Origin of the sequence: Pseudomonas sp. PA-7-1E (assembly GCF_021605325.1) — a bacterium.
Taxonomy (GTDB): Bacteria; Pseudomonadota; Gammaproteobacteria; order Pseudomonadales; family Pseudomonadaceae; genus Aquipseudomonas; species Aquipseudomonas fluorescens_BV.
This window is the reverse complement of sequence record NZ_WKFA01000010.1, coordinates 112,891-159,709: the sequence shown is the minus strand read 5'-3', so window position 1 is coordinate 159,709 and position 46,819 is coordinate 112,891. Positions and strand designations below refer to the sequence as shown.

Below are 46,819 nucleotides of genomic sequence, written 5' to 3'. Positions count from 1 at the left end.
TTCTTCAACAACTTCAACCACTTGCGCTTGCGATCTCTCGTAAGCGGGAGGCGAATTCTACAGCGTTACACGCTGCTGTCAACACCTCTTTTTCAACTTCCTTTTGGCTTCGATGAACTGAAGCAACCCGCTGTCGAAAACCACATAACTCATTGTTTGCCAAGGAGTTTTCCGTTTCGACTGCGCCGGAAGTGGGGCGAATTATAGACAGATATAATTCGCCGTCAACTCTTAATTCCGCTTTTCTATCAATAAGTTAGCTTCGGTTAAAAAACAACCAGCCCTCCACTGGGCTTCTATCTATATAGAAGGAAAAGCTTAAATAACACCTGCTTCCTTCAATGCAGCCACATGAGCAGCTCCCAGCCCCAGAACGCCTTGCAGCACCTGAAGCGTGTGCTCGCCCAGTAGAGGAGGCGCACTCCGGTACTCTACAGGCGTCTTGGATAAGCGTATCGGGCTCGCAACCTGAGGCACCATCCCCGCCAATGCATGAGGCAACTCTACCGCCAAGCCACGCGCCTTGACCTGAGGATCGGAAAACACCTGCGCCAGATCATTAATCGGCCCACACGGCACGCCCACTCGCTCCAGCTGCGACACCCACTCAGCGGTAGTCTTGAAGACCGTCGCTTGGCGAATCAAGGGAATCAGCTCCGCGCGATTAGCCACCCGTGCGCGATTGGTGGCGAAACGCACGTCATCCGCCCATTGTGGTTGCCCCGCGACTTCAGCGAATTTACGGAACTGCCCGTCATTGCCTACGGTGAGAATGAAATCTCCATCGGCCGTAGGAAAATCCTGATAAGGCACGATATTAGGGTGAGCATTCCCTAGGCGCTTCGGCGGCGCCCCGGTTGTCAGGTAATTCATCGCCTGATTCGCCAGGCAAGCCACCTGCACATCCAGCAACGCCATGTCGATATGCTGCCCACCACCATCGTGATCGCGATGAGCTAGCGCAGCCAAAATCGCCACGGTCGAATAGAGACCAGTCAAGATATCGGTCAAGGCTACGCCAACCTTTACCGGCCCGGCGCCCTCATCCCCTTCAGGCCGTCCCGTCAGGCTCATGAGCCCACCCAAACCTTGGATCATGAAGTCGTAACCGGCGCGCATCGCATAGGGGCCCGTCTGGCCAAACCCCGTGATGGAGCAGTAAATCAGCTCCGGGTTAACCTCTTTGAGGGACTCGTAGTCCAGCCCATACGCCGCAAGGCCGCCCACCTTGAAGTTTTCGATCAGGATGTCCGACTTGGCAGCCAGGTCGCGTACCAGTTTCTGGCCTTCTGGTCGGGTAAAGTCGATGGTCACCGACTCTTTATTACGGTTGGCCGACAGGTAGTACGCCGCCTCACTGGTGTTCTCGCCATCCGCATCCTTAAGGAAGGGAGGACCCCAAGCGCGCGTGTCGTCGCCGCTGCCCGGCCTTTCGACTTTGATCACCTCGGCCCCAAGGTCTGCAAGAATCTGCCCGGACCAAGGGCCCGCGAGTACTCGCGACAAATCCAGCACTCGCAGATGCGAAAGCGCGCCCATACCCATGCTCCTATTAATAGAACGCTTGAAGACCGGTTTGCGCGCGCCCCAGGATCAAGGCATGCACGTCATGGGTCCCTTCATAGGTGTTGACCACTTCCAGGTTGACCAGGTGGCGTGCTACCCCGAACTCGTCAGAGATGCCGTTACCGCCCAGCATGTCCCGGGCCATGCGCGCGATGTCCAATGACTTGCCACACGAGTTACGCTTCATGATCGAAGTGATCTCCACCGCCGCCGTACCCTCATCCTTCATCCGCCCCAGGCGCAGGCAACCTTGCAGGGCCAAGGTAATCTCGGTCTGCATGTCTGCCAGCTTCTTCTGGATCAGCTGAGTGGCAGCCAATGGGCGACCAAACTGCTGGCGATCGAGTGTGTACTGGCGCGCGGTATGCCAGCAGAACTCAGCAGCCCCCAGCGCACCCCAGGAGATCCCGTACCGTGCCGAGTTAAGGCAGGTAAACGGCCCTTTCAAACCACGTACATCCGGGAAGATATTTTCTTCCGGCACAAATACGTTATCCATGACGATTTCACCGGTAATGGAAGCCCGCAACCCCACCTTGCCGTGGATAGCCGGAGCGCTCAGACCTTTCCAGCCTTTTTCCAGGACAAAGCCACGGATATCTCCCGCATCGTCTTTACCCCACACCACAAACACATCCGCAATCGGACTGTTGGTGATCCACATCTTCGCGCCGGTCAGGCTGTAGCCGCCATCCACTTTGCGTGCACGGGTAATCATCGCGCCCGGATCGGAACCATGGTTGGGCTCGGTCAGCCCAAAGCAACCGATCCATTCACCAGAGGCCAGTTTGGGCAAATACTTTTGTTTTTGCGCCTCGGTACCAAACTCATTGATCGGCACCATGACCAGGGAAGACTGCACACTCATCATCGAGCGATAGCCGGAGTCGACACGCTCGACCTCACGAGCAATCAAACCGTAGCTGACGTAGTTCAACCCGCTGCCGCCGTATTGCTCGGGGATCATTGCCCCCAGCAAACCGGTTTCGCCCATCTCACGGAAAATAGCGGGGTCTGTCTTTTCATGGCGGAAGGCTTCGAGCACACGAGGAGCCAGCTTGTCCTGCGCAAATTGCTCGGCGCTGTCACGCACCATGCGCTCTTCTTCGGTGAGCTGTTGATCCAGCAGCAGTGGATCGATCCAGTTGAAGCTTGCCTTGCCAGCCATGAATAAGTCCTCGCGAAAAAATCAGAAGTCGTGGATCCAGACTAGGCGCGGTCAGCGCAGAGGGCAAACGAGGTTTTTGCATAGGCTTGTGCTAATTTCTCACTTCGTAACACTCAAAAAGCCCATAAATGCGCTTTATCTGTGAGGGCAATGTACATGCGCCGGAAAATCCCCAGTACCACCGCACTCATCAGCTTTGAGGCAGCAGCCCGCCATGAGAGCTTCACCAAGGCAGCAATGGAGCTTTCCATCACCCAAGGCGCGATTTGCCGACAGATCGCCAGCCTGGAGGAGTTTTTGAGTGTCGAGCTGTTTCGCCGCTCACGCCGCGGCGTGAAGCTGACGGAGGCGGGGCTGTCTTATAGCCGTAGGGTTGCAACACAGCTGGACGCCGTGGAGCGCGACACCTTGTCGGTAATGGGCCAGCAAGGCGCCAATGTGATCGAACTGGCGGTGGTGCCCACCTTCGGCACGCAGTGGCTGATCCCACGCCTGAAGGACTTTCAACATCAGCACCCGGAAGTCACGGTGAACCTGACGAACCGCACACGCCCCTTCCTGTTCGCCGATACCGAGTTCGATGCGGCGATCTACTTCGGAGATGCCGATTGGTCGGGTACGCAATCCCACAGGCTGATGGGCGAAAACCCAGTACCGGTCTGCAGCCCGCGCTTACTCGGCGACCGCACGCACTTCACCCCTCAACAGATCGCCGAGCTGCCACTGCTGCAGCAGACCACACGCCCCTACGCCTGGCGCCAATGGTTCAACGCCCAACAACTGAGCATCCCTCGCGACATGACAGGCCCTCGATACGAGCTATTCTCGATGCTGTCTCAAGCGGCCATGCATGACATGGGCATCGCACTGATCCCTCCTTTCCTCATCCAGCAGGAGCTGAAGGAGCAACAATTGGTAATCGCCAGCACTGAAGCACTGACCAGCGAAAAGGCTTATTACCTGATGATTCCTGACAGAAAGGTCGAATCTGCCTCTCTGCATGCATTCAGGGACTGGCTGGTCGACCAGTCAAGACGCTACAACCCAAGTAAATGAAGGACAAAGCGCAATTATTGACTTTGTAGTCAAATAAATTAAGAGCCTACAGATGTACGTATATGTCGCATTTAAACAGGCTGTACTTGTCAGCCAAAAATAAGGCTAAAAGCCATGTATTTCATGGCTCGTAGCGACTCTTACCGGTCAATGCACGACTATTCACACTGGCAATGGAAAAACGGACCGAAAACGCCTGAACGCCTTTAAAGACCTGTATTTAAAGAGGTTATTTCAGCCTGTTGCGACAATCAGTCACAGGGTGACTTGTAGTTAATTTTTCGTCACCCGTCATAATCCCTTGATGGCCGTAAAGTTCGCCTGCAAAATGCCGCGCCCCGCTGTCATTTCAGCGGGATCGTGCTGATCGGCCGCCCCAGTTGCGCCACTCGCGGTGCACTGGCCTTTTTACAAAAAGATCAAAAGCAAAAAGATCATGCAGGAGATTTGACGTGCACATTGGTGTTCCTCTCGAAACCCAGACCGGTGAAACGCGGGTGGCTGCCACCCCGGAAACCATCAAGAAGCTGATCGGCCAGGGCCATAAGGTCACTGTACAAAGCGGCGCAGGCATCAATGCCAGCATCGTCGACAGTGCCTATGAAACGGCAGGCGCTACCATTGGCAGCGCCAACGACGCATTTGGCGCCGAGCTGATTCTCAAAGTGGTTGCCCCCAGCGACAGCGAACTTGCGCTGATCAAAAGTGGCACCGTATTGGTGGGCATGCTCAATCCGTTCAGCAACGAAACCATCGCCAAGCTCGCCGAGCGCGGCATCACCGCCTTCGCCCTGGAAGCCGCGCCGCGCACGTCACGCGCTCAAAGCCTTGATGTGCTGTCTTCGCAAGCCAACATCGCCGGTTACAAGGCCGTGTTGCTGGCCGCTCATCACTACCCGCGCTTCATGCCGATGCTGATGACTGCTGCCGGCACTGTAAAAGCCGCACGCGTACTGATCCTTGGCGCCGGTGTGGCGGGCCTGCAAGCCATCGCCACGGCCAAGCGCCTGGGCGCGGTGATCGAAGCGTCCGACGTACGCCCGGCGGTTAAGGAGCAGATCGAATCCCTGGGCGCCAAGTTTGTCGACGTTCCCTACGAAACCGATGAAGAGCGTGAATGCGCCGTCGGTGTCGGGGGCTACGCACGCCCGATGCCCACCAGTTGGATGCAACGCCAGGCCCTGGCCGTGCACGAACGCGCCAAACAGGCCGATATCGTCATCACCACCGCCCTCATCCCGGGCCGCAAGGCGCCGACCCTGCTCAGCGCCGATACCGTGGCGCAGATGAAACCCGGCTCGGTGGTCATCGACCTCGCCGCTGCCCAGGGTGGCAACTGCCCGCTGACCGTGGCCGACCAGGTCGTGGTGGAAAACGGCGTGATCATCTGCGGCCCGACCAACCTGGCGGGCGCTGTCGCCGCCGATGCGTCGGCCTTGTATGCGCGCAACCTGCTGGACTTCCTGAAGCTGGTTTTCACCAAGGAAGGGCAGTTTGAAATCAACCTCGAAGACGACATCGTCGCCGCGTGCCTGATGTGCCGCGACGGCCAAGTCATCCGCAAAAACGCCTAAGCAGGGATTCAGACGATGGAAGAGCTTATCTCCCCCGGTATCTACAACCTGATCATCTTTGTGCTGGCGATTTATGTCGGTTATCACGTGGTCTGGAACGTAACACCCGCATTGCACACGCCGCTGATGGCCGTGACCAACGCCATTTCCGCGATTGTCATCGTCGGCGCCATGCTGGCTGCCGCGCTGACCGTCACCCCGTTGGGCAAGACCATGGGCACACTGGCCGTGGCCCTGGCGGCGGTAAATGTCTTCGGTGGCTTCCTGGTCACCCGCAGAATGCTTGAAATGTTCAAGAAGAAAGCCCCGAAAGTAAAAGAAGAGGCGCCCAAGTAATGAGCATGAATCTCGTGACGACGCTCTACCTGATCGCGTCGATCTGTTTCATCCAGGCCCTCAAAGGCCTCTCGCACCCGACCACTTCGCGGCGCGGCAACCTGTTCGGCATGCTCGGCATGGCGCTGGCGGTACTCACTACCGTCGGCCTCATCTATAAGCTGGGGGCTGAACTGGCGACTGCCGGTATCGGCTACGTCATCGTTGGCCTATTGGTTGGCGGTACCGCCGGCTCGATCATGGCCAAGCGTGTTGAAATGACCAAGATGCCCGAGCTGGTCGCCTTCATGCACAGCATGATCGGCCTGGCAGCGGTGTTCATCGCCATTGCCGCCGTGGTCGAGCCGCAGTCCCTGGGTATCGTCAAGCACTTGGGCGATTCGATACCGGCCGGTAACCGCCTGGAACTGTTCCTCGGTGCCGCTATCGGTGCAATCACCTTCTCCGGCTCGGTGATCGCATTCGGCAAGCTGTCGGGCAAGTACAAGTTCCGCCTGTTCCAGGGCGCACCGGTACAGTTCGGCGGCCAACACAAACTGAACCTGGTACTCGGCCTGGCAACCCTGGGCCTGGGCCTGGCGTTCATGTTCACCGGCAATCTCAGCGCATTTGCACTGATGCTGGCCTTGGCCTTCGTGCTGGGTGTGCTGATCATCATCCCGATTGGCGGCGCCGACATGCCCGTGGTGGTGTCGATGCTCAACAGCTATTCCGGCTGGGCAGCGGCGGGCATCGGTTTCTCGCTGAACAACTCGATGCTGATCATCGCCGGTTCCCTGGTGGGCTCCAGCGGCGCGATCCTGTCGTACATCATGTGCAAGGCGATGAACCGCTCCTTCTTTAATGTGCTGTTGGGCGGTTTCGGCAATGCGCCGGATGCTGGCGCTGCGACGGGCTCCAAAGAAGCACGCCCGGTGAAGTCCGGCTCCGCTGATGACGCCACCTTCCTGCTGACCAACGCGGACACCGTGATTATCGTCCCAGGCTACGGCCTTGCGGTCGCGCGGGCACAACACGCGCTCAAGGAACTGACTGAGAAGCTGACCCACCACGGCGTCACCGTAAAGTACGCGATCCACCCGGTGGCGGGCCGTATGCCGGGGCACATGAACGTATTGCTGGCCGAGGCCGAAGTGCCTTACGACCAGGTGTTCGAGATGGAAGACATCAACTCCGAGTTCGGCCAGGCCGACGTGGTGCTGGTATTGGGCGCCAACGACGTGGTCAACCCGGCCGCCAAGAACGACCCGAACTCACCCATCGCCGGCATGCCGATCCTCGAGGCGTTCAAGGCCAAGACCATCATCGTCAACAAGCGCTCGATGGCCAGCGGCTATGCGGGCCTGGATAACGAGTTGTTCTACCTGGACAAGACCATGATGGTGTTCGGTGATGCCAAGAAGGTCATCGAAGACATGGTCAAAGCCGTCGAATAACACTGCGCCAGCGCAATACCCGAAACCCTGGCCTCACGTAGGCTGGGGTTTTTTTATGGTTCCCCCGTTCTGCGTGGGAACGGGGTGTTCCGCGTCCCGCTTTGCACACACATGAAACCCGACCAAAGGCTCTAAATCGTGACCTGGCATTCGACCATGGTAGCGGGCCGAAACTTTTTGAAATCACTACACTGCCCACCTTGCTTTCCGTAGCCAGAGATAACAATTCATGTACCGTGATCGTATCCGCTTGCCTTCGTTGTTGAACAAGGTCATGAGCGCGGCAGACGCCGCTGCACTGATCGAGGACGGCATGACCGTCGGCATGAGCGGCTTCACCCGTGCCGGTGAAGCCAAGGCCGTCCCCCACGCCCTGGCCGAACGCGCCAAGACTTCGCCGCTCAAAATCACGCTGATGACCGGCGCCAGCCTGGGCAATGACCTGGACAAGCAGTTGACCGAAGCCGGCGTACTGTCACGACGCATGCCCTTTCAAGTCGACAGCACCCTGCGCAAGGCGATCAATGCCGGCGAGGTGATGTTTATCGACCAGCACCTGTCGGAAACCGTCGAGCAACTGCGCAACAATCAGCTCAAATTGCCCGACATCGCCGTGATCGAAGCCGTCGCGATCACTGAGCGGGGCCATATCGTGCCCACTACCTCCGTAGGCAACTCGGCCAGCTTCGCGATTTTCGCCAAACAGGTGATCGTCGAGATCAACCTGGCGCACAATCCGAACCTGGAAGGGCTGCACGACATCTACATCCCGACCTACCGGCCGACGCGCACGCCGATCCCGCTGGTGAAAGTCGACGACCGTATCGGCAGCACCGCGATTCCGATCCCGCCCGAGAAAATCGTCGCCATCGTCATCACCAACCAGGCGGACTCCGCCTCCACGGTAACGCCGCCTGACAGCGACACCCAAGGCATCGCCAATCACCTGATCAACTTCCTCAAGCAAGAAGTCGATGCCGGGCGCATGACCAACAAACTCGGCCCGCTGCAAGCCGGCATCGGCAATATTGCCAACGCAGTGATGTGCGGATTGATCGAGTCGCCGTTCGAAGACCTGACCATGTACTCGGAAGTGTTGCAGGATTCGACCTTTGACCTGATCGATGCCGGCAAGCTGAGCTTTGCCTCCGGCAGTTCGATTACCTTGTCGGAGCGGCGTAATGCCGATGTGTTCGGCAACCTGGAGCACTACAAAGACAAATTGGTGCTGCGCCCGCAGGAAATTTCCAACCACCCTGAAGTGGTACGCCGCCTGGGCATCATCGGCATCAATACCGCGCTGGAGTTCGATATCTACGGCAACGTCAACTCCACCCATGTCTGCGGCACGCGGATGATGAACGGCATCGGTGGCTCCGGGGATTTCGCCCGCAATGCGCACCTGGCGATCTTCGTTACCAAGTCCATTGCCAAAGGCGGCGCGATTTCCAGCGTGGTACCGATGGTCAGCCATGTGGACCACACCGAACATGACGTGGACATTCTCGTCACCGAAGTAGGCCTTGCCGATCTGCGGGGCCTGGCGCCACGGGAGCGCGCCCGGGTCATCATCGATAACTGCGTGCATCCTGCCTATCGCGATGCGCTCAACACTTACTTCGATGCGGCCTGCGCCATCGGCGGGCATACGCCGCACATCCTGCGCGAAGCACTGAGTTGGCACATCAATCTGGAAGAAACCGGGCACATGCTCAAGGCTTGATGAGTACAGATCCGGGCTGATGCAAAGACAGTTTCATCAGCTCGGTGAACCCACACACGCTTATGGAAAAAACTGTACTGCTGTACTGGTCATTTCCCACCGAAATATCCCACACCCATGCTCAAAAATAGCAATTTCGCACCCTTTAAGTGCGCACAGGTACAGTTGCCCCAATTTCGTACCGTACAGCCTCGTTAAACAGTTAACTGGCCTCTCACAATACAGGTGAACTGTATCTAGAGAGTCTTGCCTCGGAAGAGGATCATTGGCATCAGTTAAACCACTACCTAATCCCGCCACAAGCGGAAGGATGTCATCATGGAACGTACACTCAGTTCCGAACTGTTCTTCGAAGAAAAAGCTGTAAACACCCAGGCTTCCCTGCCTTTGCGCGTTCTCGCCAACCTGATGTTGTGGCAGCGCCGCATCTCCAGCCGCCACCAACTGGCTCGCCTGGATTCGCGTCTGCTGGCTGACGCCGGTATCAGCGAAGCTCAACGCTACGAAGAGCTGAGCAAGCCGTTCTGGCGCTAAGTGGCGCCCGCTGGCCCTGACGCCAGCACCCTGATTTGTCAAAGCAAAGCCCGCCCCGGGTAACCGGAGGCGGGCTTTGTTGTATCTGCGGCAGCGCATTGGAATGGCTCAATCCAAACCTACAGATACAGTTTAAAATTGGCAAAATATGACAGGTACAGTTTAATTGCAGGCTTCCGAATAGCCCGGCACACGCCTAATATCCACTCACCACGTGGCGAACCCTGTAGAGCGTGCGTCTGATGCTCGACAGTCCCAGTCCGTTTCATTGTGGCCGTTTCGCGCCACCTTATTATTCGTCTACAGGAGTTACCCCATGTCCCGTCTTCGCCTGCTGTGCACTGCCGCTGTGCTGACCCTGGCTGCCAATGCCAACGCGAGCAGCCTGATCATGACGACCGACTCGATCGTCGGCGCTCTGAAGGCAACCTCCGATGCCACGTCTGATGCCACTTCATCCCTGCGCGACAACAAGGTCGTACAAGCCGCCCGAGATGACGCCGCCAGCTTTGTCGCCAGCGAAGGCGCCATCCGTGGCGTGAAACTGGAAAGCGCCCTGGCCCAGATCCGTCAACAAGCGCCGCAATTGAATACCGCTACCGATGCACAGCTGGCACAGGCCATCCTGGCTATCTGATCCACGGCAACCAGAGGGGAGCGCCCGCCGCTCCCGTCTGGCTCGGTGCTGGCTCTCGCCCGGCCGTTGCGCTAGCCTTGGCGCTCGCTTTCAGTTGTCGAGTCCCATGGCTTTTTCATACCGTTTATTGATTGTTCCTGCACTGTTTTGCGCCTGCTGGTCACCCCTGGCTTCAGCGTTGGATGTGTCCACCCAGAGCACGGTTGTCAGCGTGTATGCCACCAGCAAAGTGACCTCTGCGCCGTTCGACAATAAGTTGGTCATGGCCGCTCGGGATGATGCTGCCGCTTTCATTGCCACTGACGGCCAATGGCGGGGCGCACGCCTGGAGTCCGCGCTGGACTATCTACGCCGTACCCAGCCAAAACTTCATGCAAGCGACCTTGAACTGGCGCAAGCAATTCTCGTCCAATAATCATCATTGTATTTCTATCTTTGTCATTGGAGTCACCCCATGCGTAGCCCGCTGATCGTCGCCGCCCTCGGCCTGCTGTTTTTGGCCGATGTCGCCCAGGCGCAAACCTTGAAGGCCACCAGCAACATCGTCGTGCGAGCCTCGGCGCGCACCATTGATTTCACCTCGGACACCACCACCTCCATCCGCGACTCCAAGATCGTGCGCGAAGCCCACGATGACGCCGCCAGTTTCGTCGCCACCAATGGCGAGATCCGTGGCGCCCAGCTGGAAGCCGCGTTCGATACCCTTCGCACCCGCGTGCCAGAAGCCCGTGATGCCAGCGACCAGACCCTCGCCGAAGCTATCCTCGCTCTGTGAGGCGTCTCAAAACCTGGCTCCTGGCCGGGGCCGTGCTGCTGTGTGCAAGTACAGCCCAGGCCGGCCTGCAACTGCGGCTCAAGACCCAAGGCTTGAGCCCGGCCGAACAGCAGGCCAGCCAGGCATTGCTCGATGAAGCACTGCGTTCCTTGCCGCCGCGCTTTGTCGAGCAGCTGGATCGACGTATCGATGTCGGCTGGACCGACAAGATGCCTGAAAACGCCTACGGCCAGGCATCCCTGGTGTCCGAGCTGGACCTCAACCAGAACCTGCTCGCCAGCCTGACTGACGGCAGCGCCGCCACCCAGAAAACCAATCGCCCCCACGGTACTGTGCGCCGGGAAATGCTCGCCACCGTGCTGCATGAACTGACCCACATCTATGACCGTGCGCGCCTGTGGTCCCAGGACGAGCGCACGCTGATCCAGCGCTGCAGCCGCCAGAACAACATCACCGGCTTGATCGGCTTGCCCGACCAGTGCCGTGGCCAGAACGACCGCCGCTTTACCCTCAGTGACGACCCGCGCCTGCTGGACCTCGCCGGCTGGCCACAATATGTCGGTCGCCGCGGCGAGCGTGAGCAGCACAACCATCAGGTGGTACGCAGCCCGGACATCTACGAAACCACCAGCCCGCTGGAATTCGTAGCAGTCAACATGGAGTACTTCCTCCTGGACCCCAGCTACGCCTGTCGCCGCCCCGCGCTGTTCCGTTATTACAAGGATCACTTCGGCTGGGCACCGCCCGGACAGGACACCTGCGCCAGCACCTATGCCTTCCTGAACGCGGGCAACGATTTCGCCAAGACGCCCTTGGGCCAGATCGATCCGGAACGCGTGTATGAAATCGACTATCTGCTTGCCGAAGCCAACCAGAACCTGGTGAGCCGTTGGGGCCATAGCATGTTGCGCCTGGTGATTTGCGCTCCAGGCCGCCCGCGTGGCCCGGATTGCCGGCTGGATCTGGACCGGCATCTGGTGCTGTCTTACCGAGCCTTCGTCGGTGACGTCCAGCTGTCGAGCTGGGATGGCCTGGTGGGCAAATACCCGTCGCGGCTGTTCGTACTGCCGCTGGCCCAGGTCATTGATGAGTACACCAAAACCGAACTGCGTGGCCTGGCGTCGGTGCCGCTGAAGCTCAGCCGCCAGGAAATCAACGACACCGTCGAACATGCGGCTGAGATGCACTGGAGCTATGACGGCAACTACTTCTTTATCTCCAACAACTGTGCGGTCGAAAGCCTGAAACTGTTGCGCAGCGGCAGCGCCAACCCGCAATTGACCGGCCTGGACAACATCACCCCCAACGGTTTGCTGGAAGTGCTCAGCGCCCGCGGCCTGGCCGATACCAGCGTATTGAATGACAAGCGCGAGGCACTGCGGCTGGGGTATCACTTCGACTCGTTCCGCGAGCGCTACCAGGCCATGTTCGATGTGCTGCGCAAGCAACTGCCGATCAAGCAGACCCAAGTCGAAGACTGGTTGTCCCTGGATGCGCAAGCGCGTCGCCAATGGTTCAGCCAGGCCGACCTGCGTACCAGCGCCGCGCTGTTGCTGCTGGAGCAGGCCAGCTATCGCAAACAACTGATGCTCGCCCAGGATGAGGTCAAACAACGCTATCTCAATGCCCGCGAGCTGAAATACGGCGGCATGGAGAAAGCCAACAACACGCTGCAGCAAATTCTCGCCAACAGCGGCTTCCTGAGTCGCCCGGCCGAGTTGCTGGACAGTGGGGGTTATGGCCTGCCGCAACCTTCGGAAGCCAAGCGCCTGGAATCGGAGAGCGCCGAACGCCAGAAGCAGTTGCAGTCGTTGACCGGCGAGCTGGATAAAGAGGTGAGGGCGCTGCTCGATCCATCCCGCGCCGCCGAGATTGCCGCCTGTGAAGCCAACCTCAAACAAGTAGGTGAACACCTACGAGCGCTGCATAAAGCCGCCGGTGGCCTCGAGCTGCCCTGAACACCACTGTGTAAGCTGGCTTACCCTTGTAGGAGCGAGCTTGCTCGCGAAAAACTAACAGGCGCCGCGTTTCTATAGGAAGCGCGCGTTAACGTTGACGTTTTTCGCGAGCAAGCTCGCTCCTACAAAAGCAAGCCAGCCACATTTTGTTCTGCGTCAACCTGAAGAACGAGTGCCTGCCCTTCATCAGCTGTTTTCTCAGCGAAAGCTGGCTGAAAGCTTCCCCGTCTAGGATCGCCCTCACTGCCGGCAACAGACCGGCTGTTAACAACAACAATGGTGATTCCCGATGTCCGCTCGTACCCGCCTGTTCGCTCCAACTCCACCCGTACGCCTCGTGCCTTTCGTTCTGCGCTGACCGCCACTCGGTCCGCCATTCCCTAGCCGCGCTACGCCTGGAGTATTCCTATGCTGACTTTCCTTGGCTTTGCCATGGTCATCACGTTCATGTTCCTGATCATGACCAAGCGCCTGTCCGCGCTGATCGCCTTGATCATCGTGCCGATCCTGTTCGCGCTGTTCGGCGGTTTCGCACCGAAGATCGGCCCGATGATGCTCGAAGGCATCACCAAGCTTGCGCCGACCGGCGTGATGCTGATGTTCGCCATTCTCTATTTTGCCTTGATGATCGACTCCGGCCTGTTCGACCCGGCCGTGCGCAAGATCCTCAAGATGGTCAAGGGCGACCCGCTCAAGGTGTCGGTCGGCACCGCGGTACTGGCCCTGGTGGTATCCCTGGACGGTGACGGTGCCACCACCTACATGATCTGCGTCGCGGCCATGCTGCCGCTGTACCAGCGCATCGGCATGAGCCCAAGGATCATGGCCGGCCTGATCATTCTCGCCGGTGGCGTCATGAACATGACCCCCTGGGGCGGCCCGACGGCACGCGCCGCCAGTGCGCTGCATGTAGACCCGTCGGACATCTTCGTACCTATGATCCCGGCCATGGCCGCCGGTGTGGTGGCGATCCTGGTGATTGCCTACATGTACGGCAAGCGCGAACGTGCGCGCCTGGGTGAATTGCACCTGCAGGGCGACGAGATCGACCACAGCGAAATCAGCGTGTCGCAATTCCCCGACGCTCGCCGTCCGAAACTGATCTGGTTCAACGGCGCCCTGACCCTGGCGTTGATGTGCACCCTGATTGCCGGCCTATTGCCGCTGCCGGTGCTGTTCATGGTGGCGTTCAGTATCGCCATGATAGTCAACTACCCGTGCCTGCAGCAGCAGAAAGACCGCGTCGCGGCTCACGCCGGTAGCGTATTGGCGGTGGTGGGCTTGATCTTCGCCGCCGGTATCTTCACAGGCATCCTGTCGGGCACCGGCATGGTCGACGCCATGTCCAAAAGCCTGTTGGCGGTCATCCCAGAAGCGATGGGCCCTTACCTGGCGGTGATCACCGCGCTGGTGAGCATGCCGTTCACCTTCTTCATGTCCAACGATGCGTTCTACTACGGCGTACTACCGGTACTGGCCGAAGCTGCCAGCCATTACGGCATCACCGCGGTGGAAATGGCGCGGGCGTCGATCGTCGGGCAACCCGTGCATTTGCTCAGCCCACTGGTACCCTCGACGTACTTGCTGGTTGCCCTGGCGGGTATCGAATTCGGCGATCACCAGCGCTTCACGCTCAAGTGGGCAGTGCTGGTGTGCCTGTGCATAATGTTCGCCGCACTGCTGATGGGGATTTTTCCGCTGTTCAGCACTCTATAATCGTACCGACTCACTCACCGCGCGGCGCTACAGCTTGCGCGGTTAACACTTGCTCAAAGGAATACACATGGAATGGCTGACCAATCCGGAAATCTGGATTGCCTTCTTCACCCTGACGGCCCTTGAGATCGTCCTGGGCATCGATAACATCATCATGATTTCGATCCTGGTCAGCCGCATGCCCAAGCATATGCAGGCACGCACTCGGATCTTCGGCTTGGCGTTGGCCATGGTCACGCGCATCCTGTTGCTGCTGTCGATCACCTGGGTCATGCAACTGACCGCCGACCTGTTCGTGGTGTTTGGCCAGGGCATCTCCGGTCGTGACCTGATCCTGTTCTTCGGTGGTCTGTTCCTGCTGTGGAAAAGCTCCCAGGAGATGTACCACGCGCTGGAGGGTGAAGATGAAACCCAAGACGAGCCCAAAGGCGCCGGTGGCAAGTTCATCTACACCATTATCCAGATCGCCATCATCGACATCGTGTTCTCCCTGGACTCGGTGATTACCGCCGTCGGCATGGTTTCCCACGTGCCGGTGATGGTTGCCGCCATCGTCGTTGCGGTATTGGTGATGATGCTGGCTGCCGGCACTATCAGCGAGTTCATCGACAAGCACCCGTCGCTGAAAATGCTGGCGCTGTCGTTCCTGCTGGTAGTGGGTACCGTGCTGATCGCTGAATCCTTCGACGTACACGTGCCAAAAGGCTACGTCTACTTCGCCATGGCGTTCTCGCTGGCGGTGGAAGCGGTGAACATCAAGATGCGTACCGCCATCGCGAAAAAGAAGAAACAGCAGGACCCGGTGAAACTGCGCAAGGACATTCCGGGTCAGTAAATTTGACCCGCGAGTGATCGTTCCCACGCTCCGCGTGGGAATGCCCTCTCGGACGCTCCGCGTCCGCAAAGTGACGCAGAGCGTCACAGGATGCGTTCCCACGCCGAGCGTGGGGAACGATCTTCATGACAGTTTTGTTTCAATCCCGAGTTTAGCTATGCGATGCTGGCGCAGAGCCCATTCGCCAACTACAGCTTAGGTACAAGACGTAGAGCGGCACGCGGTAACTTTCCTTCGCTCCTGCTGGAGCGCACCCACACGGGGGGCCGAGCATGCTGACCTTGCTCAATCTGCTTTCCGCCGTGACCCTGCTTATCTGGGGCACGCATATCGTCCGAACCGGCATCCTGCGGGTCTACGGTTCCAATTTGCGCCAAGTAATCGGGCAGAACATGTCCAAGCGCTGGCTGGCATTTGTCGCCGGTATCCTGGTGACGGCCATGGTGCAAAGCAGTAACGCCACCGCGATGCTGGTGACTTCGTTCGTCGGCCAGGGGCTGATGAGCCTCACGCCGGCCTTGGCCACCATGCTTGGCGCCGACGTCGGTACGGCCTTGATGGCGCGGGTGCTGACGTTCGATTTGTCCTGGCTGTCGCCGCTGCTGATATTCCTCGGGGTGATTTTCTTCCTGTCGCGCAAGCAGACGCGGGCAGGGCAGTTGGGCCGGGTCGGGATCGGCCTGGGCCTGATCATCCTCGCGCTGCAATTGATCGTCGAAGCCGCCGGGCCAATTACCCATGCCCAGGGCGTCAAAGTCATCTTCGCTTCGCTGACCGGCGATATCTTGCTGGACGCCCTGGTCGGCGCGCTGTTCGCCATGATTTCCTACTCCAGCCTTGCTGCGGTGTTGCTCACGGCCACCCTGGCCGGTGCCGGCGTGATCGGCTTGCACGTGGCCATCGGCTTGGTGATCGGCGCCAACATCGGCAGCGGTGTACTGGCTTTTCTCAGCACCAGCATGCAAAACACTGCCGGTCGTCAAGTGGCCCTGGGCAGCCTGTTGTACAAATTGATCGGTCTGTTGCTGATCATTCCGGTGCTCGACCCGCTCGTAGGCTGGATGGACGGCCTGGACTACAGCGTCCAGGGCATGGTCATCACCTTCCACCTGCTCTACAACGTCAGCCGCTGCCTGATCCTGTTACCCACCATCGGGCCCATGGCACGCCTGTGCGAATGGCTGCTGCCGGAACGCCCCGAAACCAATGGCAAGGCCAAGCCACGCCATCTGGACCTGGCCTCATTGAATACCCCAAGCCTGGCCCTGGCGAACGCCGCCCGCGAAACCCTGCGCCTGGGTGACTTGATCGACAATATGCTCACTTCGATGCAGGAAGTGCTGCGCGGCAATCAAACCGCCGTTACCCAAGAAATGCGCAGCCTGAGCGATGATGTCGAAGCGCTCTACAGCGCGATCAAACTCTACCTGGCGCAAATGCCCCGTGAAGACCTGAGTGAACAGGACAACCGCCGCTGGGCCGAAATCATCGAGCTATCGATCAACTTGAAATTGGCCGGTGACCTGATCGAACGCATGCTGCGCAAAGTCCAGCAACAGAAGACTTCGCAACGCCGGCAATTTTCCGAAGTGGGCCTGGAGGAACTCAGTGGCCTGCACAGCCAGTTGATCGCCAACCTGCGCCTGGGCCTGTCGGTGTTTCTCAGCGGCGACCCGGAAAGCGCCCGCCAATTACTGCGCGAAAAGCGCCGCTTCCGCGCCCAGGAACGCCGCCTGGCCCACGCCCATGTCAGCCGCCTGCAGCGCAAGATCGTGCAGAGCCTGGAAACCAGTTCCCTGCACTTGGAACTGATTGCCGACATGAAACGCTTGAACTCGTTGTTCTGCAGCAGTGCTTATGTAGTGTTGGAAACGTCCGACACTGGCGCGCTCTCGGCTGAAAGTATTGCCGACATTACCCATTCGCCCTGAACGTACGCCCGCGAGCGAAGTCAGTAAACAGTGGACCTCATTCGCCAGGAAGCTTGTTATGCGTCGCCTGTTACTCGCCTGCCTGCTCTTGGGCTCGGTACACGCCTTTGCCTTTGACCGCCTGCAAGTCGAGGGCTACACCTTGCCCAACGGCCTGCAACTGCTGCTCAAACCGGGCACCGAGCGTGGGCATGTCGCTATTCGCCTGGTGGTTGGTGTGGGCCTGGACGACTTCGGTTGCGAAGAAAAAGAGCTGCCGCACTTGTTCGAGCACTTGCTGTTCAGCGGTATCGACGGCGGCGGCGAAGGCGACCTCGAAGACCGCATGCAAGCCCTGGGCGGCGAGTGGAACGCCTACACCAGCAACGCCGACACCACCTTCGTGATCGAGGCGCCCGCGCAGAACCAACGCAAGGTGCTGGACCTGCTGCTGGCAATCCTCACGCGCACGCAACTGACCGACGCCCATATCAATGCCGCCAAGCAAGTGGTGGAGCGCGAAGACGGTGGCCATTATTCACACTTGCAACGCCTGCTGGATCGCCAGGACCTCGGTCACAGCGCCAGCAACCAACTGGCCGTGGAGTTGGGCCTCAAGTGCGCCGAACGCGCCGAGGTCAGCCACCTCACCCGCGACCAGTTGGAGAAGCTGCGCAAAGAATGGTACGCGCCGAACAACATGACCCTGATCGTCGTGGGCGATCTCGACAAACTGCTGCCCGCCTACCTGGAACGCACCTATGGTCAACTCGACCCAGTGGAGCCGAGCGAACATCGCCCCCTCCCGGAAATCCAGCATACCGCCGCCGGCCACCGCGACCTGATCCGCGGCTGGGTGGGCGATGGCGCCAAGCTGCACTGGCTGTTCCCAGAGCCGGTGCTGGACGACCAGCATGATGAAACCTACAACCTGCTCAAGGACTACCTCGACTGGGCGCTTTACCGGCAACTGCGCCTCAAGCACGGTTTGTCCTACGGCCCGTGGGTGGAACGCGAAGTGCTCGGCGGCGTTGGGTTCCTCAGCCTGAATGCCGACCTTGAGCGAGAAAACCTCCCTGAAGCCGAGCAGGTCTTGCAAGACCTCAAGGCCCAGTTGCTCAAGGATGGCCTCGACCCAACGGTATTCACACGCCTGCAACAAGCCGCCATTGCCCGCCAAGCCTGGGCAGTGCAAGGCAACAGCGCACTGGCCGACTATTACTGGAGTGCGGCCGGCGACTACTCCAATGGACGTTTCAGCGACCCGGTCAAACGCATCAAGGCCGTGAGCCTGGCGCAAACCAACCAGGCCATGCGCGAAGCGTTCCAGCAGCCGGGCTACTGGCGCATCGAAAAACCGCTGTTGAGTTATGACGCCTTGACCTGGATCGGTGCGGGCGTACTGGGCCTGATCATCCTTGGTTTGATCGGCCTGAGGCTTTATCGCAAACCTGTTGAGTAATGAGGCGCAGAATATCGGGCCAAGGCGTTATTCTGTCTGAGATTTTTCCCACAACCAGTGAACCGCCCATGCCGAACTTGCCGCCCCTCATCCAGCGCGTTATAGAACTGATCAAGCGCTACCCAGGGGTGATCGCACTCGGCGGTTTCATCTCGGGGGTGGGCAGCTTCATCCTGGTAGACCGCCAGCAGGGCATGGCCAGCTGGATTGCGGTGATCATGCTGGTGAGCTGGTTGTGGCTGATGCTGGAGAACAGTTTTACGCAATTGTTCACCAAGGTCTTCAAACGCGAGATCCCTGAACCGCTGCTGCGCTACGCCACCCAGATGATCCACCAGGAAAGTCTGTTTTTCGTCCTGCCGTTCTTTTTCGTCACCACCGCCTGGAACAGCGGCCAATCGCTGTTCACTGGCCTGCTGGGTGCGGCGGCGCTGGTGTCGATCATCGACCCGCTGTATTACAAATGGCTGGCGCCCAAACGCTCGCTGTTCCTGGCCCTGCACACCCTGACCCTATTCGCCGCGTTGCTGACCGCGCTGCCGATCATCATGCACCTGACCACCGCCCAGAGTTACAAACTGGCGTTGGGCGTGGCCATGGTCCTGTCGATCCCGAGCCTGGCCGTCAGTCTGCCGCTGCGTAGCCTCAAGGGCTGGGCGATGCTGCTGGGGGTAACGGCCGCCATCGGCTGCGCCGGCTGGTTCCTGCGCAGCTGGGTACCGCCCGCCACCCTGTGGATGACCGAAGTCGCCATCAGCACCCAACTGCAAGACCGCACGCCGGGCGACGACCTCAAGCAAGTCACCGCCGCCCAATTGCGCAGTGGTGGGCTGTATGCGTACACCGCGATCAACGCGCCACGCGGGCTGGATGAGCGGATCTACCATGTATGGAAATTCAACGGCCAGGAAGTCGACCGCATTGCCCTGGACATCCATGGTGGGCGCAAGGAGGGCTATCGCGCCTGGACCCACAAGCAGAATTTCCCGGGTGACGCCGTGGGGCGCTGGCAAGTGCAGGTGCTCACCGAAGACGGCCAGGTCATCGGCGTTCTGCGCTTCAAGGTGATAGACACAGCACAAGCGGACAACCCAAAGTAAGCCGGATCGTGCTATTACGTAGCAATTGTGGATAGCCAAACAAGCTCGGAGCTTATGACCACTCGCACGACGGCCGGCGCGGCCCATCTTGATACGTCCAGCACCCCGCCTTCGCTACGGATTACCGGCGACTGGACGCTGGCCCACTACGCACACCTGAAGAAGCTGTCGGCCACACTCGACGGCCAATACGACGCCGGCGCCCGCATTGACCTCAACGGCCTCGGTGCGCTGGATACCGCCGGCGCCTCGCTGCTGGTGGAGCTGCTGGGCCCTGCGCGCATCGAACATTCTGCCGAACAAACTGACTGCACCCTGGCAGCCGCCGACCGTGCACTGCTCAAGACCGTCTACCGCTCCCTGAATGACTTTTGCGTACCGGTCAAAGAGCCGGAAGAGGCCGCCGGCATTCAAGTGTTGGCCCGCATCGGCCGCGCAGTAGACACGGTCTGGCAAGACGCAATGAAGCTGTTGGGCTTTATCGGCCTGATTCTCGAAACCTTCGCCCGCGGTATTTGGCGGCCCAAGCGCTGGCGCCTGACGCCTATGGTCGCCCACATCGAACAGACGGGCCTGGATGCGGCGCCTATCGTCGCGCTGCTGACCTTTCTGGTAGGCGCCGTCGTGGCCTTCCTCGGCGCCACCGTGCTCAAGAGCTTTGGTGCGACGATCTTTACCGTCGACCTGGTGGCCTTCTCCTTCCTGCGTGAATTCGGCGTGTTGCTCACCGCAATCCTCATCGCCGGCCGTACCGCCAGTGCATTCACCGCGCAAATCGGCTCCATGAAAGCCAACGAAGAAATCGACGCCATCCGTACCCTGGGCCTGGACCCCATGGAGCTGTTGGTATTGCCGCGCGTGCTGGCGCTACTGGTGGCGTTGCCGATGCTGACCTTCCTGGCGATGCTCTCGGGGATCGTCGGCGGTGGCGTGGTGTGTGCGGTGGCCCTGGATATTTCGCCGGCGATGTTTCTTTCGCTGCTGCAATCGGACATTGGCGTGCAGCACTTTCTGGTGGGCATGGTGAAGGCGCCGATCTTTGCCTTTTTGATCGCGGCCATTGGCTGCCTGGAAGGTTTCAAAGTCAGCGGCAGTGCCGAGTCAGTCGGCGCGCACACCACATCGAGCGTGGTGCAATCGATCTTTGTAGTGATCGTGCTGGATGCGGTCGCGGCGATGTTTTTCATGGAGATGGGCTGGTGAGTCGTCTACACCGTGCGCCCACTGAGGCGGTGATTGAAGTGCGTGGCTTGTGCAATCGCTTTGGCAGCCAAAGCGTGCATGAGAACCTCGACCTGGATTTGTACAAAGGCGAGATCCTGGCGGTGGTGGGGGGCTCTGGCAGCGGTAAATCCGTGTTGTTGCGCAGCATCGTTGGCCTGCGGCGCCCCAGCGAAGGCGAGGTACGGGTGTTCGGCAAAAACCTGCCGAGCCTGCCTGAACATGAACGCTCACTGGTAGAACGCCGCTTTGGCGTACTGTTCCAGAAGGGCGCGCTGTTTTCCTCGCTGACGGTGACCGAGAACGTGGCTCTGCCATTGATCGAGCACGCCGGCCTCAGCCGCGCCGATGCCGAGCACTTGGCGGCGGTCAAGCTGGCCCTGGCGGGGTTGCCGCTGTCGGCGGCCGACAAATACCCGGCCTCGTTATCCGGCGGCATGATCAAACGTGCCGCCCTGGCCCGCGCACTGGCCTTGGACCCGGACATCCTGTTCCTGGACGAACCCACCGCCGGTCTCGACCCCATTGGCGCGGCGCAATTCGACCAACTGATCCTCACCCTGCGCGATGCGCTGGGCTTGAGTGTGTTCCTGGTCACCCACGACCTCGACACGCTGTACACCATCACCGACCGTGTGGCGGTGCTGGCGCAGAAGAAAGTGCTGGTGGCCGACGCCATCGATGTCGTTTCGGAAACGGACGACGCCTGGATTCACGAATATTTCCACGGCCCCCGGGGCCGCGCGGCATTGGATGCCGCTCAATCGCTCAACGAGGTATGACATGGAAACCCGAGCCCATCATGTGATGATCGGACTGTTCAGCGTAATTGTGGTGGTCGGCGCGATGCTGTTTGGCCTGTGGCTGGCCAAGTCCAGCGTCGATACCGCCTTCCAGGATTACGAAGTGATCTTCAACGAAGCGGTCAGCGGCCTGTCCCAAGGCAGTGCGGTTCAGTACAGCGGCATCAAGGTGGGCGACGTGATCAGCCTGCGTCTGGACCCCAAAGACCCACGCCGAGTCCTGGCGCGCATCCGCCTGGCCGGGCAAACGCCAATCAAGGAAGACACCCAGGCCAAACTGGCCCTGACCGGTATCACCGGCACCTCGATCATCCAGCTCAGTGGGGGCACCCCGCAGAGCCCGGAGCTCAAGGGCAAGGACGGCAACCTGCCGGAAATCATCGCGTCGCCATCGCCTATCGCACGCCTGCTCAATAACAGCAACGACCTGATGACCAGCGTCAACCTGCTGCTGCACAACGCCAACCACCTGTTCTCACGGGAAAACGTCGAACGCCTGAGCAACACCTTGGATAACCTGCAACAAACCACCGGCGCCATTGCCGAGCAACGCGGCGACATCAAGGTGGTGATGCAGCAATTGATGCAGGTGAGCAAACAGGCGGGCGCGGCGCTGGAGCAAACCACCGTGCTGATGCGCAGCGCCAATGGTTTGCTCAGTGAACAAGGCAAGCAAGCCTTCGGCAGCGCCGAGCAGGCGATGAAATCCCTGGAGCAAAGCACCGCCACCATCAATACCTTGCTGACCAATAACCAGGACTCGGTGAACAGCGGCATGCAGGGCCTCAACGAGCTGGCGCCAGCCGTGCGCGAGCTGCGTGAAACCCTCGGCTCGCTGCGCGCCATCTCTCGCCGCCTGGAAGCCAACCCCAGCGGTTACCTGCTGGGCAGTGACAAGAACAAGGAGTTCACGCCATGAAGCGTGCTTACCACATGATCGTCCCCATGGCCCTGGCACTGGTCAGCGCGTGCTCGATCCTGCCCAAGCCGGACCCATCGGACGTGTACCGCCTGGCGTCCGCCCAACCGGCCAGCCAAGGCACGCCGGTGAGTTGGTCGCTGCGCGTGACCAAGCCGCAGACCAGCGAGTTTCTCGATAGCCCGCGCATCGCCGTAGTGCCAGATGGCAACTTGATCAGCAACTACGCGAATTCACGCTGGAGCGACCCGGCGCCGGTGCTGCTGCGTAATCGCCTGCTGGATGGCTTCCAGCGCGACGGGCGCGTGACGCTGTTGAGTACCGACGAGACCAACCTGCAAGCCGACTATGAACTGGGCGGGCAGTTGCAGGCGTTTCAGAGTGAGTATCGAGGCAAAGCGGTGGAGGTGGTGATTCGCCTCGACGCGCGATTGGTGCGTGGGCGTGATCAAAGGATTATCGCCAGCCGCCGGTTTGAAGTGAGGCAGCCGGTGAGTGACGCCAAGGTGCCAGCGGTGGTGGCTGCTTTTGGCCAGGCTGGGGATCAGCTGAATAAGCAGGTGGTGGATTGGGTAGTCAGCCAGGGCAATACCGCTCTGAAACCTTGAAGGCCTCATCGCAGGCAAGCCAGCTCCCACATTTTACTGCGTTCACACATCAAACTGTGGGAGCTGGCTTGCCTGCGATAACGATTGTGGCCTTAACCAAAAAACCAGTAGCACACCGAAATAGCCGCGACCACACCAGCAAACTCCGCGAACAACGCACATCCCACCGCATGCCGCGCCCGCTGGATGCCTACCGAGCCGAAGTACACGGCCAGCACATAAAACGTGGTTTCAGTACTGCCCTGTATCGTCGCCGCCACCAACGCCGCAAAGCTGTCCACACCCTGGGTCTGCATGGTCTCGATCAGCATCGCCCGCGCCGCGCTGCCGGAGAACGGCTTGACCATTGCGGTCGGCAGAGCGTCGACAAAGCGCGTATCCAGGCCAGTCCAGGCAACCACATGGCGAATCCCTTCCAGGCCGAACTCCAAGGCGCCCGAGGCACGCAACACGCCAACCGCACACAGCATCGCCACCAGATAGGGCAGTAGGTTCTTGGCTACGTCGAAGCCTTCCTTGGCGCCTTCGACGAATGCCTCGTACACCTTGACCTTGCGCAACGCGCCGATCACCAGAAACAGCATGATCAAGCCAAACAGCGTGAGGTTGCCCAGGATCGACGACAAACCGGCCAGCGCTGTGGCAGACAGGGTCGCCAGCAGCGCCATGAAGCCGCCCAGTACCAGCGCGCCGGGGATCAGATAGGCCAGCACCACCGGGTCCCACAAACGCAGGCGCTGCATCACCGCCACCGACAGCAGGCCCACCAGCGTCGAGGCGCTGGTGGCCAGCAGGATCGGCAGGAACACCAGCGTCGGGTCCGCAGCGCCTTGCTGGGCGCGGTACATGAAGATGGTCACCGGCAACAGCGTCAGCGAGGACGCGTTGAGCACCAGGAACAGGATCTGAGCGTTGGTCGCCGTATTGGGGATGGGGTTGAGCTCTTGCAGCGCCTTCATGGCTTTCAGGCCGATGGGCGTGGCGGCGTTGTCCAGGCCCAGGCCGTTGGCGGCAAAGTTGAGGGTGATCAAACCGATCGCGGGGTGCCCGGCGGGCACTTCCGGCATCAGGCGGCGAAACAGCGGGCCGAGGGCCTTGGCCAGCCAATCGACGATCCCGGCTTTTTCGGCAATCCGCAGAAAGCCCAGCCATAACGTCAGGGTACCGAACAGCAGCACCATGACTTCCACCGACAATTTGGCCATGGCGAAAATGCTTTCGACCATCGCCGCGAAGATCCCGGCGTTACCGCCCACCAGCCATTGCGCCAGTGCTGACACCATTGCCACGACAAAGAAGCCAAGCCACAGGCCATTGAGCATCAGATAAGTCCCCCGAAAGATGGGGCGAATGATAACGGGGCTGGCAGAAACGACAAACCCCGGAATTTCCCGGGGTTTGTTTTCGATCAATCTGCAATCAGCTACGGGTGGCTTGTGCCGTAGGCAGGGCTTCCTTGCTGCGCCAGTGCGGCAGGGAATTCCAGTAGCGCTCGCCCTTGGCGTCGTCGTACATGCCTTCCCAACGGGAGATAACCAGTACGGCCAAGGCATTGCCGATCACGTTCAGGGCGGTACGCGCCATGTCCATCACACGGTCGACACCGGCGATAAACGCCAAGCCTTCCAGTGGGATGCCCACGCTGCCCAGCGTCGCCAACAACACCACGAAGGACACGCCCGGCACGCCGGCGATACCTTTGGAGGTCACCATCAGGGTCAGTACCAGCATCAGTTGCTGGCCGATCGACAGGTCAATGCCATACAGCTGGGCAATGAAGATGGCCGCGATGCTCTGGTACAGGGTCGAACCGTCGAGGTTGAACGAATAGCCGGTCGGCACCACGAAGCTGCAGATCGCTTTCGGCGCGCCGTAGGCTTCCATCTTCTCGATCACACGCGGCAGCACGGTTTCGGAGCTGGCGGTGGAGTAAGCCAATACCAACTCATCTTTGAAGATGCGGATCAGCTTGAGGATCGAGAAGCCAAACAGGCGTGCGATCAAACCCAGGACCGCGAAGGCGAAGAACAGGATCGCGACGTAAACCAGGATCACCAGCTTGGCCAGCGGCAGCAGCGAGGCGAAGCCGAAGTTGGCGACCGTCACCGCGATCAGTGCAAATACACCGATAGGGGCGTACTTCATGATCATGTGGGTGACTTTGAACATGCTCTCGGACACGCCCTGGAACATGGTCACCAGCGGTTCGCGCAGTTCAGGCTTGAGGCTCGACAGGCCCAGGCCGAACAACACCGAGAAGAAGATGATCGGCAGCATCTCGCCTCGGGCGACTGCGGCGAAGATGTTCGAGGGGATCAGGTTGAGGATGGTCTCGATGAACGCATGTTCATGCTGCACTTCGGCGGCAGTCGCCTGGTACTTGGAGATATCGACGGTACCCAGGGTACTCATGTCGATGCCAGCGCCTGGGTGGAACAGGTTGGCGAGCAACAGGCCCACCACGATGGCGATGGTGGTGACGATTTCGAAGTAGAGGATGGTTTTGACGCCGATACGACCGAGCTTTTTCGCGTCGCCTACACCGGCAATGCCGACGATCAGCGAAGAAATCACAATCGGGATCACGATCATCTTGATCAGGCGGATAAAGATATCGCCCGCCGGCTGCAACACATTGCTGATCCACCAGGCCTTTTCAGCACTGAAATGGTTGAGCACGGCACCGATTGCAATGCCCAGTACCAAACCGATGAGGATCTGCCAGGCGAGGCTTAGCTTTGCCTTCTTCATGTCATTACCCTTGCTTCAAGTGGACTTACGGCAAATGCGCCAGCTGCAACGCTCGAAAGCGAAAAAGTGTGTGCATCTGCCTCCATGGAAGGTCACCGCAGCGTGGCCGAAATGGCTTACTGGCAGGCGAAAAAAGGCGCAACTATTCCCATGCAAGGGAGCGACGTCTAATGCCGTAAACGCCTACCCTATGCCGAATCGGCATGGCTTTTTTTGAAAATATTTGTCCAAACGGTCAGTTCGTATCCGCCATTCGAGCGGGTGAATATGCCGTTAAGCAGCCAAATCAGGCTCGCGCAGAGATACTGGACGACTTCGATTGGCTGACAGAAATGTCTGAGAAATCCATCACCTAGGGCCGGAAAGATCCTATAGCGCGATTGAAAAATTCTCGATAGATGGTCACGCCGACATACCCAGTAATGGTTGGCCAGACGCAAAAAAACAAAACTGCGGCTATAGGCGGCATGAAACGCGGGAATGAGAGTCATAAGCCCGCCGCAAGTTCAGCAAGCTTGAGGTCTTGTGAACTTGCGTCGCAGCTTTTCGCCTGACCCGGCCCTTGCGCAGGTACTCCCTGTACCCGTAGGTCACGCCGATCCTGATCGATCAGAGCAACCCGGCCCCCTGGTCATGCATCACTCAAGGAGCGATGCAAACAGAAAGAAGCACAAGGGCTTCCTTCTATGGACGCCGGCTCCGTCAGACGGAACCTAGTACCAATTCGGATCTTTCTTGAGCTGTTCCATCAGCAGCTTTTGCATACCCTCGTCCGGCTTACCGAGGAAACGGTAATCGGCGTGCCGTGTCGGGGACTTGTCCGCTGGCAAACCCGCCGGGACTTCCACCAACATGGCGTAGGCATCTTCCTTGTCGAGGCTGAAGGCAACGATCAGGCGCTTGTTCAGGCAGGTGTCTGCGGTTTCACAAAGCGGCCCGACCAAGTACTTGTCGCCATCTTCCTCAACGGCATTCATTTGCTCGGCCGTGCCCGACAGGTTCATCACCCATTCGGGCAGGCGTTCCTCTTTCTTCACCACGTCTTGCCAGGTTTCACGGTACTGCGGATCCGCGCTGAGCAATTCGTTAGCCCGGGATTGGCCGTCGTTGGCGGCCATGGCCAGGCCGCTGCCGCCAAACAGCAGGGCGGTAGCAAGGGCTTTAAAAGGCAGGCTGACCATATTCAACCTCGGCCTTTGCGACCAAAGAAGAACGAAGCGATAAACATCACCAGGAAGACCACAAACAGGATCTTGGCGATGCCGGTGGCGGTGCCAGCGATACCACCGAAGCCCAGGACTGCGGCCACAATGGCGATGATCAGAAATGTGATTGCCCAACTCAACATGGTGATTCTCCTTATGCTTCTATAGGGGTAACAGCGGTGATACCGTGCAGCCGCTCAACACGAGCGACATTTTTTACCTAGAACACCCAACGGTCATGGGCCGGCAGTTCGTCCAGAGTGGAACCCTGGTCTACCAGGCTCAATTGCGGGGCAGTCACATCGGCGCTGGCGCTGCCAATGGAACGAAAATGGGTCTGGGTCATGACAGGACGTTCAAATTGCGGGGCTGGCTGCGCACGCTCCTGCCAATGCTGCAACTGCTGGCCGGCAATCAACGTGACCATCAAGGCCAGGCTGGCGAACAGGCCCTGCTGCAAGCGCAGCGGCGATACACGCAATTGGCTGAGGCTTTGGCGAGTCATGCTGCATTACTCCCGCATTCTGATTATTCGTTCATGACGCTCTTGGGGGAGATATTGCAGAGTGCATGCCAGCTTTATTGCAAAATAAAACACAATAAAATCAAGCACTTACACTTGCTTGATAGATTCGTCGCCTAGCATCCTGCACGATGCCTCCTTGCAGGCCGTGCGAAATGCACGATGACCAGTGGGCGGAACCAGACACCTGGCGCGCACATCGAAGGATCGAAGAGCAACAAGTCCTGAAAATGTCCGCAAACCACGTCTGTAGGAAGGCGCGCAGATAGCTGCACGAAGAAGCCTTTTATGAATCAGAATAAACCATGCAACTTGCCCGATTATTCCGGGACTAAACACCATCACATTTATAGTTAAGGAGTGCGGGACAGATGGATTCAGCCAAGGAACTTCAAGGCCGCATTCTTTTAGTGGATGACGAATCCGCGATCCTGCGCACCTTCCGCTATTGCCTGGAAGATGAGGGCTACACCGTCGCCACCGCGAACAGCGCCGCCCAGGCCGATGCCCTGATGCAGCGTCAGGTGTTCGACCTGTGCTTCCTCGACCTGCGCCTGGGCGAGGACAATGGCCTGGACGTGCTGGCCCAGATGCGCGTGCAGGCTCCGTGGATGCGCGTGGTGATTGTGACCGCCCATTCGGCCGTGGATACCGCCGTGGACGCCATCCAGGCTGGCGCCGCCGACTACCTGGTCAAGCCTTGCAGCCCCGACCAACTGCGCCTGGCCACGGCCAAACAGCTGGAGGTGCGTCAGCTCTCTGCGCGGCTGGAAGCGCTGGAAGGCGAGGTGCGCCAGCCCAAAGACGGCCTGGACTCCCATAGCCCGGCCATGATGGTGGTGTTGGAAACCGCGCGGCAGGTGGCCGGGACGGACGCCAATATCTTGATTCTCGGCGAGTCCGGCACCGGTAAAGGTGAGTTGGCTCGGGCGATACACGGCTGGAGCAAGCGCTCGAAGAAGTCCTGCGTGACCATCAACTGCCCGTCACTGACCGCCGAACTGATGGAAAGCGAACTGTTCGGCCATAGCCGCGGCGCATTCACCGGCGCCAGTGAAAGCACCCTGGGCCGAGTGAACCAGGCGGACGGCGGTACGCTGTTTCTCGACGAGATCGGCGATTTCCCCCTCACGTTGCAACCCAAGTTGCTGCGGTTTATCCAAGACAAAGAGTATGAGCGCGTGGGCGACCCGGTCACCCGCCGCGCTGACGTGCGCATCCTCGCAGCCACCAACCTGAACCTGGAAGACATGGTGCGCGATGGCCGTTTCCGTGAAGACTTGCTCTACCGCCTGAATGTCATCACCTTGCACCTGCCCCCGCTGCGCGAACGCAGTGAAGACATCCTGACCCTGGCTGACCGCTTCCTTGCCCGCTTCGTCAAGGAATACGCACGCCCGGCGCGCGGCTTCAGCGATAATGCCCGCGAAGCGCTACTGAACTACCGCTGGCCCGGCAATATTCGTGAACTGCGCAACGTAGTGGAACGCGCCAGCATCATCTGCCCCCAGGAGAAGGTTGAGATCAGCCACCTGGGGATGGCTGAGCAACCGGCCAACAATGCACCGCGTATCGGGTCGGCTTTGAGCCTTGACGAGCTGGAGAAAGCCCATATCGGCGCCGTACTTGCGACCAGCGACACACTGGACCAAGCGGCCCGCACACTCGGCATCGATGCGTCGACGCTGTACCGCAAACGCAAGCAGTACAACCTTTGAACAGGACCTTATGAAGCTCGCGATGAAACTGCGCACCCGGTTATTCCTGAGCATCTCAGCCTTGATTACCGTGGCTTTGCTGGGGTTGGTCCTGGGCTTGGTCAGCGTCATGCAAATGGCCAAGACCCAGGAATCGCTGATCCGAAGTAATTTCATCACCCTGGACCTGGGGCTCAAATTGCGTCAGAGCCTGGGTGACCAGTTGATCATGATGCTGGAGAAGCGTCCCGACCCAGACGCCCTGCAAGCCTCCACGCAGCATTATTTCGATCTGTTGGACCAGGGCATCGCCCATGAGCAGGTCGACGGCAAAAACCATGGCTTCAGCCAGGCACGCTCGGATTACCAGAATCTGCTCAAGGCGTTTGACCAATCCCAGCAGACATCACCGCCTGCGGGCAGCAAGGAAAAGCTCACCGAGACCTTCAACATACTGCGCAACGGCTTGATCGCCGACCACAAGCGGGCCCTGGAAAATATCAGTACCAGTGAGCATAAATCCCGTGAGCGCGCCCTGTTGATAGCGGGCCTGCTCGGGCTGGTAGGGCTCGCGGTGCTGATCATCGGTTTCGTCACGGCCCATGGCATCGCCCGGCGTTTCGGTGGTCCCATCGAGGCCCTGGCCAAGGCCGCCGACAAGATCGGGCAGGGCGACTTTGAAGTCACGCTGCCGATCTCCTCCGCAGCGGAAATGAACCTGCTGACCCGCCGTTTCGGCATCATGGCCGAAGCGTTGCGCCAACATCAGGCCACTAACATCGATGAACTGCTGGCCGGCCAACAGCGCCTGCAAGCGGTGCTCGACAGTATCGATGACGGCCTGTTGATGATTGATCGCCAAGGCTGCCTGGAGCACCTCAACCCTGTAGCGCAGCGCCAATTGGGCTGGGATGAGGAGCGGCTGGGTCAAGGCCTTGGTGAAGCCATGGGTCGTGCGGAAATGGATGAACAGCTGCAACTGGTGCTGCGCGGCGGCAACCTGGAGCGGGCCCCGGACGATCTGGAGGTGGAAGTCGAGGGTGAGTTGCGCCTGCTGACCTACAGCCTGACCCCGGTTAGCCATACACAGGGGCACATTCTCGGGGCCGTGATGGTGCTGCATGATGTGACTGAACAGCGCGCCTTCGAACGGGTGCGCAGCGAGTTCGTATTGCGCGCCTCCCATGAGCTGCGCACGCCGGTTACCGGCATGCACATGGCCTTCGGCTTGTTCCGAGAGCGGGCCAAGTTCCCACCGGACTCCCGCGAGGCGGACCTGCTGGATACGGTGAATGAAGAAATGCAGCGCCTGATGCAGTTGATCAACGACCTGCTCAACTTTTCGCGCTACCAGAACGGCCTGCAGAAACTCACCCTGGGCACGTGCGATGTCACCGACTTGCTGGAGCACGCACGGGCTCGGTTTGCTGAGCCTGCGAACGCCCAGCACATTGAGTTGCTGGTAGAAGCTCAACCTGAGTTGCCAAGGCTGTATGCCGACCAAGTGCAACTGGAGCGGGTGCTCGACAACCTGTTGGGCAATGCCCTGCGCCACACCGCCGAAGGCGGGCAGATTCGCCTGCAGGCACGACGGCATGGCGAGCGGGTGATTATCAGCGTCGAGGACAACGGCGAAGGCATTGCCTACGGCCAGCAAGGGCGGATCTTCGAACCCTTTGTACAGGTGGGCCGCAAGAAGGGCGGTGCGGGCCTGGGCTTGGCACTGTGCAAGGAAATCGTGCAATTGCACGGCGGCCGCATGGGTGTGTACTCGCGGCCAGGGCAGGGTACGCAGTTCTATATGGCATTGCCCCTGTAGGAGCGAGCTTGCTCGCTCCTACCTGTACACCATCAGCGGTGATTCAAGGCCTTCAGGATCGCGGCGCTTTCAGCGTCTGGGGTGCCGTCAAACAATGACGGGCGAAAGCGCATCTGGAACGCAGCGATGACGTGCCTTGTGGCCACATCCAGCTCACCGGTCTGCGGCGTCTGGTAGCCCAGGCGCGCCAGCTCTTCCTGGAACCAGGTAATGCTCGGCAACTGCGCGGCGTACTGCACCTGGAACCGGGCCACTGCCTGGGCATCCGGCCACACGGCCAGACCTTCTGCCGCCAAGCGTTTCCAAGGGAACAACGGGCCTGGGTCCAGCTTGCGCAGTGGGGCAATGTCGCTGTGCCCGATGATGTTCTTGGGGTCGATGCCATTGCGCTTGCTGATGTCCTTGAGCAGCACGATCAGCGACTGCACCTGCGCTTCGGAATACGGGTACCACACACGCCCCGTCGGCGTATCACTGAACCCTGGGTTGACGATCTCGATGCCGATGGAGCTGGAATTGAGCCAGGTGCGCCCCATCCACTCGCTTTCCCCGGCGTGCCAGGCGCGCTGGCTTTCATCCACCAGCTTGTAGATGGTGCCGGAGGCGTCGTCGCCGATCAGGTAATGGCTGCTGACCTGGCCATGGGTCAACAGCGCCAGGGAACGTTCAAGGTTGGTCGAGGTGTAATGCACCACAACGAACTGCACGCGGTTGTCGTGGTTGACCGAAGGATGGCTGGTGTTCAGGCGCGGGCCGCTGGCGCAGCCGGCAAGCAGAAGAAACGCTAAAGCGATATACAAGGATTTCATGGCGAGAGGCATTACACTGAAAGACGATAATGCAACAGTGTAACGTAAGGTTCATGGCTAGGCGGTCAAATCACAAAATGGAACATCTTTTATGCCGCCTGCACCTGATTACGTCCCGCAGCCTTTGCCCTGTAGAGCGCCTCGTCGGCACGCTTGAGCGCCAGGTCACTGCGCTCGCCGGCCTGAAACTGCGCCACGCCCATGGACACCGTGATCGTTACCGGCTCGCCCTTGAAGTGGAACGGGCACGCTGCAATGGCCTCACGCAATACTTCACCTACGGCCAGGGCATCCGCCAGGGCTGAGTCGGGCATGAGCAGCACAAACTCTTCACCACCAAACCGCGCGATGAAGTCAGTCGGCCGCAGGCGTTTGCTCAGCACGTTGGCGATAATCTTCAAGACCTTGTCCCCTGCCAGGTGACCGTAGCCGTCGTTGATGCGCTTGAAGTGGTCCAGGTCGAGCATGGCCAGCGACAGGCTGTTACCACGCTGATGCCAGGCGTTGACCTCGTAATCGAGGCGTTCGCTCCACGCCGCACGGTTGGGCAGGCCGGTGAGCGGATCGATCAAGGCCTTCTGGCGCTGCACCTCCAGGTGCTCGCGGTAGCCCTGGGCCTCCTGCTCCATATGGGCCACGCGTTCAGCCAGGCCTTTGAGGCGTGCGGCCACTTCCTGTTCGCGCAGGTCACGCTGTTGCTGGTGTTCGTCCATGGTGCCGAGCAAGCCTTCAAGGTGGCTTTCGAGCACCTGCTTGAGGCTGTCCAGGTCGGCGGCGTCCTGCACGCTGCTTTGCAGGCCGTCCACCTGCTCGCGAATCTGTGTGTCCAACTCCCGCGCGGCCAGGCTGCTGTCGGCGTGGCCGTCGCTGGCGACCTGCAAATGCCCTTGGAATGCCTCGAGACGCTCGTTGAGCTGCTTGAGATAAGCCTCGAACTCATGCTGGCCACTGTCGGTGACCGCCAGCATCAGCACGGCCAGGTCATCCAGGATCGGCAGCAGTTCGTACCAATTCAAACCATGGGCGAGACGCTCACGCATCGCCTCGGCCTGGGGCTGGTGACGTTCGGGCAGGGAAAGATCTTCCAGCAGGCCGAGCAAAGTGCCTTCAATGTGCTTGGCCACCGAGCTGTAGGACGGTTCAGGCGAATCGGGCAGGGCGTAGGTGCCGTCCGGTTGCAGCTCGTCAGGCTCGGGGCTTTCCAGCACGGGCGGCAGCGACAGGCTGCCGATGGTGGTCTCATCCGGCGTTTCGACTGGAGCCGGCGGCGGTTCGATAAAGGCAGCGAGTGCGCTTTCGTGAGCGGGCTCCGCAACCGGTGGCGCCTGCACGTCGGGCTCCGGTAATTGCGCAGGCGCAATCGACGGCAGCTCTGGAGCGTCGAATACCGGCGTTTCTCTAGCGACCTCTTGCCCTTCGGCCGCGGCAACAGGCGCAGCCTTCAAGGCCACGGGTGTGGGTGACAGCGGTGCAAAGGCACGCAAGGCTTGGGTCAGCTCTTCCGATTGCGCAGGTTCTTCCGGTTCGGGTGCGGGTTTGGGCGCTGCAGGCTTTGGCGCTGCCAATTGCATTGCCGGCAGTGGCTCAGCGTCAACCGGCAATGCTTCACTGGCGGCCTCCTTACTACCGAACAGGCGTTGCAACAGGCCCGGGCCTGGGCGTGCGGTATCGCCTTCAGGCTCCAGATTATTCAGCGCCTGCCCCTGCAGGCTGCTCAGCTCACTGAGTAGCAGGGGTATCTCCCGCGCTTGTGCCACGCGACCATCGAGTTGCTTGGCGAAGGTTTTCAGCGGGCGAGCCACCTCGCGGGGCAACGGCAGCTTTTGCAACTGGGTGACCAAGGCGGTGAGCGCGGTGCTGATCTGGTCGACACGGGTTTCGCGGCGCTGCTCCGAATCCAGCACGGCCTTTTCCAGGCGTGGCAGTAAAGCGGCGAGGGCAGCGTCCATGTCGTCCGTGCGCACGACATCGCGCATTTCCTTCATGCATTGATCGACGGCGCGGTCGGTGCCTTCAGCGGCCAGCGTGCTGCGCACCAGCCCGCGGCGCAGCAAATCGAGGCGGGCAGCCCAGCGGCGTTCGAGTTTGTCTTGTTGCTCGATGCTCTGGAGGTATTTCTCTTTCCAGCGCTGGGCGTCGTCGCTCATGCAAGGGGTCCGCGAGGGCCTGGGCTCAACGCGGGTAATGCATCAGCCGTGAGCGAACCCGGCAGACGAATCTCTACCGCGACCGGCAGGTGATCGGAAATGGGCTGCGCTAGCACCTGCACACTTTCCAGTGTGAGGCTTGGGCTGAGCAGGATATGGTCAAGACAGCGCTGCGGGCGCCAGCTGGGAAACGTGGCTTCGACTTGCGGGGCCAGTAACCCCAGGTCGCGCAGCGGAGAATTCTGCAGCAGGTCGTTGGCATGGGTGTTCATGTCACCCATGAGCACCTGGTGCTTGTAGTTACCAATCAATTCACGCACGTAGGCCAGTTGCAGGTTGCGCGTACGCCCCCCGAGGGCCAGGTGCATCATCACCACCACCAAGGCTTCCGGGCCTTCGCCAAAACGCACAAGGATCGCCCCGCGCCCTTTGGGGCCTGGCAAGGGATGATCTTCAATAGCCGTGGGTTTGAGGCGGCTGAGTACGCCATTGCTGTGCTGCGCCAGGCGCCCCAGGTTGCGGTTGAGTTGCTGATACCAGTACGGGAAGGCGCCCAGCTGAGCCAGGTGTTCCACCTGGTTGATATAGCCGGAGCGCAGGCTGCCGCCGTCGGCTTCCTGCAGGGCGACCAAGTCGAAGTCGCTGAGCAGGTCGCCGATTTTCTGCAGGTTACCGGTACGCCCCTTGTGGGGCAGCAGGTGCTGCCAGCCACGCGTGAGGTAGTGCCGATACTTCTCGGTACTGTTGCCCACCTGGATATTGAAGCTGAGCAGGCGCAAGCGGCTGTCTGCCGGCAGGCCTGTGGACTCCAGGTGATGCTCGTTGACCTGCGGTTCATGCAGGCCAACGACACGCTCGGTACCCCAGCGGCGCATGGCGAGCCCCTTACTTGGCAGCGCGTTCTTTGGCAATCAGTTGGTCAGCAACGTTCAGGGTCGCTTCAGGACCACCGGTGCTGCCCAGGTCGAAACGGTATTTGCCGTTGACGATCAGAGTTGGAACGCCTTGCACGCCGTACTTCTGCGCGAGTTCCTTGGCCTGTTTGATCTGGCCCTGGATAGCGAAGGAGTTAAAGGTCGCGAGGAACTTGTCCTTGTCGACACCTTGAGTAGCAACGAAGTCAGCCATTTCGTCCGGCTTGGTCAGGCGCTTGCCTTGTTTCTGGATCGCTTCGAAGACAGCGTTGTGGACCTTGTGCTCAACACCCATGGCTTCCAGGGTCAGGAACAGTTGGCCGTGGGCGTCCCATGGGCCACCGAACATGGCAGGAATGCGACGGAAGTTAACGTCCTTGGGCAGCTTTTCAGCCCATGGGTTGATAGTCGGCTCGAAGGCGTAGCAATGCGGGCAGCCGTACCAGAACAGCTCCACCACCTCGATCTTGCCGGGTACCGCAACCGGAACCGGGTTAGCCAGTTCAACATAGGTTTTACCGGCTTCAAGCGGCACATCGGCAGCTTGAGCGGTCATGCCGAAGAGGCTGGCAGTGACGAGAGCGGCGCTGAGGATCAGATTACGCATGCTTTACTCCTGGACAAATAAAGTCGCCTCACGCGACCTTTGTTGTGACAGGTCTACGCGGACATGAGTTCGTTAGTGTAACGGCAGCGGCCACAAAAAAGGGCGGCCTGAGCCACCCTTTTTATGCTTGCATCGCGGGATTAATCGAGCGTTAACGCCCAGCCCCGTCAGTGCAGGCCCTGGATATAACTGGAGAGGGCTGCGATGTCTTCGTCGCTCAGCTTGCGAGCGATGGTGCGCATGGTCATGGCGTCCCCATCGTTGGCCCGGCCGGCTTCTTCTTTGCGGAAGTCGGTCAACTGTTTGGCGATGTAGGTGGCATGCTGGCCGCTCAGGTGCGGGAAGCCTGCGGCAGCGTTGCCTGCGCCATTGGGCGAGTGGCAACCGGTGCAGGCGGGCAAGCCTTTTTCCAGGTTACCGCCACGGAACAACTGCTCTCCGCGGGCGACCAATTTAGGATCGGCAGCTCCCACGCTACCCTTCTGGCTGGCAAAATACGCCGCGAGGTCCGCCAGGTCCTGATCGTTGAGATTGGTCAGCAGGCCGGTCATTTCCAGCACCGTGCGCTTGCCGTCCTTGATGTCATGCATCTGCTTGCTCAGGTAGCGTTCACCCTGGCCGGCCAGTTTGGGGAAGTTCGGCGCCGGGCTGTTACCATCCGGCCCGTGGCAGGCACCACACACGGCGGCCTTCGCTTGACCGGCAGTGGCATCACCTTTGACGGGGCCCTCTGCAGCGACGGCAGCGCCTGTGATGCCCAAGGTCAACAGCAGACTCACGATCAGTTTGTTCATCAGCTAATCCAACTACGGCTAAGGGTTTAAGAGTTATCTACCGGGTTTACTCACCATCAAATCAATGACGGCCTGGTAATCCTCAGTACTGCAGTCCATGCACAAACCACGCGGCGGCATTGCCTTGAAACCCTGGGTCACGCACTGCTTCAGCCTGACCATGCAAACTCGGTTGATCCTGTGTAGCCTGAGCGCCGTAAAGCGGAATCAGGGCAGCAGAAGCGAGCAACCGTCGGTCCATACATCGACCTATTCAGGGTTTGAGAGCGTTTTGCGTTCTAATGCGCAATAAAGGTCTTTCGCTCCCGTGAACCTCATCCTTCGCTGGGACAAAGCACACACAAAATCTGCGGCATTATATACTGGCGCTACTGAAACGGAAACGACACCGCTTGCCGCACCCTTTCTCGGCACCGCCCACATCGGAAATCTCATGCAACTCAAGAACCCCATCCTCGGCCTGTGCCAACAGTCCACCTTCATGCTCAGCGCCGCCAAAGTGGACCAATGCCCCGATGACGAGGGCTTTGAAGTCGCCTTTGCCGGCCGTTCCAACGCCGGTAAATCCAGCGCACTGAACACCCTGACTCACGCCAGCCTGGCGCGCACCTCGAAAACCCCGGGCCGCACGCAACTACTCAATTTCTTCAAGCTAGACGATGATCGGCGTCTGGTCGACCTGCCGGGCTACGGTTATGCAAAAGTACCTATCCCGCTGAAGCTGCACTGGCAGCGTCACCTTGAGGCTTACCTGGGCGGTCGCGAGAGTTTGAAGGGTTTGATCCTGATGATGGACATCCGCCATCCAATGACCGACTTCGACTTGCTGATGCTCGACTGGGCTGTCGCCAGCGGCATGCCGATGCACATTTTGCTGACCAAGGCCGACAAGCTCACCTACGGCGCAGCCAAGAACACCCTGCTCAAAGTGCAGTCCGAAATCCGTAAGGGCTGGGGCGATACCATCACGATTCAGCTGTTCTCCGCCCCCAAGCGCATGGGCCTTGAAGAGGCCTACACCGTACTGGCCGGCTGGATGGAATTGGCGGACAAGGGCGCAGAAATCGCCGAGTAACTTTTCTACGGGCAAAAAAAACCCCGGACTTCTTTTGGGGAGGGGAAGTTCGGGGTTCAAGTTCCGGACCGCTAGGGCGGGGTCTGGAATTATCTGCCAACACTTAACACAACATAGGAGCATTGAAGGGCTTCACCACCCATTCAGTAACTCTGAGTGGCAGTTCACAGGTTAAGTTCCGACAGGCTCAAAAAACTATTGGAAATAACTGACGACGGTTTCCGATCTAAACCGCTTCGCCACCACTGACGGTGATGGCAAAGCCGCGGAATCAGTGCGCCTCGTCCCAGTTATCGCCTACGCCTACGTCCACCACCAAAGGCACGTCCAACTGAGCCGCCGCGCTCATATGCTCGCGAATCTTCTCGCTGACCTGCGCTACCAGGTCTTCACGCACCTCCAGCACCAATTCGTCGTGCACTTGAAGGATGACCTTGGCATCCAGGCCCGACTCGGTCAGCCAGTTATCCACCTGCACCATGGCTTTCTTGATGATGTCCGCCGCCGTACCCTGCATAGGCGCGTTGATCGCTGTGCGCTCGGCCGCCGCGCGCTCCTGGGGCTTGTTGGAGTTGATATCCGGCAAGTACAGGCGCCGCCCGAAGAAGGTTTCGACATACCCCTGATCCGCCGCCTGGGCGCGGGTTCGCTCCATATATTCGCGCACCCCTGGATAGCGAGCGAAGTACACATCGATGTAAGCCTTGGCGGTCTTGGTATCGACGCCGATGTCCTTGCCCAGCTTCTGGGCGCCCATGCCGTAAATCAGGCCAAAGTTGATCGCCTTGGCGCTGCGGCGCTGGTTGGACGTGACCTCATTCAACTCGACCTTGAACACTTCGGCCGCCGTGGCCGTGTGCACGTCCAGGTCATTGCGGAAGGCGTTCATCAAGCCTTCGTCCTTGGACAAATGCGCCATGATCCGCAGCTCGATCTGCGAATAGTCCGCCGCCAGCAGCTTGTAGCCCTTGGGCGCGACAAACGCCTGGCGAATACGCCGCCCCTCGGCGGTGCGCACCGGGATGTTCTGCAAGTTCGGATCACTGGAGGACAAGCGCCCGGTCGCCGCGACGGCCTGATGGTAAGACGTATGAATACGCCCGGTACGTGGGTTGATCTGTTCCGGCAGACGGTCGGTATAAGTACTTTTGAGCTTGCTCATGCTGCGGTACTGCATCAGTACCTTGGGCAGCGGAAAATCATCTTCGGCCAGTTTGGCCAGCACTTCCTCAGCCGTGGATGCCTGGCCCTTGCCGGTTTTTTTCAGCACCGGCATGCCGAGCTTCTCGTACAGGATCGCCCCAAGCTGCTTGGGCGAACCCAGGTTGAATTCTTCACCGGCGATCTCGTACGCCTGGCGCTCCAGCTCGACCATCTTGTTACCCAGCTCGATGCTCTGAATGCCGAGCAGGTCCTTGTCTACCAGTGCGCCCTGGCGCTCGATGCGTGCCAGCACCGGCACCAGCGGGATCTCGATGTCCGTCAGCACACTGGCCAGGCTCGGGATCGCCGCCAGTTGCGCGTACAAGTGCTGATGCAGGCGCAAGGTCACGTCGGCATCTTCGGCCGCATAGGGGCCGGCTTGCTCAAGGGCGATCTGATCGAACGTGAGTTGCTTGGCCCCTTTGCCGGCGATGTCCTGGAAGCTGACCGTGTCGTGGTCCAGGTACTTCTTCGCCAGACTGTCCATATCGTGCCGGGTCGCGGTGGAATTGAGCACGTAGGATTCGAGCATGGTGTCGAAGGCGATGCCGCGCACGGTAATGCCCTGGGCAGGGTCGCCACCAATGGCGCAGTTGGCCAGGATGTTCATGTCGAACTTGGCGTGCTGGCCCACCTTGAGCTTGGTCGGATCTTCCAGCAGCGGCTTCAAGGCCAGCAGCACGGTGTCGCGATCCAATTGATCCGGAGCGCCGATATAGGAATGGGTCAGCGGGATGTAGGCGGCTTCATGGGGCTGCACAGCAAACGAGACCCCAACCAATTGCGCCTGCTGGGCGTCGATGCCGGTGGTTTCGGTGTCGAAAGCAAACAACGGCGCATCGTGGAGTTTTTTCAGCCACACGTCGAAGGTAGCCCGGTCCAGAATAGTGGTGTAAACCGCCTCTACCGGTACTGATATAACAGCCTCGACCGGCATTTCGGCGGCCGGCGCAACCTCGCTCGCCGATTTGAGCTCGACACGCTTGGCATCGCGCTGAATCTCGTCGTGCCAGCTCTTGAACTCAAGCAGCGTGTACAGCTCCAGCAGCTTTTCGCGATCCGGTTCGATCAGGTGCAAATCATCCAACCCGATATCCAGCGGCACATCGATCTTGATCGTCGCCAACTGATAGGACAGGAATGCCATCTCCTTGTGCTCCTCCAGCTTGGCCGGCAGGGTCTTGGCCCCACGGATAGGCAGGGTCGGCACAATATCCAGCTGCTCATAAAGCTCTTTGAGGCCGCCATTGACTCCCACCAGCAAGCCGGAGGCGGTCTTGGGGCCAATGCCCGGAACGCCGGGAATGTTGTCGGACGAATCCCCCATCAACGCCAGATAGTCGATGATCTGCTCCGGAGCGACGCCGAATTTCTCCTTAACGCCCTCGATGTCCATCGAGCTACCGGTCATGGTGTTGACCAAGGTAATGTGGCCGTCCACCAGCTGCGCCATGTCTTTGTCACCGGTCGAGATCACCACCGGGCGGCTGGCGGCCGCGCTGCTGCGGGCCAGGGTGCCGATCACGTCATCGGCCTCGACGCCCTCGACGCACAGCAACGGGAAGCCAAGAGCGATCACGCTTTGATGCAGCGGCTCGATCTGCAGGCGCATGTCATCAGGCATGCTCGGGCGGTTGGCTTTGTATTCGGCGTACATCTCATCGCGAAAAGTCCCACCCTTGGCGTCGAAAACCACCGCAAATGGGCTGTCCGGGTACTGCTTGCGCAGGCTTTTGAGCATGTTCAACACGCCCTTCACCGCACCGGTGGGCAGGCCTTTGGAGGTGGTCAGCGGTGGCAGCGCGTGGAAGGCGCGATACAGATAAGAAGAACCGTCCACCAGGACGAGGGGCGCTTGGCTCATGAGCAGGATCAACCTTTTCGGCGGGTCAGGCGCTAGAATAGCCGGACCAATGAAAACAAAGGGACAAGGTTATCATGCGTACATTCAATCGCCTGCTGTTGACCGGTTTGATTGCACTCGCTCCGATGGCTGCCATGGCGGCAGACAGTGCCCCTGGAGGTGATCCGGAAGTTACCATTCGCACGGAAGGCGACAAAACCATCCAGGAATACCGCCAAAACGGCTTTCTGTACGCGATCAAGGTCACCCCGAAGGGTGCACCACCGTACTTTCTGGTACGTGCGGACGGCACCGACGCGAACTTCATCCGCTCTGACCAGCCAGATATGCTGATCCCGTCATGGAAGATCTTCGAATGGAAATGATTTCTTAATTTTAACCGGCGCTGCCCACCGCAGCGCCCGTAACGGCAGTTTTAACCATGTCTGTGTTCACCCCCCTGGCTCGGCCTGAGCTGGAAACCTTTCTCGCCCCTTATGGGCTCGGCCGCCTGCTTGATTTCCAGGGGATTGCCGCCGGCAGCGAAAACACCAATTTCTTTATCAGCCTGGAGCAGGGCGAGTTCGTCCTGACCCTGGTTGAGCGTGGCCCGGTGGCAGAAATGCCGTTCTTTATCGAACTGCTCGACGTGCTCCACGACGCCGACCTGCCTGTGCCGTACGCCCTGCGTACCACCGACGGCATCGCTTTGCGCGAACTCAAGGGCAAACCGGCCTTGCTGCAACCGCGCCTGGCGGGCAAGCACATCAAGGAGGCCAATGCACAGCATTGCACCCAGGTTGGCGAACTGCTCGGCCACCTGCACTTGGCCACCCAGGGCGAAAAGGTACTTGAACGCAAGACCGACCGCGGCCTGGCGTGGATGCTCAGCGAGGGCGCGCAGCTTATTTCGCACCTCAACGAGGCCCAGCAACGCCTGTTGCGCGATGCGCTGGCCGAGATCGACGCTCACAAGGCTGACATCCTCGGCCTGCCACGAGCGAATGTGCACGCCGATCTGTTTCGCGATAACGCGATGTTTGAAGGCACGCACCTGACGGGCCTGATCGACTTCTACAACGCCTGTTCGGGGCCGATGCTCTACGACGTGGCAATCGCCTTGAATGACTGGTGCTCGGATGCCGATGGCGTGATTGACGGTCACCGTGCCCGGGCGCTGCTGGGCGCTTACGCGGGGCTACGGGCGTTTACCGCGAAGGAAGCCGAGCTATGGCCGACCATGCTGCGCGTGGCGTGCGTACGGTTCTGGCTGTCCCGGCTGATCGCGGCCGAATCATTTGCAGGGCAGGATGTGTTGATTCATGACCCGGCTGAGTTCGAGCACCGCTTGGCGCAGCGTCAACAGGTCACGGTCCACCTGCCGTTCGCCCTTTAAAAGACCGACTCGGTCAATGTGGGAGCTGGCTTGCCTGCAATAGCAGTATCGACTGACACTGCGCTATCGCGGGCAAGCCCACTCCCACAGGGGTTTTGTGTTGCGTGTTAGAGCGACTCCAGGCAACCGGCCAGGTCATTGCCGAGCTTTTCCAGTACCTGCTCATAACCCTGCGCGGTAGCTGGCGTATAGCCACCCAACGCATCCAATTCCGCCAACTTCACCGGCAACCCGGCCACCAGGGTTTCGGCCAAGCGAGGTCGCAACGGCGGCTCGCTGAACACGCAAGTCTTGCCCACTTCCTGCAAACGCGCGCGCATCGCCGCTACGTGCTGCGCGCCCGGCTGCACTTCGGCGGCCACGCTGAACACGCCAGCATGCTTCAAACCGTACGCCTCTTCGAAGTAATCAAAGGCTTCGTGGAACACGAAATAAGGTTTGCCATCAACGCCCGCCAAACGCTGCTTCAGGCGCGCATCCAGCGCGTTCAGGCGTTCTTCGAAGGCCTTCGCATTGCTCTGATAACGCTCGGCATTGGCTGGGTCGGCAGCGCTCAGATCGGCCGCCATCCGAGCGGCGATCACACGTGCATTGACCGTGGACAGCCACAGGTGCGCATCCACACTGCCTGGGCGGTGATCGTGATCATGTTCGTCGGCTTCATCGGCATGAGAGTGGCTATCTTCGCCGAAGACGCGCAGTTTCATGCCTGGTAGGTCCTGCACGGCCACCGTTGGCGCCGTACGGCCTTTGAGCACACGCGGCAAAAACGTTTCCATGTCCGGCCCGATCCAGTACAGCAGGTCCACCGACTGCACACGCCGTACGTCGGATGGGCGCAAAGCGAAGTTGTGCGGCGACGCCCCCGGCGGCAGCAATACCTCTGGAACAGCCACGCCGTCCTGCACGGCAGCGGCAATCAGTTGCAAGGGCTTGATGCTCGTCAGCACCTTGACCTCCGCCTGAGCGGCACCCGCAACGAATAAACTGGTGACAAATACGACAAAAACGGGAAAAAGTCGGGACACGATGACCACTCGATGGCGTAGGAACGGGTAACATAATAACGTCTCTATCAAATATCTGTCGCCGCTCATGCCTAAAACACCGCTTGCCAGCCGTCCCCACGACCACTCTCACTGCGTGCACACCGCATTGTCAGAGGCCGACACCCTGTGCGCAAAGAAAGGCTTGCGCCTGACCGCCTTGCGTCGCCGGGTGCTGGAGCTGGTGTGGCAAAGCCACAAGCCTTTGGGCGCGTACGACATTCTCGGCGTCCTCAGCGAGCAGGACGGCCGCCGCGCCGCGCCGCCCACCGTTTACCGTGCGTTGGATTTCCTGCTGGAAAACGGCCTGGTGCACCGTATCGCCTCGCTTAACGCCTTTGTCGGTTGCAACCACCCGGAGCACGCGCATCAGGGCCAGTTCCTGATCTGCCGCGAGTGCCACGCCGCCATTGAGCTTGAACAAAAAAGCATCAGCGACGCCATTATCAAAAGCTCTGCCGACGTCGGCTTCAAGGTCGAAGGGCAAACGGTCGAAGTGGTCGGCCTGTGCGCAGGCTGCCAGGGGGTTTGATGAGCAATGCGTTAATCCGCCTGGAGCAGGTCGGGGTCACGTTCGCCGGGCAAAACGTGCTGGAGAACATCGCACTGAGCGTGGAACCGGGGCAAATCGTCACCCTGATCGGCCCCAACGGCGCTGGCAAGACAACCTTGGTGCGCGCCGTGCTCGGGCTGCTCAAGCCCCACAGCGGCACGGTTTGGCGCAAGCCCAAGCTGCGCGTGGGCTATATGCCGCAAAAGCTGCACGTGGACCCGACATTGCCGCTCTCCGTATTGCGCTTCCTGCGCCTGGTGCCTGGCGTAGACCGCGCCCGCGCCCAGGCCGCGCTTAAGGAAGTCGGCGCCGAACACGTCATCGACAACCCGGTGCAAAGTATTTCCGGCGGCGAAATGCAGCGCGTGCTGCTGGCCCGTGCCTTGCTGCGCGAGCCCGAGCTGCTGGTACTCGATGAGCCCGTGCAAGGCGTCGATGTCGCCGGCCAGGCCGAGCTGTACAGCCTGATCACCCGCCTGCGCGACCGCCATGGTTGCGGCGTACTGATGGTCTCCCACGACTTGCACCTGGTCATGAGCACCACCGACCAAGTGGTCTGTCTCAACCGCCACGTGTGCTGCTCCGGCCACCCGGAACAGGTCAGTGGCGACCCGGCGTTCGTGGAGCTGTTCGGCAAGAACGCCCAGAGCCTGGCGATCTACCATCACCACCATGACCACGCCCATGACCTGCATGGCGCCGTCGTCGATACCCCCCACGTTCATGGAGATAGCTGCAAGCATGGCTGATTTTCTGCTCTACGCCCTGCTGGCAGGCTTGGCTTTGGCACTGGTGGCGGGCCCATTGGGCTCGTTCGTGGTCTGGCGACGCATGGCCTATTTCGGCGACACCTTGTCCCATGCCGCCTTGCTGGGCGTGGCCATGGGCTTTCTGCTGGATGTAAGCCCGGCCATCGCCGTGACCGTCGGCTGCCTGCTGCTAGCCGTGCTGCTGGTGACCCTGCAGCAACGCCAGCCACTGGCCTCCGACACCCTGCTGGGCATCCTCGCACCCAGCACCTTGTCCCTGGGCCTGGTGGTGCTGAGCTTCATGCATGAAGTGCGCATCGACCTGATGGCCTACCTGTTCGGTGACCTGCTGGCGATCAGCCCGACCGACCTGGCCTGGATCCTCGGCGGCAGCGCTGCGGTGCTGGTGTTGCTGGTGGCCCTGTGGCGCCCGTTGCTGGCGATCACCGTGCATGAAGAACTGGCCAAGGTAGAAGGCTTGCCCGTCGCAGGCCTGCGTATGGCCTTGATGTTGCTCATCGCCGTGGTGATTGCTGTCGCGATGAAAATTGTCGGCGTATTGTTGATCACGTCGCTGCTGATCATTCCAGCCGCCGCTGCCCAGCGCCACGCTCGCTCTCCGGAGCAGATGGCAATTGGCGCCAGCCTCCTGGGGATGCTTGCAGTGTGTGGTGGCCTGGCGCTGTCCTGGTTCAAGGACACACCGGCCGGGCCGTCGATTGTGGTTACGGCGGCCGCCCTGTTTCTGCTGAGTTTTGTCCTGCCCCGTCGAGGGGTGTAGACTTGCTCGCTTTTTGCGCAAATAGAGAGTCGCAGGAATGAAGCCGTTCACCTCCCGTTATCTGCTCCTTGCCGCATTTTCACTGCTGCTGGGCGCCTGCCAAAGTACGCCGCCCGCTGCCCCCCAGGCTCCGGATCCGCGGGCTGCGGCCATCGCGCAGCTGGAACAAAACCTGGCCAGCAGCGAATTGGCCACCGCCGAAGACCAACTGGCTGCATTGCAGGCCCAATCGCCCAACGACCCGGCACTTGAGGCCTACCAGCGTCAATTGGCCGAAGCCTACCTGCAGCGCAGCCAGATCGTGCTGCAAAAAGGCGACGTCAACGCGGCCGCCACGGCCCTGAGCCGTGCCCGCGCTTTGATGCCCAAGGCCCCTGCGCTGACCGGTGGCGTCAACAGCGCCATCAGCCATGCGCGCAAAGCCGAATTGGACCAGGCAGAAGCTGCGTTGAAAGCCGCTGAGGCCAAGCCTGCCGCCAAGGTCATCGACCCGGCAGCGCCGAGCACCACCGTGGCGCTGAACCTTGCGGATGTTGAAGACATGCGCCATCAGTTGGACGCCATCGCCACCGATGTGGTGAATTACCAGTGCGACGTCAGCATCCAGGTGCCACGCACCCAGGATTACCCGTGGCTGGCCACGTTACTGACCAAGCGGGTCAAGCGGATTGATTCGGGGTATGACCTGAAGATTCACCGGCAAATCCTGAAACAAATTCCGGCGCAGGTTGTGCTGATTCCGCGCAAGGCGGACTAAAAGCATCGCAGGCAAGCCAGCTCCCACATTTGAACAGTGTGAGAGCTGGCTTGCCTACGATGACGATCTAACAAACAACCGATAAGTTAAGCCGGAATCGCCTTGGATTTCGGCTCACGCGCCCACACTCGATGCTGGGCAATGGCCGCAAAGAAGGCCTTGAACGCCTTGGCATCCGCGCCCACGATCAACCCCGCATCCGCCTCCAGTTTCAGCAGGTCCAGCAACGGCTTCACATCGCTGGCTACCGCAATCGCCTTCAGGTGTTTGTAGGCTTCCAGTACGTAATGCAACGCCACGCCATCACCGCTCAGCGCCTTCACGGACTCTTTGCCACCCGGGATAAACACTGCGTCTAAGGCAATGGACGGCATGCCTTCCATTGAGGCGTCGACCGGCAGCGTCTTGCCCTGCGCGGTGGTCACCGGCGCCGAAGTAGGCCCCAGCAACTTGGCATGGGCGCCTTCAGCTTCAAGCGCGGCTTTTAACGCGTCAATGGCCGCACCATCAACGCCGTTGGCTGCCAGAATCGCCACTTTGCGCGTTTTGATATCGCCCGACAGCAAGTTTACCTGGCTCAAGGCAGGCGATTCTTTCAACGACGTTTCACGGGCTGGCACGGTGCCCTTGGTCGGCGCCGGCAAGCCCAGGTTCTGCGCAACGCGCTTGGCCAGCTCCAGGTCGATATTGGCCAGAATCTCGTTGACCTGGCGCGCACGGATGAACTCGCGCTCCACCTTGCCCAGTTCGAAGCTATAGGCCGCGATGATGTGCTCTTTCTCGTGGTGGCTCATGCTGTTGTAGAACAGCGTC

Annotated in this window: 43 protein-coding genes and 1 pseudogene (1 of these 44 cut by a window edge); 28 read left to right on the top strand and 16 right to left on the bottom strand. The window is 60.0% G+C overall.

What is annotated here, in order from left to right; translation table 11 throughout:
* Nucleotides 1-318: 318 nt before the first annotated feature.
* Together GIW79_RS09655 and GIW79_RS09650 are read right to left on the bottom strand one after the other, a co-directional pair.
* Nucleotides 319-1,539, bottom strand: coding sequence for a CaiB/BaiF CoA transferase family protein (locus tag GIW79_RS09655; protein WP_054897220.1), 1,221 nt, complete (start codon nucleotides 1,537-1,539; stop codon nucleotides 319-321).
* Nucleotides 1,540-1,552: 13 nt separating this feature from the next.
* Complete coding sequence (locus GIW79_RS09650) at nucleotides 1,553-2,734, bottom strand: acyl-CoA dehydrogenase (RefSeq protein ID WP_003187423.1); 1,182 nt, start codon at nucleotides 2,732-2,734, stop codon at nucleotides 1,553-1,555.
* Nucleotides 2,735-2,890: 156 nt separating this feature from the next.
* Between GIW79_RS09650 and GIW79_RS09645 the strand changes: the two genes are divergently transcribed.
* From GIW79_RS09645 to GIW79_RS09550, 19 genes are all read left to right on the top strand, one after another.
* Nucleotides 2,891-3,790, top strand: coding sequence for a LysR family transcriptional regulator (locus GIW79_RS09645; protein WP_236453083.1), 900 nt, complete (start codon nucleotides 2,891-2,893; stop codon nucleotides 3,788-3,790).
* Between the two features lie 452 nt (nucleotides 3,791-4,242).
* Nucleotides 4,243-5,364 carry a Re/Si-specific NAD(P)(+) transhydrogenase subunit alpha gene (locus GIW79_RS09640; RefSeq protein ID WP_034129252.1) on the top strand — a complete coding sequence of 374 codons (1,122 nt, stop codon included), beginning with the start codon at nucleotides 4,243-4,245 and terminating at the stop codon, nucleotides 5,362-5,364.
* Nucleotides 5,365-5,379: 15 nt separating this feature from the next.
* Complete coding sequence (locus tag GIW79_RS09635; protein WP_003187417.1) at nucleotides 5,380-5,700, top strand: NAD(P) transhydrogenase subunit alpha; 321 nt, start codon at nucleotides 5,380-5,382, stop codon at nucleotides 5,698-5,700.
* Nucleotides 5,700-7,136, top strand: coding sequence for an NAD(P)(+) transhydrogenase (Re/Si-specific) subunit beta (locus tag GIW79_RS09630; protein ID WP_034129251.1), 1,437 nt, complete (start codon nucleotides 5,700-5,702; stop codon nucleotides 7,134-7,136). The genes GIW79_RS09635 and GIW79_RS09630 overlap by 1 nt, the downstream gene beginning before the upstream one ends.
* A 229-nt stretch (nucleotides 7,137-7,365) precedes the next feature.
* Nucleotides 7,366-8,859, top strand: a complete 1,494-nt coding sequence (locus GIW79_RS09625; RefSeq protein ID WP_198791747.1) for an acetyl-CoA hydrolase/transferase family protein — start codon at nucleotides 7,366-7,368, stop codon at nucleotides 8,857-8,859.
* Nucleotides 8,860-9,177: 318 nt separating this feature from the next.
* Entirely contained in the window at nucleotides 9,178-9,393 is a 216-nt protein-coding gene (locus GIW79_RS09620; RefSeq protein WP_003187413.1) for a DUF1127 domain-containing protein, read from the top strand.
* A gap of 316 nt (nucleotides 9,394-9,709) precedes the next feature.
* The gene (locus GIW79_RS09615) at nucleotides 9,710-10,030 is read left to right on the top strand and encodes a DUF2388 domain-containing protein (protein ID WP_034136006.1); all 321 of its coding nucleotides are present in this window, start codon (nucleotides 9,710-9,712) and stop codon (nucleotides 10,028-10,030) included.
* A gap of 106 nt (nucleotides 10,031-10,136) precedes the next feature.
* On the top strand, nucleotides 10,137-10,445 hold the full coding sequence (locus GIW79_RS09605; RefSeq protein ID WP_127880280.1) for a DUF2388 domain-containing protein: 309 nt from the start codon (nucleotides 10,137-10,139) through the stop codon (nucleotides 10,443-10,445).
* A gap of 39 nt (nucleotides 10,446-10,484) precedes the next feature.
* Nucleotides 10,485-10,805 carry a DUF2388 domain-containing protein gene (locus tag GIW79_RS09600; RefSeq protein WP_003187408.1) on the top strand — a complete coding sequence of 107 codons (321 nt, stop codon included), beginning with the start codon at nucleotides 10,485-10,487 and terminating at the stop codon, nucleotides 10,803-10,805.
* Nucleotides 10,802-12,763, top strand: a complete 1,962-nt coding sequence (locus GIW79_RS09595) for a DUF7844 domain-containing protein (protein WP_236453081.1) — start codon at nucleotides 10,802-10,804, stop codon at nucleotides 12,761-12,763. The genes GIW79_RS09600 and GIW79_RS09595 overlap by 4 nt, the downstream gene beginning before the upstream one ends.
* Before the next feature lie 408 nt (nucleotides 12,764-13,171).
* Nucleotides 13,172-14,479 (top strand): CitMHS family transporter, encoded by a 1,308-nt coding sequence (locus GIW79_RS09590; protein WP_003187405.1) that lies wholly within the window; start codon nucleotides 13,172-13,174, stop codon nucleotides 14,477-14,479.
* Nucleotides 14,480-14,546: 67 nt separating this feature from the next.
* Nucleotides 14,547-15,314 (top strand): TerC family protein, encoded by a 768-nt coding sequence (locus GIW79_RS09585; protein WP_003187403.1) that lies wholly within the window; start codon nucleotides 14,547-14,549, stop codon nucleotides 15,312-15,314.
* A 272-nt stretch (nucleotides 15,315-15,586) separates the two neighbouring features.
* The gene (locus tag GIW79_RS09580) at nucleotides 15,587-17,245 is read left to right on the top strand and encodes a Na/Pi cotransporter family protein (RefSeq protein ID WP_003187402.1); all 1,659 of its coding nucleotides are present in this window, start codon (nucleotides 15,587-15,589) and stop codon (nucleotides 17,243-17,245) included.
* A gap of 58 nt (nucleotides 17,246-17,303) precedes the next feature.
* The gene (locus tag GIW79_RS09575) at nucleotides 17,304-18,686 is read left to right on the top strand and encodes a M16 family metallopeptidase (RefSeq protein ID WP_060763820.1); all 1,383 of its coding nucleotides are present in this window, start codon (nucleotides 17,304-17,306) and stop codon (nucleotides 18,684-18,686) included.
* A gap of 68 nt (nucleotides 18,687-18,754) precedes the next feature.
* Nucleotides 18,755-19,786 (top strand): DUF5924 family protein, encoded by a 1,032-nt coding sequence (locus tag GIW79_RS09570; protein WP_236282046.1) that lies wholly within the window; start codon nucleotides 18,755-18,757, stop codon nucleotides 19,784-19,786.
* A 54-nt stretch (nucleotides 19,787-19,840) separates the two neighbouring features.
* Nucleotides 19,841-20,989: an ABC transporter permease gene (locus tag GIW79_RS09565; protein ID WP_060772785.1), complete on the top strand. Its 1,149-nt coding sequence runs from the start codon at nucleotides 19,841-19,843 to the stop codon at nucleotides 20,987-20,989.
* Complete coding sequence (locus GIW79_RS09560; RefSeq protein WP_014716351.1) at nucleotides 20,986-21,789, top strand: ABC transporter ATP-binding protein; 804 nt, start codon at nucleotides 20,986-20,988, stop codon at nucleotides 21,787-21,789. Before GIW79_RS09565 ends, GIW79_RS09560 begins: the two co-directional genes overlap by 4 nt.
* Before the next feature lies 1 nt (nucleotide 21,790).
* On the top strand, nucleotides 21,791-22,729 hold the full coding sequence (locus GIW79_RS09555) for an MlaD family protein (protein ID WP_003187394.1): 939 nt from the start codon (nucleotides 21,791-21,793) through the stop codon (nucleotides 22,727-22,729).
* Nucleotides 22,726-23,337 (top strand): ABC-type transport auxiliary lipoprotein family protein, encoded by a 612-nt coding sequence (locus GIW79_RS09550; RefSeq protein ID WP_070415401.1) that lies wholly within the window; start codon nucleotides 22,726-22,728, stop codon nucleotides 23,335-23,337. The genes GIW79_RS09555 and GIW79_RS09550 overlap by 4 nt, the downstream gene beginning before the upstream one ends.
* A 92-nt stretch (nucleotides 23,338-23,429) precedes the next feature.
* Here GIW79_RS09550 and GIW79_RS09545 read toward each other — a convergent pair whose 3' ends face one another.
* The 5 genes from GIW79_RS09545 to GIW79_RS09525 form a co-directional block, all read right to left on the bottom strand.
* The gene (locus tag GIW79_RS09545) at nucleotides 23,430-24,659 is read right to left on the bottom strand and encodes a nucleoside recognition domain-containing protein (protein ID WP_054897227.1); all 1,230 of its coding nucleotides are present in this window, start codon (nucleotides 24,657-24,659) and stop codon (nucleotides 23,430-23,432) included.
* 97 nt (nucleotides 24,660-24,756) lie between these two features.
* On the bottom strand, nucleotides 24,757-26,088 hold the full coding sequence (gene gltP / locus GIW79_RS09540) for a glutamate/aspartate:proton symporter GltP (protein WP_003187390.1): 1,332 nt from the start codon (nucleotides 26,086-26,088) through the stop codon (nucleotides 24,757-24,759).
* 713 nt (nucleotides 26,089-26,801) lie between these two features.
* A complete protein-coding gene (locus GIW79_RS09535) occupies nucleotides 26,802-27,269 on the bottom strand; it encodes an inhibitor of vertebrate lysozyme family protein (protein ID WP_236453079.1) in 468 nt (155 codons plus the stop codon).
* Between the two features lie 2 nt (nucleotides 27,270-27,271).
* Entirely contained in the window at nucleotides 27,272-27,436 is a 165-nt protein-coding gene (locus GIW79_RS09530) for a DUF1328 domain-containing protein (RefSeq protein WP_003187386.1), read from the bottom strand.
* Nucleotides 27,437-27,513: 77 nt separating this feature from the next.
* Nucleotides 27,514-27,798, bottom strand: a complete 285-nt coding sequence (locus GIW79_RS09525) for a hypothetical protein (protein WP_020301400.1) — start codon at nucleotides 27,796-27,798, stop codon at nucleotides 27,514-27,516.
* Nucleotides 27,799-28,187: 389 nt separating this feature from the next.
* On the opposite strand from GIW79_RS09525, the gene algB reads away from it, so the two are divergent.
* Nucleotides 28,188-29,534: a sigma-54-dependent response regulator transcription factor AlgB gene (gene algB, locus GIW79_RS09520; protein WP_034129241.1), complete on the top strand. Its 1,347-nt coding sequence runs from the start codon at nucleotides 28,188-28,190 to the stop codon at nucleotides 29,532-29,534.
* Between the two features lie 10 nt (nucleotides 29,535-29,544).
* Nucleotides 29,545-31,332, top strand: coding sequence for an ATP-binding protein (locus GIW79_RS09515; RefSeq protein WP_054920898.1), 1,788 nt, complete (start codon nucleotides 29,545-29,547; stop codon nucleotides 31,330-31,332).
* Nucleotides 31,333-31,364: 32 nt separating this feature from the next.
* Here GIW79_RS09515 and GIW79_RS09510 read toward each other — a convergent pair whose 3' ends face one another.
* The 6 genes and pseudogenes from GIW79_RS09510 to GIW79_RS09485 form a co-directional block, all read right to left on the bottom strand.
* A complete protein-coding gene (locus GIW79_RS09510; RefSeq protein ID WP_054920901.1) occupies nucleotides 31,365-32,141 on the bottom strand; it encodes an N-acetylmuramoyl-L-alanine amidase in 777 nt (258 codons plus the stop codon).
* 89 nt (nucleotides 32,142-32,230) lie between these two features.
* A complete protein-coding gene (locus tag GIW79_RS09505) occupies nucleotides 32,231-34,288 on the bottom strand; it encodes a GGDEF domain-containing protein (RefSeq protein WP_198791743.1) in 2,058 nt (685 codons plus the stop codon).
* The gene (locus tag GIW79_RS09500) at nucleotides 34,285-35,163 is read right to left on the bottom strand and encodes an endonuclease/exonuclease/phosphatase family protein (protein WP_003187377.1); all 879 of its coding nucleotides are present in this window, start codon (nucleotides 35,161-35,163) and stop codon (nucleotides 34,285-34,287) included. The genes GIW79_RS09505 and GIW79_RS09500 overlap by 4 nt, the downstream gene beginning before the upstream one ends.
* 10 nt (nucleotides 35,164-35,173) lie before the next feature.
* On the bottom strand, nucleotides 35,174-35,809 hold the full coding sequence (gene dsbA / locus GIW79_RS09495) for a thiol:disulfide interchange protein DsbA (protein WP_003187375.1): 636 nt from the start codon (nucleotides 35,807-35,809) through the stop codon (nucleotides 35,174-35,176).
* Between the two features lie 167 nt (nucleotides 35,810-35,976).
* Nucleotides 35,977-36,603, bottom strand: coding sequence for a c-type cytochrome (locus GIW79_RS09490; RefSeq protein ID WP_014716340.1), 627 nt, complete (start codon nucleotides 36,601-36,603; stop codon nucleotides 35,977-35,979).
* Nucleotides 36,604-36,636: 33 nt separating this feature from the next.
* Nucleotides 36,637-36,844, bottom strand: a pseudogene (locus GIW79_RS09485) (cytochrome).
* Between the two features lie 192 nt (nucleotides 36,845-37,036).
* On the opposite strand from GIW79_RS09485, the gene yihA reads away from it, so the two are divergent.
* Complete coding sequence (yihA, locus tag GIW79_RS09480; RefSeq protein ID WP_003187369.1) at nucleotides 37,037-37,678, top strand: ribosome biogenesis GTP-binding protein YihA/YsxC; 642 nt, start codon at nucleotides 37,037-37,039, stop codon at nucleotides 37,676-37,678.
* A gap of 271 nt (nucleotides 37,679-37,949) precedes the next feature.
* Here the strand turns inward: yihA and polA are convergent, their stop codons facing one another.
* A complete protein-coding gene (gene polA, locus GIW79_RS09475) occupies nucleotides 37,950-40,745 on the bottom strand; it encodes a DNA polymerase I (RefSeq protein WP_072445702.1) in 2,796 nt (931 codons plus the stop codon).
* Nucleotides 40,746-40,819: 74 nt separating this feature from the next.
* On the opposite strand from polA, the gene GIW79_RS09470 reads away from it, so the two are divergent.
* Together GIW79_RS09470 and GIW79_RS09465 are read left to right on the top strand one after the other, a co-directional pair.
* Complete coding sequence (locus GIW79_RS09470) at nucleotides 40,820-41,110, top strand: DUF2782 domain-containing protein (protein WP_016978788.1); 291 nt, start codon at nucleotides 40,820-40,822, stop codon at nucleotides 41,108-41,110.
* 56 nt (nucleotides 41,111-41,166) lie between these two features.
* On the top strand, nucleotides 41,167-42,120 hold the full coding sequence (locus GIW79_RS09465) for a homoserine kinase (RefSeq protein WP_236453076.1): 954 nt from the start codon (nucleotides 41,167-41,169) through the stop codon (nucleotides 42,118-42,120).
* A 107-nt stretch (nucleotides 42,121-42,227) separates the two neighbouring features.
* On the opposite strand, the gene GIW79_RS09460 is transcribed toward GIW79_RS09465, so the two are convergent.
* On the bottom strand, nucleotides 42,228-43,157 hold the full coding sequence (locus tag GIW79_RS09460; RefSeq protein WP_034129234.1) for a zinc ABC transporter substrate-binding protein: 930 nt from the start codon (nucleotides 43,155-43,157) through the stop codon (nucleotides 42,228-42,230).
* 58 nt (nucleotides 43,158-43,215) lie between these two features.
* Here GIW79_RS09460 and zur point away from each other — a divergent pair, with 58 nt between their 5' ends.
* From zur to GIW79_RS09440, 4 genes are read left to right on the top strand one after another with little or no spacing between them, the layout of a single operon-like run.
* A complete protein-coding gene (gene zur, locus GIW79_RS09455) occupies nucleotides 43,216-43,698 on the top strand; it encodes a zinc uptake transcriptional repressor Zur (RefSeq protein ID WP_014716336.1) in 483 nt (160 codons plus the stop codon).
* Nucleotides 43,698-44,468, top strand: a complete 771-nt coding sequence (znuC, locus tag GIW79_RS09450) for a zinc ABC transporter ATP-binding protein ZnuC (RefSeq protein ID WP_003187361.1) — start codon at nucleotides 43,698-43,700, stop codon at nucleotides 44,466-44,468. Before zur ends, znuC begins: the two co-directional genes overlap by 1 nt.
* Nucleotides 44,461-45,249 (top strand): zinc ABC transporter permease subunit ZnuB, encoded by a 789-nt coding sequence (znuB, locus tag GIW79_RS09445; protein ID WP_034129232.1) that lies wholly within the window; start codon nucleotides 44,461-44,463, stop codon nucleotides 45,247-45,249. Before znuC ends, znuB begins: the two co-directional genes overlap by 8 nt.
* 37 nt (nucleotides 45,250-45,286) lie before the next feature.
* Entirely contained in the window at nucleotides 45,287-46,006 is a 720-nt protein-coding gene (locus tag GIW79_RS09440) for a PA5502 family lipoprotein (RefSeq protein WP_057975177.1), read from the top strand.
* Nucleotides 46,007-46,092: 86 nt separating this feature from the next.
* Here the strand turns inward: GIW79_RS09440 and katE are convergent, their stop codons facing one another.
* On the bottom strand, nucleotides 46,093-46,819 hold the end of the coding sequence (katE, locus tag GIW79_RS09435; RefSeq protein ID WP_236453072.1) for a catalase HPII. The gene runs 1,415 nt beyond the window's last position; only the last 727 of its 2,142 coding nucleotides appear in the window; its start codon lies beyond the right edge, outside the window; its stop codon occupies nucleotides 46,093-46,095.

Excerpts from the sequence above, each read along its gene's own strand:
- dsbA (WP_003187375.1), bottom strand. The coding sequence starts at position 35,809 with ATGCGTAATCTGATCCTCAGCGCCGCTCTCGTCACTGCCAGCCTCTTC.
- GIW79_RS09650 (WP_003187423.1), bottom strand. The coding sequence starts at position 2,734 with ATGGCTGGCAAGGCAAGCTTCAACTGGATCGATCCACTGCTGCTGGAT.
- GIW79_RS09555 (WP_003187394.1), top strand. The coding sequence starts at position 21,791 with ATGGAAACCCGAGCCCATCATGTGATGATCGGACTGTTCAGCGTAATT.
- znuB (WP_034129232.1), top strand. The coding sequence starts at position 44,461 with ATGGCTGATTTTCTGCTCTACGCCCTGCTGGCAGGCTTGGCTTTGGCA.
- GIW79_RS09605 (WP_127880280.1), top strand. The coding sequence starts at position 10,137 with ATGGCTTTTTCATACCGTTTATTGATTGTTCCTGCACTGTTTTGCGCC.
- GIW79_RS09620 (WP_003187413.1), top strand. The coding sequence starts at position 9,178 with ATGGAACGTACACTCAGTTCCGAACTGTTCTTCGAAGAAAAAGCTGTA.
- GIW79_RS09505 (WP_198791743.1), bottom strand. The coding sequence starts at position 34,288 with ATGAGCGACGACGCCCAGCGCTGGAAAGAGAAATACCTCCAGAGCATC.
- znuC (WP_003187361.1), top strand. The coding sequence starts at position 43,698 with ATGAGCAATGCGTTAATCCGCCTGGAGCAGGTCGGGGTCACGTTCGCC.
- GIW79_RS09585 (WP_003187403.1), top strand. The coding sequence starts at position 14,547 with ATGGAATGGCTGACCAATCCGGAAATCTGGATTGCCTTCTTCACCCTG.
- GIW79_RS09625 (WP_198791747.1), top strand. The coding sequence starts at position 7,366 with ATGTACCGTGATCGTATCCGCTTGCCTTCGTTGTTGAACAAGGTCATG.
- GIW79_RS09490 (WP_014716340.1), bottom strand. The coding sequence starts at position 36,603 with ATGAACAAACTGATCGTGAGTCTGCTGTTGACCTTGGGCATCACAGGC.
- GIW79_RS09630 (WP_034129251.1), top strand. The coding sequence starts at position 5,700 with ATGAGCATGAATCTCGTGACGACGCTCTACCTGATCGCGTCGATCTGT.
- GIW79_RS09545 (WP_054897227.1), bottom strand. The coding sequence starts at position 24,659 with ATGCTCAATGGCCTGTGGCTTGGCTTCTTTGTCGTGGCAATGGTGTCA.
- gltP (WP_003187390.1), bottom strand. The coding sequence starts at position 26,088 with ATGAAGAAGGCAAAGCTAAGCCTCGCCTGGCAGATCCTCATCGGTTTG.
- GIW79_RS09570 (WP_236282046.1), top strand. The coding sequence starts at position 18,755 with ATGCCGAACTTGCCGCCCCTCATCCAGCGCGTTATAGAACTGATCAAG.
- GIW79_RS09575 (WP_060763820.1), top strand. The coding sequence starts at position 17,304 with ATGCGTCGCCTGTTACTCGCCTGCCTGCTCTTGGGCTCGGTACACGCC.
- GIW79_RS09510 (WP_054920901.1), bottom strand. The coding sequence starts at position 32,141 with ATGAAATCCTTGTATATCGCTTTAGCGTTTCTTCTGCTTGCCGGCTGC.
- zur (WP_014716336.1), top strand. The coding sequence starts at position 43,216 with ATGCCTAAAACACCGCTTGCCAGCCGTCCCCACGACCACTCTCACTGC.
- polA (WP_072445702.1), bottom strand. The coding sequence starts at position 40,745 with ATGAGCCAAGCGCCCCTCGTCCTGGTGGACGGTTCTTCTTATCTGTAT.
- GIW79_RS09645 (WP_236453083.1), top strand. The coding sequence starts at position 2,891 with ATGCGCCGGAAAATCCCCAGTACCACCGCACTCATCAGCTTTGAGGCA.
- GIW79_RS09470 (WP_016978788.1), top strand. The coding sequence starts at position 40,820 with ATGCGTACATTCAATCGCCTGCTGTTGACCGGTTTGATTGCACTCGCT.
- GIW79_RS09615 (WP_034136006.1), top strand. The coding sequence starts at position 9,710 with ATGTCCCGTCTTCGCCTGCTGTGCACTGCCGCTGTGCTGACCCTGGCT.
- GIW79_RS09635 (WP_003187417.1), top strand. The coding sequence starts at position 5,380 with ATGGAAGAGCTTATCTCCCCCGGTATCTACAACCTGATCATCTTTGTG.
- GIW79_RS09600 (WP_003187408.1), top strand. The coding sequence starts at position 10,485 with ATGCGTAGCCCGCTGATCGTCGCCGCCCTCGGCCTGCTGTTTTTGGCC.
- GIW79_RS09440 (WP_057975177.1), top strand. The coding sequence starts at position 45,287 with ATGAAGCCGTTCACCTCCCGTTATCTGCTCCTTGCCGCATTTTCACTG.
- GIW79_RS09530 (WP_003187386.1), bottom strand. The coding sequence starts at position 27,436 with ATGTTGAGTTGGGCAATCACATTTCTGATCATCGCCATTGTGGCCGCA.
- yihA (WP_003187369.1), top strand. The coding sequence starts at position 37,037 with ATGCAACTCAAGAACCCCATCCTCGGCCTGTGCCAACAGTCCACCTTC.
- GIW79_RS09535 (WP_236453079.1), bottom strand. The coding sequence starts at position 27,269 with ATGGTCAGCCTGCCTTTTAAAGCCCTTGCTACCGCCCTGCTGTTTGGC.
- GIW79_RS09655 (WP_054897220.1), bottom strand. The coding sequence starts at position 1,539 with ATGGGCGCGCTTTCGCATCTGCGAGTGCTGGATTTGTCGCGAGTACTC.
- GIW79_RS09465 (WP_236453076.1), top strand. The coding sequence starts at position 41,167 with ATGTCTGTGTTCACCCCCCTGGCTCGGCCTGAGCTGGAAACCTTTCTC.
- GIW79_RS09515 (WP_054920898.1), top strand. The coding sequence starts at position 29,545 with ATGAAGCTCGCGATGAAACTGCGCACCCGGTTATTCCTGAGCATCTCA.
- GIW79_RS09525 (WP_020301400.1), bottom strand. The coding sequence starts at position 27,798 with ATGACTCGCCAAAGCCTCAGCCAATTGCGTGTATCGCCGCTGCGCTTG.
- GIW79_RS09565 (WP_060772785.1), top strand. The coding sequence starts at position 19,841 with ATGACCACTCGCACGACGGCCGGCGCGGCCCATCTTGATACGTCCAGC.
- GIW79_RS09590 (WP_003187405.1), top strand. The coding sequence starts at position 13,172 with ATGCTGACTTTCCTTGGCTTTGCCATGGTCATCACGTTCATGTTCCTG.
- GIW79_RS09580 (WP_003187402.1), top strand. The coding sequence starts at position 15,587 with ATGCTGACCTTGCTCAATCTGCTTTCCGCCGTGACCCTGCTTATCTGG.
- algB (WP_034129241.1), top strand. The coding sequence starts at position 28,188 with ATGGATTCAGCCAAGGAACTTCAAGGCCGCATTCTTTTAGTGGATGAC.
- GIW79_RS09500 (WP_003187377.1), bottom strand. The coding sequence starts at position 35,163 with ATGCGCCGCTGGGGTACCGAGCGTGTCGTTGGCCTGCATGAACCGCAG.
- GIW79_RS09550 (WP_070415401.1), top strand. The coding sequence starts at position 22,726 with ATGAAGCGTGCTTACCACATGATCGTCCCCATGGCCCTGGCACTGGTC.